The following is a 56,609-nucleotide window of genomic DNA, read 5'->3' as shown; positions in this document are numbered from 1 at the left end:
TCGCACGTCAACGAGAACGTGGCGTGGGCCGAGCAGTTGCGGGCACGCACGGAGCAGCAGGCGCGCCGCCTCCTCGACGAGTCGCGCGCCGAGGCCGACCAGGCCCTGGCCGCCGCCCGAGCCGAGGCCGAGCGCGTGGCCGAAGAGGCCCGCCAGCGCATGTCGAACGACGCCGAGTCGGCCCGCGCCGAGGCCGAAGCGATCTTGCGCCGGGCCCGTTCGGACGCCGAGCGTCTCCTGAACGCGGCGTCCACCCAGGCGCAGGAGGCCACGGACCACGCGGAGCAGCTGCGTTCGTCCACGGCCACCGAATCGGAGCAGGCTCGCCGCCAGGCCGCCGAGGCGAGCCGGGCCGCCGAGCAGCGCATGGCGGAGGCCGAGGCGGCTCTGCGCGAGGCGCGCGCCGAGGCCGACAAGGTCCTCGCCGAGGCCAAGGACTCCGCCGCCAAGCAGCTCTCGGCCGCCGAGGGCGCCAACGAACAGCGCACGCGTACCGCCAAGGAGCAGGTCGCCCGGCTGGTCGGCGAGGCCACGAAGGAAGCCGAGACCGCAAGGACCGAGGCCGAGCAGCTCGTCGCCGACGCCCGCGCCGAGGCCGAGCAGCTGATCAAGGACGCCGCCGAGAAGGCGCGCACGATCACCGCCGAGGAGACCGCGGGCCAGCTCGCCAAGGCAGCCCGCACCGCCGAGGACGTACTCGACAAGGCTTCCAAGGACGCCAAGGAGACCACGAAGGCCGCCACGGAGGAGGCCGAGCGGATCCGCGCCGAGGCCGAGGCGGAGGCGGATCGGCTGCGCGCCGAGGCGCACGACATCGCCGAAGGGCTCAAGGGCACGGCGAAGGACGACACCAAGGAGTACCGCGCCAAGACCGTCGAGCTGCAGGAGGAGGCGCGCAGGCTGCGTGGCGAGGCCGAGCAGCTGCGGGCCGACGCGGTCACCGAGGGCGAGCGGATCCGCGGCGAGGCCCGGCGCGAGGCCGTCCAGCAGATCGAGGAGGCGGCCAAGTCCGCCGAGGAACTGCTCACCAAGGCGAAGGCCGACGCGGACGAGCTGAAGTCGGCCGCGACCGCCGAGAGCGAGCGGCTGCGCACCGAGGCCATCGAGCGCGCCACCACCCTGCGCAAGCAGGCCGAGGAGACCCTGGAGCGCACCCGCGAGGAGGCCGAGCGGCACCGCGAGGAGGCCGCCGAGCAGGCCGAGGCCACGAAGTCCGAGGCCGAGGAAGCCGCGCGGGCGCTGCACGAGGAGACCGAGCGGGCGATAGCGGCACGTCAGGCCGAGGCCGCCGACGAGCTCACGCGCCTGCACACGGAGGCCGAGGAGCGTCTGGCCTCCGCCGAGCAGGCGCTCACCGACGCCCGCGCCGAGGCCGAGCGCATGCGCAAGGAGGCCTCGGACGAGACGGACCGCCTTCGCTCGGAGTCCGCCGAGCGGATCCGCACCCTTCAGGCGCAGGCCGAGGCCGAGGCGGAGCGGCTGCGCGACGAGGCCGCCGCCGACGCGTCGCAGGCGCGCGCCGAGGGCGAGAACGTCGCCGTGCGGCTGCGTTCGGACGCCGCCGCCGAGGCCGAGCGGCTCAAGACGGAGGCCCAGGAGTCGGCCGACCGGCTGCGCTCCGAGGCCGCTGCCGCTGCCGAACGGGTCGGCGCCGAGGCAGCGGAGGCACTGTCCGCCGCCCAGGAGGAGGCCGCGAGGCGCCGCCGGGAGGCCGAGGAGACCCTCAGCTCCGCGCGCGCGGAGGCCGACCAGGAGCGGGAGCGGGCCCGCGAGCAGAGCGAGGAGCTCCTCGCCTCCGCCCGCAAGCGCGTCGAGGAGGCACAGGCCGAGGCCGTGCGCCTCGTCACGGAAGCCGACCGCAGGGCGACCGAGATGGTCGCGAGCGCCGAGCAGACCGCCCAGTCCGTACGGGACTCGGTGGCGGGCCTGCAGGAGAGCGCGCAGGAGGAGATCGCGGGGCTGCGCAGCGCCGCCGAGCACGCGGCGCAGCGCACGAGGACCGAGGCGCAGGAGGAGGCGGACCGCGTCCGCGCCGACGCGTACGCCGAGCGGGAGCGCGCCGCCGAGGACGCCACCCGTATCCGGCGCGAGGCGAACGAGGAGACCGAGGCCGCCAAGTCCCTGGCCGAGCGCACCGTTTCGGAGGCGATCGCGGAGGCCGAGCGGTTGCGTTCGGACGCCTCCGAGTACGCCCAGCGTTCGCGTACGGAAGCCTCGGACGCGATCGCGTCGGCCGAGCAGGACGCGTCCCGCACCCGAGCCGACGCCCGCGAGGACGCCAACCGCATCCGCAGCGACGCCGCGAGCCAGGCCGACCAGTTGATCGGCGAGGCGCGCAGCGAGGCGGAGCGGCTGCAGAACGAGACGATCGCGGAGGCCGAGCGGCTCAAGGCCGAGACGAGCGCCGAGGCCGAGCGGGTGCGCTCGGAGTCGGTGGCCAAGGCGGAGAAGCTCATCTCGGACGCGACGGGCGACGCCGAGCGGCTGCGCGCGGACGCCGCCGAGACGGTCGGCTCCGCCCAGCAGCACGCCGAGCGCATCCGGTCCGAGGCCGAGCGCGTCAAGGCGGAGGCGGCGGCCGAGGCCGAGCGGCTCACCTCGCAGGCACGGGAAGAGGCCGAGCGCACTCAGGACGAGGCGCGCCAGGCGGCCAACAAGCGCCGTTCCGAGGCGGCCGAGCAGGTCGACACGCTCATCTCGAAGGCGGCGGCCGAGGCCGAGAAGCTGACGAGCGACGCCCAGGAGAAGGCGCTCAAGGCCACCACGGACGCGGAGGCGCAGGCCGACACGATGGTCGGCGCCGCCCGCACGGAGGCCGACCGGCTCGTCTCCGAGGCGAGGGTCGAGGGCAACTCTCTGGTGGAGAAGGCCCGTACGGACGCGGACGAACTGCTCATCGGTGCCCGCAGGGACGCGACGGCCATAAGGGAGCGCTCCGAGGAACAGCGTGACCGCATCACCGCGGAGATCGAGGAGCTGCACGAGCGTGCGCGCCGCGAGTCCGCGGAGGCGATGAAGACCGCCGGTGAGCGCTGCGACGCGCTGGTGAAGGCCGCGGAGGAGCAGCTCGCCGAGGCCGAGGCCAAGGCCAAGGAGCTGGTGTCGGACGCGAGTTCCGAGGCCGGCAAGGTCCGTATCTCCGCCGTGAAGCGGGCCGAGGCGCTCCTCAAGGAGGCCGAGACAAAGGTGGCCGAACTGGTGCGCGACGCCGAGCGCGTCAAGGCGGAGGCGCAGGCCGAGGCCGAGCGTACGGTTGACGAGGGTAAACGCGAGCTGGAGATCCTCGTCCGGCGCCGCGAGGACATCAACGCCGAGATTTCCCGTGTCCAGGACGTACTGGAGGCGTTGGAATCCTTTGAGGCCCCACCGATCCCCGGCGCGAAGGACGGTGGCCTCAAGGCCGGTGCGGCGGCGGGCTCAACTCGATCGGGTGGCAAGCCGTCTGAGGGCTAGCCAGACGAACATCTCGTGTGCTTTGTAAGGACCTTCGGCACTGTCGCTGGCAAGTGCTGCGGCGGTTAGCCACTCAAAAGGGGTGTCATTCTCCAGATCAAACGGGCATCTGCTCGATGACACGCCGCCTGGACCCCTAGGATTCCCCCTATCACCTCACCGGTCTCATTCGACAGGAACCCCATGAGCGACACTTCCCCCTACGGCTTCGAGCTTGTGCGGCGTGGGTACGACCGCGCTCAGGTGGACGAACGTATCTCCAAGCTCGTCTCCGACCGTGACAGCGCTCTTGCTCGTATCACTGCTCTGGAAAAGCGCATTGAGGAGCTGCACCTCGAGACGCAGAACGCGCAGGCGCAGGTAGCCGACGCCGAACCGTCGTACGCGGGCCTCGGCGCGCGTGTCGAGAAGATCCTCCGCCTCGCCGAGGAGGAGGCCAAGGACCTGCGCGAGGAGGCTCGTCGCGCAGCCGAGCAGCACCGCGAGCTCGCCGAGTCGGCGGCCCAGCAGGTGCGTAACGACGCCGAGTCGTTCGCGGCCGAGCGCAAGGCCAAGGCGGAGGACGAGGGCGTCCGGATCGTCGAGAAGGCCAAGGGCGAGGCGGGCACGCTGCGCGGCGAGGCACAGAAGGACGCCCAGCAGAAGCGCGAGGAGGCGGACGCCCTCTTCGAGGAGACCCGCGCCAAGGCCGCCCAGGCCGCGGCCGACTTCGAGACGAACCTCGCCAAGCGCCGTGAGCAGTCGGAGCGTGACCTGGCGTCGCGTCAGGCCAAGGCCGAGAAGCGCCTCGCGGAGATCGAGCACCGTGCGGAGCAGCTGCGTCTCGAGGCGGAGAAGCTGCGTACGGACGCCGAGCGTCGCGCCCGTCAGACGGTGGAGACGGCTCAGCGTCAGGCCGAGGACATCGTCGCCGACGCGAACGCCAAGGCGGACCGGATCCGGAGCGAGTCCGAGCGCGAGCTCGCGGCGCTCACCAACCGCCGGGACTCGATCAACGCTCAGCTCACCAATGTGCGGGAGATGCTGGCCACCCTCACGGGTGCGGCTGTGGCTGCCGCCGGCTCGCCTGCCGAGGAAGAGCCGGCCTCTCGCGGGGTTCCTGCTCAGCAGACCCGCTGATGTCGTAGGGAGCTGCGGACCGCCGTGGCCGGTCGCGCAGTTCTCGCGCCCCTTACGGGGTGCTTGTAGGGCCCCTTGCCGTTCCAGTGGCAGGGGGCTCTGTCCCGTTTTAGCGTGGCCGCATGATCGAGCTCGAGGGGCTGACCAAGCGGTACGGCGAGAAGCTGGCCGTCAACAACCTCACCTTCACCGTGTATCCGGGCATCGTCACCGGCTTCCTCGGGCCGAACGGAGCGGGCAAGTCCACGACGATGCGGATGATGCTCGGGCTCGACAACCCCACGGCGGGGGCCGCGCGGATCGACGGCAAGCGGTACGCCCAGCTGAAGGACCCGCTCAAGTGCATCGGCGCCCTGCTCGACGCCAAGGCCATGCACGGCGGGCGCAGCGCCTTCAACCATCTCCTCTGCCTCGCCCAGAGCAACGGCATCCCGCGCGCCCGCGTCCACGAGGTCCTGGACACCGTGGGCCTGACGCGGGTCGCCAGGAAGAAGGCCAAGGGCTTCTCGCTCGGCATGGGCCAGCGGCTCGGCATCGCGGGCGCGCTGCTCGGCGACCCCGAGATCCTGATGTTCGACGAGCCGGTCAACGGACTCGACCCCGAGGGCATCCACTGGATCCGCAACCTGATGAAGTCCCTCGCCTCGCAGGGCCGCACGGTTTTCGTCTCCTCCCACCTGATGAGCGAGATGGCGCTGACCGCCGACCATCTGGTCGTCATCGGGCAGGGGCGGCTCCTCGCGGACACCTCCATGGCGGACTTCATCCAGCAGAACTCACGCAGTTACGTCCGGCTGCGCTCCCCGCAGCGCGAGCGCCTTCTCGACGTGCTGTACCAGGAGGGCGTCACCGCCGTGGAGGCGGGCGACGGCACCCTTGAGATCGACGGCACCCCCGCGGAGGACCTCGGGGAACTCGCCGCCCGCCATCAGCTCGTACTCCATGAACTGAGTCCCCAGCGGGCCTCGCTCGAAGAGGCGTTCATGCAGCTCACCGCGGAGTCCGTGGAGTACCACGCGCACGCCGACCACGCGGGCCCCGGCGCCGCCCCGCCGCCTCCCGCGCAGGCCGCGGGCTGGGGCGAGAGCTGGCGGCAGCCGAAGAGGGGGGCCTGAACGATGGCCGCGACGCAGGTGCTGAAGTCGGAGTGGACCAAGATCCGCTCGGTTTCCTCGACCGTGTGGACGCTGGGTCTCGCGCTGGCCGTCACGGTCGGGCTCGGCCTGCTGATCAGCATTCTGGCGAAGACCGACTACGACAGCCTCAACGCCCAGGACCGCCGGGTCTTCGACCCGACCTACACCAGCTTCGCCGGCATGAGCCTCGGCCAGCTCGCGATGATCGTCTTCGGTGTCCTCGTCGTATCGAACGAGTACAGCACCGGCATGATCCGCACCTCGCTCTCCGCGGTCCCGCAGCGCGCCACCTTCATGGCGAGCAAGGTCGTGGTCGCCACGCTGCTCTGTCTGGTGGTGGGCCTGGTCACGAGCTTCATCTCGTTCTTCGTGGGCCAGGCGGTACTCGGCGAGCACAAGGCGCTGATCGGCGATCCGGGCGTGCTGCGCGCGGTGATCGGCGGCGGGCTCTACATGACGCTCATCGCGATGTTCTCGATGGGCGTCGCGACGATGCTGCGCAGCCCGATGCTCTCCCTCGGCATCCTGATGCCGTTCTTCTTCCTCATCTCCAGCATCCTGGGCAACGTCTCGGCGACGAAGAAGATCGGCCGCTTCCTCCCCGACCAGGCCGGAAGCAAGATCATGCAGGTGAAGGCGCCCCTGGACGACGACACCCCGTACGGGCCCTGGGGCGGGCTCGCGATCATGGTGGTGTGGGTGGCGGTGGCGCTGCTGCTGGGTTACGTGCTGCTCAGGAAGCGGGACGCGTAGGGTCCTCGTCCGGCGGCAACAGTTCGTCGAAACGGCGCCAGCCGTCCCACTGCCACACATCCCGGCTCAGTTCGGGTTCGAGCGGCACGAAGCGGCCCAACTCGAAGTCCCCGGGTCCAACCCGAAACCACCGCTCGTCCGCGACCTCCGTCCCCAGGCCCACGGTCCGCGCGGTCAGCCGCACCATCAGCTCCACACCGGCCGACTGCGACAGGTCCTTGCCCTGGATGCGAGTGAACGGCAGCCGCGGCACCGGCGCGTCGACCGGGATCCACACCGTGAAGGGGGCGCCCCGCTCGACCGCCAGCCAGCAGCGCTCCTCGGCCGGTTCGCCCTCCTCGTCGAGGACTTTGAGCCACTTCTTGTAGATGACGAGGCTGCCGTCGTGCGGTGAGCGTTCGAGGTAGCGGAGGTGGGCGCGGGCGTGCAGGTCGACGACGGAGAGATTGTCGAAGCGGTTGTAGAACCGGACCGCGATGATCGCATCGTCGCTGTCCTCGTGGGTGCGCCGGTAGCCGGGGAAGTCGGCGGTCCAGGCGTGCGAGATGGAGGCGCGCCGCCGCCAGACGAACGGCCGCAGCGCGAATATCTTGATCAGTACGAAACCCAGCAGCACGGCGGGCGCGAGCGCTCCGGTGACCGAGGCCACGGTGGCCAGGACTTGTTGCGAGGTGCTCCCCGGCTGAGGGCTGAGGCTGTCCGTGCCGACGCATGCCCGCAGTACGGAGAGAGCGAGGTCGAACAGTTGCTCCTGGTCGCCGAACCGCTCGCCCAGCGAGCGCGGCGAGTCCTCTGCCGCCGTCCACAGCACGGCGATCACCGCGGAGAGCCCGGCGAGCGCGGTCAGCGTCATGAGCAGCAGGGCGTGGACGGACCGGCCCGCGATCCATCCACGTACAGACGTCCGATACCGCGGATGCGCACCGCCCCTGCGTGGCCATCTCACCACGGCCCCAACCCCCCGTCCCCGCACGGGACTTGGTCCCGCCCCCTCGGTGGAGTGGCTACTCTCCCACAACCGGCCGGGGTTGGTCCGCCGGCCGAGGGGCGGTGAAGGGGCGGCGCGGGTACGTGTTCCCGTGGAAGGCTGTCCCCGCACCGCGTGACCATCCCTGAAGGGCGCCATCGTGAGGACTGAGGACCGAAGCCTGGAGTCGCTCGGGCTGGACGACGTGCCGGCCAGAGAGCCACTGACCTATCCCGGCCGCCCCACCCCCGCCCCGTCGCTGCTCGACGGCGGCGAGCTGCTCCCGCTCGACGTGCGGACCGGCCGGCTCGGCGAGTGGTACGTGCGGGAGCCGGTCCGGCGCCGCCTCGACGAGGCCCTTGTGGACCGTGGTCAGGCCGTCACCGGCCGCCGTCACCCGGTGATCGCCGTGGGGTCGAACGCGTCGCCCGGCCAGGTCGCGTACAAGCTGACCCGGCTCGGCATCCCCGTCGCCGTACCCATGGTGCCGGTCCGGGTGCGCGGCATCGCGGTCGGCTGCTCCGGGCACATCAGCCCGGCCGGCTATGTCGCGGGCACCCCGTATGTGGACCGGGACGCCGAAACGTCGCTGGTGGTGACCTGGCTCGATGCCACACAGCTCAAGGCGGTCGACGACACGGAGTTCCCGGACTACCGCAGGGCCATACTGCCCGGCGACGACTTCGAGATGACCATGCCGTCCGGTGAGCGCCTCGGCGGCGCGTACATCTACTTCAGCGCGCACGGCGTCCTCGCCGACCCGGTGACCGAGCGCCCCCGGCCGGGCGGCGGCGACCAGGCCGAACTGCTCACCGCCCTGCTGAAGGACTCGCCCAGCCTGATGGAACTGCTCGGCCCGGACCCGGCGAGCTGGGTCGCCGCCGCGGGCTCCGAGCCCCGGCTGCGCGCGCTGGGTACGCGCGTCTTCGGTGAGGAGGGGTGGGTGCTTCCGCAGACCGACTTCCTGCCGTACGCCGACGAGGGGAGCCAACCGCGCGTGTACGACGAGCTGCCCCCGCTGGACGGCTCCCTGCCCGCGGCTCCGTAACGCCTGAGCCCTTTACTCACTCTTGGCCGGAACCGTCAACGCTCGGATACCCTCCTAACCCTTACGGGGGCGTGTGCCCCGACGTCCTGAACCATTCGATGGGTGCGGAGAATGATCGAGGCAGTCGGCCTGACGAAGCGCTACGGCGCCAAGACAGCCGTGTACAACCTTTCCTTTCAGGTGCGACCCGGCACGGTCACCGGCTTCCTGGGCCCGAACGGCTCCGGCAAGTCGACCACCATGCGCATGATCCTCGGGCTCGACCAACCCACCACGGGCCAGGTGACGATCGGCGGCTACCCGTACCGCAAGCTGCCCAACGCCCCGCGCCAGGTCGGCGCGCTGCTCGACGCCAAGGCGGTGCACGGCGGTCGGCACGCCCGCAATCACCTTCTGTGCCTCGCGCAGCTCTCCGGCATCCCGGCCCGCCGGGTCGACGAGGTGCTCGGCGTCGTGGGCCTCCAGGAGGTGGCCAAGAAGCGCTCCAAGGGCTTCTCGCTCGGCATGGGCCAGCGCCTGGGCATCGCCGCCGCTCTGCTCGGCGACCCGCAGGTGCTGCTCTTCGACGAGCCGGTCAACGGCCTCGACCCCGAGGGCATCCTCTGGGTGCGGAACCTGATGAAGTCCCTCGCCGCCGAGGGCCGTACGGTCTTCGTCTCCTCGCACCTCATGAGCGAGATGGCGCTCACCGCCGAGCACCTGATCGTCATCGGCCGCGGGCAGCTGCTCGCGGACATGAGCGTCAAGGACTTCATCTCGCACAACTCCGCCGACTTCGCCCGGGTGCGTACGCCGGAGGGCGACGTGCAGCAGCGCGAGAAGCTTTCGGCTGCGCTGAGCGAGGCCGGCGGCCAGGTCATGCCGGAGCAGGACGGCGCGCTGCGCGTGACCGGCCTGCCGCTCCCCCGCATCAGCGAACTCGCGCACGGCGCGGACGTCCGCGTGTGGGAGCTCTCCCCGCACCAGGCCTCGCTGGAAGAGGCGTACATGCGGATGACGCAGGGCGCCGTCGACTACCGCTCGACCGTCGACCAGCGCGCGGGACTGCAGGAGCAGCTGCCGCCGGGCGCGATGCCGCAGCCGCCGATGCAGGTGCCCGGACAGGGCCAGCCCGGGTGGTACGCACCGCCGCCGCCCCAGCAGGGCGGCCAGCCCTTCGCGATGCCGCAGGGCGCACCTCAGGGGGCCCTTGGCGCACCACAGGGCACCCCGAACCCGTACGCGGCCGCCGCCCCGCAGGCGCCCGCCTCCGCCCCCGAGATGACGAAGCGCGCGACCGACAGCGAGGACCCCCGATGACCACGCCTCCGACTCCGCAGCCGCAGGCGCAGCCCCAGCAGGCCCCTCAGCAGGCTCCCCAGCAGGCCTACGCACAGGTCGGCGCCCCCGCGCCGCAAGGCGCGCCGACGGCTCCCCCGCCGGCCGCCCCCGCGCCGCCGTCCGCCTGGCAGCAGGCGATGAACAACGCCTACACCTCACCGATCCCGGTCAAGAAGACCCACCTCGGCAACGCCCTGGCCTCCGAGTGGACGAAGATCAAGTCGGTCCGCTCGACGATGTGGACGCTCGGCGTCTTCTTCCTCCTGGTCGTCGGCATCGGCCTGCTCGTGGCCGTGAACACGCAGGACCGTGACTACGCGGACGTGCCGTTCACGATCCCGGCGTTCTTCGGTCTCGTGCTCGGCCAGATCTGCCTGATCACGCTCGGCGTCCTGGTGACGTCCTCCGAGTACGGCACGGGCATGATCCGTACGACGTTCACGGCGTCGCCGCAGCGCTACCGCGTGCTCGCCGCCAAGATCATGGTCTTCTTCGTGATCGCCTTCGTCGTCTCGGCGGGCTCGATCCTCCTCGTGGGCCTGATGACGTCGGGCATGCACAGCGGCCCCGAGGCGGGCGACGCCGACTGGGCGGGCACGGTCCTCAAGGGCGGGCTCTACGTCTCGCTCCTCGGCGTCCTCGCGCTCGCCGCCGGATCGATGCTGCGCCACTCCGCGGGTGCGATCACCGCGATGCTCGGCGTGGTCCTGGTGCCCGCGATCCTGCCCGTGTTCCTGATGATCTCCGAGGGGACGCGTCCGCTCGGCGAGAAGATGATGGACTACAACGCCATCAACTCGCTCGCCAAGATCTTTGACATGGACGGCACGGGCGGCGGCACCTCGCAGCTGCTGCTGCTCGTCGGCGTGACGGCGGCCGCGATCGTCGGCGCCTTCGCGCTTCTGGAGAAGCGCGACGTATAGCCGCCCCTGGGAGTCTCAGTACCTCGGCGCGTTACGGGACCGCTGCACCCGCGTGGTGCGGCGGTCCTTCGCGTTCCAGCAGGCCTTGTGCCAGTGTCTGCGCATCTCCACGCCCGAGTGCTCGGGCCAGGCCACCACGTGCGCGACGCCGGAGGGGATCTCCTGGTCGCAGCCGGGGCAGCGGTAGGTCTTGCCGGCCGCGGCGGCCCCCGCGACGTGGCGCAGGCTCCACTGCTCGCCCTGCCAGGTCTCCAGGGACTGGAAGCCGCCGTAGCGGCCCGCCGGTTCCCCGTCCGTGCGCGGGCTGGCTTCTCCGGCGCCCTTCGGGCGGTTACGACGCGGGGACACGGGACACCTCACGGGATGTACGGGGGCCTGCGATGGGCCAGGGGTCAGTCCAGCCTACGCGGCGCGGACACGGGTAGTCGTCCTGCACCAACCCCCACAGATCCCCCCTGCATTTCGCAGAAAATCCGTCAATCCTCATGCCAAGCCGTGCCTTTGGCACGTGTCATGCGTTGTTGCCCGTAGGGGGAGTGCCTGCGTCGGCGCCAAGGAGGCAGGAGTGCGATGCGTGTAGGTAGTTTTGTTCTGGCCGCCCAGTTCCCCGGACAGGGGCAGGGGGAGGCGCTGCATCGTGCGGTGCGGTCCGCCGAGGTGGCCGAGGAGGCGGGCCTCGACTCGGTCTGGCTCGCCGAGCACCACTTCGTGCCGTACGGCACGTGTCCGTCCGCCGTGACCCTGGCCGCGCTCCTTCTCGGGCGCACGCGGCGCATCCGGGTCGGCACCGCCGTGAGCGTCCTGCCGACGGTTCATCCCGTCGCCCTGGGCGAGCAGGCGGCCCTGCTGCACCTGACGTCCGGCGGGCGCTTCTCGCTGGGCGTCGGACGCGGCGGGCCGTGGGTGGACCTGGAGGTCTTCGGGTCCGGCCTCGAAGCGTACGAGCAGGGCTTCCCGGAATCGCTCGACCTGCTGCTGCGGTGGCTGACCGAGCCCCGGGTCGCGAGCGACGCGGACCGCTTCCCGTTCCGCGAGGTCGCCGTGGTGCCACGGCCGCAGGAGGCGCTGAGCGGCACGGAAGAGGACTCCGGGGAGACGCCCGAAGGTCCCGAGGTGATCGTCGCCTGCACCTCGCCGTCCAGCGTCCGGCTGGCGGCGGAGCGCGGTCTGCCGATGCTGCTCGGCATGCACGTCGGCGACGACGAGAAGGCCGAAATGGTGGCGTTGTGGCAGAGGCACGCACGCGCCTCGGGGCGCACGCCGGAGGAGGTCCTGCGGGCCGCGCACGTCTCCGCCGGGGTCGCGCAGATCGCGGACCGGCGCCTGGACGCGGCGGAGACGCTGCAGAAGGCGATGCCGGGGTGGCTCAAGCAGGGGCTCGACGCGCACGTCACGGTCGACGGCCGGGCCCGGCCCATGCGGGACCCGCTCGCGTACACGGAGCTGCTCTGCGGACTGCACCCGGTGGGGACACCGCGGCTGTGCGCCGACCGGATCGCGGCGACCTCGGAGCGCACGGGGATCACCCGCTTCGCGCTGCTTGTCGAGGGCTCGGGCGATCTGGCGACGACGGAGGAGAACGTCCGAAGGCTGGGGGCCGAAGTACTGCCCCAGCTCGGCTGACCCGCCGGGCTGGGAGCTGCCGCTCCTGTACTAGCACACCTCCCGCGTACGGAGCGGCAGCAAAAGGCCTCAGCAGTCCCGCAGTTCGGGCGACTGGTTGAGCAGCTGGCCCCGGATCGAGGTGAACCGGGCGAGCCTGTCGTCCACGGACGCATCGAGCGGGAACACCGCCACACGGTGGCAGTTCTGAAATGCGAGACGCACTCCGAAGTGGCGCTGCAGAGCGCCGCGGATCGCGTCACTCGCCAGTGCCCGCAGGAGCTGCCCGCGTGCCTGCTCGTTGGGCGGCGGCGTCTGGTTGTCGGCGAACTCGCCGCCGTCAACCTTCAGCTGGGCCACCAGGGAGCTGATCATCTCCCATGCGTAAGGCAGGGAGGTCCGGACGCAGTCGACGAATTCCGCTTCATCGACCTCGCCTCGCTCGGCCTGTTCCAACAGTGCCGGTGAGACGTCGAGCGACATGGGTTCTCCTCTCGCACCCCCGGGGAGCGGGGGCTTCCGGACAGGGCGGGAGCCCGCACACGCAGCGTGCACGCACGGCGACCTCCTGCTTATACGGTAAGCACCGGACCCGCGCTGCACCAGGAGATTGGGCACATAACCGGCCAGGATCGAACAGGGCCATCGCCGGAGGAATCGCGCGGACCACCTGGGGTCGAGTAGCGTTGCGCCCCATGCGTCTCGTCATTGCCCGATGCTCCGTGGATTACGCGGGCAGGCTCACCGCCCATCTCCCGTCGGCCCCCCGCCTGATCCTGGTGAAGGCGGACGGCAGTGTCTCGATCCACGCCGACGACCGGGCCTACAAACCTCTCAACTGGATGTCCCCGCCCTGCACCTTGAAGGAAGGGACGGGGGACAACGCGGGCGTCTGGACCGTCGTGAACAAGGGCGGCGAGAAACTCATCATCACGATGGAAGAGATCCTGCACGATTCCTCGCACGAACTGGGCGTCGATCCCGGCCTCATCAAGGACGGCGTGGAAGCACATCTGCAGGAACTGCTCGCCGACCGGATCGAGACGCTCGGCGAGGGCTATTCGCTGATCCGGCGCGAGTACATGACGGCGATCGGCCCGGTGGACATCCTCTGCCGCGACGCCGACGGGCAGACCGTCGCCGTCGAGATCAAGCGGCGCGGCGAGATCGACGGCGTCGAGCAACTGACCCGTTATCTGGAGCTGTTGAACCGCGACCCGCACCTGGCGCCCGTCAGGGGCATCTTCGCCGCCCAGGAGATCAAGCCGCAGGCCCGCGTGCTCGCCACGGACCGCGGCATCGGTTGCGCCGTCCTGGACTACAACGCGATGCGCGGCATCGAGGACGACAAACTGCGGCTGTTCTAGGAGTTTCCCGTACGTGAGAGGGCCGGGTCCTGGTGGACCCGGCCCTCTTTTGCGTACGTGCGTCAGGCCGTCACATACGTCAGATCGTCGACGGCGAGCCGGACGCGCTGTCGCTCGTCGCCGGGCCGCTCGCCGAGTTCGAGGTGTCCGGGGACGACGGCGGGTCCGGCGTCGGGGTCGTCGGCGGTGGCGTCGTGGGCGGCTTCGTGGTCGGCGGCTTCGTCGTCGTGGGCGGCTTGGTCGTGGGCGGCTTCGTGGTCGGCGGCTTCGTCGTCGGCGGTTTGGTCGTCGGCGGCTTCGTGGTCGGCTTGTCCGAGGTGTCGTCGGACGGTTTGCCGCTGTCGCTCGGCTCGTCCGACGGTTCGCCGCTCTCGCTCGGTGTCCCGTCGTCCGCGGTGCCGGGGACGTTGTCCGGGCCGTCGCTGTCCGGGCGGCTCGTCGAGTCCTTGGCCGGCTTGTCGGCGGTCAGGCCGTCGTCGTCCTGGTCCTCGCTCGCCGACTGCTCCGTCTTGACCTTGTCGGGCGGGTTGTCGTTGTCCGACGTCGCGCCGAGGGTCACCACGGTGCCGAGCACAGCGGCAAGGAGGGCTCCGGCGCCCGCCGCCACGAGGTTGCGCCGAGTGCCGTTGACGATGGAGCGGCGGGTGGGCGCAGGGCCGCCGCCGACCGCGGACGGGGCCTTGCGGGTGATCAGGGTCTCGGGCTCCGGGGGCGGTGCGGGCAGCGCGAACGCCGCAGGAACGCCGCCGGGGGGCGATGCCGATTCCTCGTGGCGCGCGTCGGGGATCTCTTCCCCCGCGGCCGGGCTCGCGCCCGGCACCACACCGCCGGAGCGGTCGGCGACCAGGGCGAGGGCCCTGCGGCCCGCGATCATGCCCCGCTTGTCGGCGAGCGCGCCGCGCAGGCCGATGGAGGCCTCCAGTTCGATGCGGGCCCGGTCGAGGTTTCCGCCGCAGAGCGCCAGGATGCCGAGTTCATGGTGGAAGTACGCCTCTTCGGCGACCTCACCCGCGGTCCGTGCCGCCTCCTGGCCCGCCCGCAGGGCACGCTCCCAGGCGCCCCAGTCGAGCCCTCCCGCGAAGGCGGGCGCGACCGTACGCGCGAGCAGCACCGCCGCGCTCTCCTCGCCCGCTGCCGAAGCCCCTGAGGCGGGCTGCCCCGCCACCAGCACCCCGAGGGCCGCGAGCACGGCGTCCGCCTCGGCCACGACCCGCTCCGGGCCGACCGAGGGGTGCCCGGCCCACCAGGCGTAGTGCTGGGCGGCGCCCTGTGCGCGCTCGGTGGTGTCGTCCGCGTACCCGGCGGCCTCCAGCTGCGTACGCACCCCGGCGGCGAGCCGGTAGTGCGAGCCGACGGCCGTCACGAGCGCGGTGGAGACCAGCTCGGCGAGGGCCGCGTCGGCGTGGGTGTCGCCCACCAGGGCGGGCAGATGCGCCTGGTGCGGCAGTTCCCCGCCGAGCGCGACGGCGAACCGCAGCGTGGCGCGCGCCGACGGGCTCAGGCGGGAGGCGAGCAGCACCGCGGGCGCCGCGCCGTCCGCGAGCGAGGGCAGCGGCACGTCGTGGCCCTCGGCGTCGAAGGGCGCGTCGACCGGGCCCTCGGCGAAGTAGCCGTACTCGTCGAAGGCGTTCGGGTCGGCGCGCAGCTGGTCGCGCTGGCGCAGCAGGGCACCCGCCTGGACGAAGCGCAGGGGCAGTCCCTCCGACTCGAACCAGAGGTCGCCGGCCCAGCCCGCCTCGTCGTCGGTGAGGACGCGGCCGACGGCACGCTCCAGGAGTTCGAGGCCGCCGCTGCGGCCCAGGCCGCCGAGGAAGACCTCTTCGAGGTGCGAGTCGGGCGACGGCGCCGCGACGTCGGGGGTCGCGGAGACAAGGAAGGCGCACTCGGGAGTGGCGTCGAGCAGCTCCTCCAGGGCGGCCGCGCCGAACTCCAGGTCGTCCAGGACGACGACCGCGCCGATGTCGTGGACGAGTTCGAGCAGCAGGGCTCGGTCGGGACGGTGCAGCGGGGCGTTGTAGACGGCGGCGAAGAGATCCTGGAGCAGGTCCGCCGGCGTCTTGCGGTAACCGGAGAGCCGTACGACGCCGTCCGGCGCGAGGTCCGCGCAGTCCTCGGCGACGGCGTTCAGGAGCGACGTGCGCCCCGAGCCCGCGGGTCCGGTGAGGCGCACCGAGCGCCCGCGTGCGAGCAGGCGCACGAGCCGCTCGCGCTCCTCCTGCCGCTCCAGGAGCGGCAGCCGGGGCAGTGCGGGCCCCGGCGGCACGGGCGGCGCGGAGGCGCGGCGCACCTCGGCGCGCTCGGCGGCGGTGCGCTTGACGGGCCGTGCGGGCCGCTCGCCCGGCGGGCAGGGTTCGATCTCGCTGCCGTCGACGGGGTTCACGGTGAGCAGGAAGTCGCCCGAGACGAGCTGCACGGTGCGGGCGAGCGCGGGCGCGGGCTGCCCGAAGTCTGGTGTCAGAGGATCGCGCGGTGGCCGCACGGGACGCGCCGAATCGTCGTCGTTGATGCCGTCATGGCCGTACTCTTCCGGTCCCCGGTTCATCGGGTCCATGGTCAAAGCCCCCCAGATGCGTGGTGTACACAGCCCCCTCCGGCCTTGTGCACACTGCGCTGTCGCTTCTGGTCCGGTGCCCCCGCTCGGGCGTCTGTCTTCGTCATGACGGTGGGCGACCGAACCCTAGACCTTCGCTCAGTATCTACGAACGGGCGGGGTACCGCGCCGTCCGAGACGTCACAGTCTCGTGAGGATTGTGCGCGAGGTGCGTTTCACACCCGAATCTCCGGGGGATCATCGCGGATCACACACGGGGAAGCGATTCCACCCCGATGCCGCCCTCGATGGCAAGGATCCTGTGCAGCCGGGTGGCCACGAGCAGGCGCTGCATCTGGGGCGGCACACTGCGCAGCACGAGCCGGCGTCCGCACCGTCCCGCGCGCCGGTGCGCGCCCATGATGACGCCGAGTCCCGTGGCGTCCCACGAGTCGAGTTCGGACAGGTCGAGCACCAGGTCACCGGCTCCATCGTCGACGGCCGAGTGCAGGACCGTTCGGGCGTCCGCCGCGCTGCGTACGTCGAGGCGTCCCCCGACGACCAGCTGGGCCTGGTCGCCCCTGATGTGCATATGCGCTCCCCGAGAGTGCTGAGTTTCGTGTGACGTCTGTTCCGTACGGCGTCTGCGTATGTCACTGCAACTGACTGCCGCATGGGCAAGGAAGTTGCCGTCTGTAAGCGAACCGATACCGAATTCACTCCGAGGGGTGACCCTGCGAAGGAGGTGACAGACGTCAGTGCTTGTAGAAGCCCTGCCCGCTCTTGCGCCCGATGTCACCGGCGTCAACCATCCGGCGCATCAGCTCGGGCGGCGCGAACTTCTCGTCCTGGGACTCCGTGTAGATGTTGCTCGTGGCGTGCAGCAGGATGTCGACGCCCGTCAGGTCGGCGGTCGCGAGCGGTCCCATGGCGTGCCCGAAGCCGAGCTTGCACGCGGTATCGATGTCCTCGGCGGTGGCGACGCCCGACTCGTAGAGCTTGGCGGCCTCGACGACGAGCGCCGAGATCAGACGGGTCGTCACGAAGCCCGCGACGTCGCGGTTCACGACGATGCAGGTCTTGCCGACGGACTCGGCGAACTCGCGTGTGCGGGCGAGGGTTTCGTCGCTGGTCTTGTAGCCGCGCACCAGCTCGCACAGCTGCATCATCGGGACCGGCGAGAAGAAGTGGGCGCCCACGACCCGCTCCGGACGTTCCGTCACGGCCGCGATCTTCGTGATCGGGATGGCAGAGGTGTTCGACGCGAGTACGGCGTCCTCGCGCACGATCTTGTCGAGCGTACGGAAGATCTCGTGCTTGACCTCGAGCTTCTCGAAGACGGCCTCGACGACGATGTCCGCGTCGGCGACGGCGTCCATGTCGGTGCTCGTCGTGATGCGCCCGAGCGCCACCTCGGCGTCTTCGGCGGCGAGCTTGCCCTTGCTCACGAACTTGTCGTACGACGCCTTGATCCCGTCGGTGCCACGGGTCAGGGCCTCATCGGTGACGTCACGCAGAACGACGTCCCAGCCCGCCTGGGCGGAGACCTGTGCGATGCCGGACCCCATGAGTCCGGCTCCGATGACGGCGAGCTTCCGTGCCACTGTTCCGACTCCCCTACCGCTTATCACGCCTGGCTTACACGCTGTTTACGTTTGCCCTTGCGGCGGACATTAGCGTTCGTGAGGGCCGAGGTGGCGGCGAAGAGACACGCGTCACGTCTCAGATGACGGACATCACATGGGTACGCGTCATTCGGCGCCCCGCACCGCGTAGTTGAGGACCTTTTCGCCGAGCAGGTCCTCCATCTCGTCGAGCAGGACGAGGGCGTCACGGGACACTTCGGCAGGCTTGCGGCACTTGACCATCTCGTCGCCGATCCACGCCATGAGCGTGCTGTGGACCCAGGAGAGCTGACCCGCGATCAGTCCGGGCATGGGGTCGTCGTCGGCGGCCTCCACCTCGTCCGCGAGGGTCTTCGTGAGGTGACCGAGCGCCTGCTGCTGGATCTCCCAGAGCCGGGAGCGCAGCGGGTGGGCGTCGGTGATGACCTTCATGAAGTCGGCCCATCCCGAGAAGAGGCCGATGGTGGGTGAGACGCCCTCGACCTCCGAGCGCAGCGCGCGCAGGACGGCCGCGGCGGCGGACTCCCCCGGCCGACGGCCGCGTACGTAGCCGGAGAGCCGGTCGACGACGGCCTCACCCCGGTCGAGGAAGAGGTCTTCCTTGACCGGGAAGTAGTTGTAGACGGTGTTCACGGAGACGTCAGCGGCCTCCGCGACGTCCGCGACGGTCACCGTGACGAAGCCGTGCTCAAGGAAGAGCCCCGTCGCGATGTCCGAGATCCGCTGCTTCGTCTGCCGCTTCTTGCGCTCCCTGAGTCCTTCAGCCATGCCCTCACCCTACGACCACTGACTAGGGCAACTGAAAACTTGGAGTGATTGCAAAATTTGGGGGACTCTGTTTTTGTGGTCGCCATGGCAATCATCAGCACGGTCGGCCTCACCCAGACCTTCCGGACCAAGCGCGGCACCGTCGAAGCCGTGCGCGGCATCGACCTGACCGTCGCCCCCGGCGAGATCCTCGGCTTCCTCGGGCCGAACGGCGCGGGCAAGACGACGACGCTGCGCATGCTCACCACACTCCTGGCGCCCACCGGCGGCGCCGCCACCGTCGCGGGCTGCGACCTGGCCCGCGACCCGGCCGCCGTACGGCGCAAGATCGGGTACGTGGCGCAGTCCGGCGGCGTCGACCTGAACATCTCCGTTCGCGAGGAACTCATCACCCAGGGGCGCCTCTACCGCCTGACGAAACCTCGAGCCACGGCACGCACCGGCGAGTTGGCCGCCGACCTGGGCCTCACCGACTTCCTGGACCGCAAGTGCGCGACCCTCTCCGGCGGCCAGCGGCGGCGCCTCGACATCGCCATGGGGCTCATGCACCGGCCCGAGGTCCTCTTCCTCGACGAGCCGACCACGGGGCTCGACCCGGGCAGCAGGGCCGACCTGTGGGCGCTTGTGCGGCGGCTGCGCGACGACCACGGCACCACCGTCGTCCTGACCACGCACTACCTCGACGAGGCCGACGCGCTCTGCGACCGCCTCGTCGTCATCGACAAGGGCGTCGTGGTCGCCGAGGGCACACCGAGCGCGCTCAAGCTCCGGTACGGCGGCTCCATCGACGCCTCGCTCCAGGACACGTTCCTCGCCGTCACCGGGCGCGACCTCACCCCCAAGGACACGGCGCCGGTCGCTGTCTGACCCCTCCCGCACACACAACCCCAGGACCACACCCATGTCTGCCATGTCCGCGTTTCTCTCCGACACCGCGCTGATCTTCGGGCGGTACGCCCGCCAGACCCTGCGCTCCAAGTTCCAGATCCTCTTCGGCGTCCTGATGCCGCTGCTCTACCTGCTCTTCTTCGGCCCGCTCCTGACCGATCTGCCGCTCGGCTCGCGCGGTGACTCCTGGCAGGTGCTCGTGCCGGGCCTGCTGCTTCAGCTCGGCCTGTTCGGCGCCTCGTACAGCGGATTCGCGATCATCATCGAGAAGCAGTTCGGCGTGGTGGAGCGGATGCGGGTGACGCCGGTCAGCCGGCTCGCGCTCCTTCTCGGGCGGGTGCTCCGCGATGCCGCACTCTTCGTCTTCCAGGCGGTGCTGCTGGTTCTCGCGGCCGTGGTGATGGGGCTGCGGGCGCCGCTCGCCGGCATCCTGATCGGCTTCGCGTTCGTGGGGGTCCTGACGGTCGTCCTCGCGTCGCTGTCGTACGCGCTCGCGCTGCTCGTCTCCAAGCCGCACGAGTTCGGGCCTGTCATCAACGCGGTCAGCATGCCCTCGATGCTGCTCTCCGGCCTGATGCTGCCGATGGCGCTGGCGCCGGGCTGGCTGGACGTGCTCTCCCACTTCATGCCGTTCCGCTACCTCGTGGACGCGGTGCGGGCCGCCTACCTGGGCGAGTACGCGAGTACGGCGATGCTGTACGGCGTCCTGATGGCGGCGGCGCTCACACTCGGCTCCGTGACGGTCGGCACACGTGTCTTCCGCAGGGCGGGCGCGTAACTAGGCTGGCCTCATGGTCAATCTGACGCGCATCTACACCAGGACCGGCGACCAGGGCACGACCGCCCTCGGCGACATGAGCCGGACCGCCAAGACCGATCTGCGGATCTCGGCGTACGCCGACGCCAACGAGGCCAACGCCGCGATCGGCACGGCGATCGCCCTCGGTCAGCTCGACGAAGAGGTCGTGAAGGTCCTGGTCCGGGTCCAGAACGACCTCTTCGACGTGGGCGCCGACCTGTCGACGCCGGTCGCCGAGAACCCGGAGTATCCGCCGCTACGGGTCGAGCAGTTCTACATCGACAAGCTGGAGGCGGACTGCGACCGCTTCAACGAGCAGTTGGAGAAGCTGCGCAGCTTCATCTTGCCGGGGGGCACACCGGGCGCGGCGCTGCTGCACCAGGCGTGCACGGTGGTGCGGCGTGCGGAGCGGTCCACTTGGGCGGCGTTCGAGGTGCACGGGGACGTCATGAATCCGTTGACGGCCACCTATCTCAACCGGCTCTCGGATCTGCTGTTCATCCTGGCGCGGACCGCCAACAAGGCCCTCGGCGACGTGCTGTGGGTGCCGGGCGGCGAGCGTTAGAGGCCCACTGCGGACCAGGCTTCCCTGACCGCGCGCCGCTCCTCGCTCTCGTCGCCGTACCGGTCCTTGGCCGCCTTCAGCGTGAGCCGCGCGAAGTCGGCGAAGAGCGTCTCCTCTCCGATCTCGCCGCCGGTGAGGGCGTCCCACCAGATGAGGCCCGCGCGTTCCCACGCGTGACCGCCGAGCGCGGTTGCGAGACGGTAGAAGGCGTGGCCGGGGATGCCGCCGTTGATGTGGATGCCGCCGTTGTCCCGGCTGGTCCGTACGTAGTCGTCCATGTGGGCGGGCTGCGGGTCCTGGCCCAGGGTGTCGTCGTCGTACGCCGTGCCGGGTGCTTTCAGGGACCGCAGCCCGACGCCCCGGACGCCGGGGGCGAGCAGGCCGCTCCCGAGAATCCAGTCGGCCTCCTCGGCTCTCTGGCCGAGGGCGTACTGCTTGATCAGCATGCCGAACACATCGCACAGCGAGGTGCCGAGCGCGCCGTTCTCGCCCTGGTAGGAGAGGTCCGAGATCTCGGGCAGCCCGCGCCACACCTCGGCGCCGATGACTTCGAGGCACCGGCTGAAGCGGCCGAAGATGACACCGTTGCCGTCCCCCAAGATCAGCAGGGTGCCGTTCCACAGGCCGTTGCCGAAGGCCTTTCCGTAGTGCACGACCGCCGCGATCGGGCGTCCCGTGTACGTCACCCTCTCGCGCCCCAGGACCTCGCGCGCGAACCGCGACACCGCCTCGATGCCGTCGTACGTCTCGTCCACCGCGGCATCGCCCGTCGCGGGCCGTCCCGTCCAGCGGGCCACCGGCAGACCGTCGAGCTCCTCCTCGCCGCGCGCGTCGAAGACGATGTGCTCGACGAGGTCCGCGCCCTCCACCCCTGGCAGCAGTTCGAGGGCTTCGTCCTTGAGTACGAAGCCGGGGCCGTCGTAGGTCAACGGCGGGGCCGAGCCGTCCACAAGCCGTTCCAGGACCGGGAGCGCCGCGATACCGGAGAGCAGCGGGCTGTGGGCCCGGCGTACCGGCTCGCCATCCAGGTCGAGGAGCCTGGTCCGCGCCTCTATCCGCTCCTTGGGGACCTTCGCGATGGTCCCGATCTCTTTGATCGCCTTGATGAGCTGCCCCGATTCGCTGCGCAGCCACTGGTCGCGGTCGGCCGACGTGAGGCTGCCACCGGCGATGAACGGCACGATCTCCAGCGCCCGGTATCCGTTGTGGATCACTTCGAAGGACTTGCTGCTGCGGTGCCGTGCGATGGTCTCGCTGTGGCTGTCCCAGGCGGCCCGGGAAAGCTTCGGCACCGCCCAGTGCCCGGTCAACCGGAAGTGAGCGACGACGACGCTGTCCGCGGTGAGCTCCGCGTAGATCAGCCGCGCGGCGGTCCGCACATTGGTCCGCGCCCGCAGCCACGCCCCGCCCGCCGTGGCCAGGCCGGCGCCCGCCGTACCGATGAGCGCGGCGAGCAGGGTGCTGTCCATGGCCATACGCGCATGGTGGGCCAGACGGGGATACCTGCCAATGGCTACAGCTTGGTCAGATGCCCGGAGCGCTCCTCGATCTCTTTCGCGGGCGCCTTCTTCGGGAAGACCGTGTACGCCCCCGCGATGATCACGTTGATGCCGATCAGCCACAGCATCTTCTGCTGCCACATCCGCAGCGAACCGATGTCACCGTCGCCGTCGACGTACCAGACCGCACCCTGGAGCAGCGCCATCGCGATCAGGCCCGCCAGGATCCAGCGGGCGGCGAGTTTCCACTCGTGCAGGGCGCGGGCCATGCCGTACTTGGGGGTCGACGGCGGTGGGCCGCCCGCGAAGCGGTGGGCGACGCGGACGTCCACCCACTTGATCGTGTAGTGGCCGAGCGCGATGGAGTACCCGATGTACACGGCGGCCAGGCCGTGCTTCCAGTCCGGCTCCGCGCCGTTCTTCAGGTCGATCGCGGTGACCACGAAGAGGACGACCTCAAGGATCGGCTCGCACAGCAGTACGGCGACGCTCGCGCGCGGCATCTTCGCCGCGTAGCGCAGGGCCAGGCCGCCGGCCAGCAGCACCCAGAAGCCGACCTCGCAGATGATGATCAGTGTGACGATCACGGTTCGCTCCTCTCGGTCACCTTTCCAGGCTCCCCGCGAACCGGCCGCGGATCATCGTCGCCAGTGACGAAGTGGCACTGCATCCTTCGATGTAGCGCGCGGTTCCTCCCTCAGGATCAGGCATCGCCCCGGCGCGCCGTGTTGGATGGACGCATGGCCCTGTCCTTTCCGCGCCCGCACCGCGTCGACGTGCGGATCGCCGTGGGCAGCGTGCTCGCCGGGCTCGCATGGTGGGGGCTCGGGCTCGACATGCAGACGGACCGGCAGCTCGGCGGCGACTGGGCGCTGATCCCGCTCTTCGTCCTCGCGAGCCTCGAGCTGCTGCGCAGGAGCCGACCGCAGACCGCCCTGGTCGTCGGCACGCTCGCGCTGTTCGCCGATCAGTTCACGGCGGGCAATCTGGCGTCGGTCGTGATCTTCACGGACCTCATGTACGCCGCCGTGGTGTACGGGACTCCGGCCGCCGCCCGGCGCATTCCCGTCACCACGGGGCTGATCACGGTGGCGGTGACGATCGGCTTCCTGGCCTGGCTGAGGGAGCCGGAGGCCGTCCTCATCGGCGTGGTCACCGGCCTGGTCTCCTTCGCCCCCGCGACCACCGGCGTTCTCGTACGCACCCACCGCGAGGCCGCCGTCGCCGCGCGCCTGCGGGCCGAACAGACCGCGCTGCTCGCCGAGATGGACCGCGTGCAGGCCATCACCGCCGAGCGCGCCCGGATGGCCCGCGAACTGCACGACATGGTCGCCAACCACCTCTCGGCGATCGCCATCCACTCGACGGCCGCGCTCTCCCTGAACGACCCGAAGACCACCAAGGACGCCCTCGCCGTCATCCGCGAGAACAGCGTCGAGGGCCTGGCCGAGATGCGCCGCCTCATCGGGATCCTCCGGGACTCCAGCGAGGACCGGGAGCCGACGGCCGCGCCCACCCTGGACGGACTCGGCGCCCTGATCGGCAACGCCCGTACCAATGGTCTGGACGTCACCCTCGACGACACCCGCGCCCCGGACGCCTCCAAGCTCCCCGCCCCGGTCGAGCTCGCGGCGTACCGCATCATCCAGGAGTCCCTGACCAACGCCCTCAAACACGCGTCGCCCGGTCTGGTCACGGTGGCGCTCACCCAGCGGCGGCACGCTCTCGAAGTCCGCGTGACCAGCCCGTACGGCTCGCCGTCCGGCCCCCGCGCACCCGGCTCCGGAGCCGGTCTCGTCGGCATGCGCGAACGCACCGAACTCCTCGGCGGCACCTTCGAGTCAGGCCCCGAGAGCGCCGCCGACGGCAAGGTCTGGGCAGTGGATGCCACCCTGCCCGTCGACCCCTCAGACCTCGATCCCGCAGACGAAGGAGTGACCGAATGATCCGAGTGCTCGTCGCCGAGGACCAGTCCGCCGTACGGGCCGGGCTTGTCCTGATCCTGCGCAGCGCGCCCGACATAGAGGTGGTCGGCGAGGCGTCGGACGGCGAGGAGGCGGTGGCGCTCGCCCGTGAGCTGAGGCCCGATCTGGTGCTCATGGACATCCAGATGCCGCGCCTCGACGGCGTCTCCGCGACCCGTCAGGTAGTCGCCGACGGTCTTGCGGACGTCCTCGTCCTGACCACCTTCGACCTCGACGAGTACGTCTTCGGCGCGCTGCGCGCGGGAGCCTCCGGCTTCCTCCTGAAGAACACCGAGGCCAGGGACCTCCTGGAGGCGGTCCGTGCGGTCGGCCGCGGCGAGGGCCTGATCGCCCCCGCCGTCACCCGGCGGCTCATCGCCGAGTTCGCGGCCCCGAAGAACACGAGGCCCGCACGCCGCGAGAACGGACCCGATCCCGCCATCCTCGACACCCTCACCCGCCGCGAGCTCGAGGTGCTTGCGTGCCTCGGCGAGGGGCTCTCGAACGCGGAGATCGCGGGCCGTCTGGACATGGCGGAGGCGACGGTGAAGACGCACGTCAGCCGACTGCTCGGCAAGCTGGAGCTGCGCAGCAGGGTGCAAGCCGCCGTACTCGCGCAGGAGTTGGGTGTATGAGCCCGGCTTCGGTGCGCCCGACCGGCGCGATCCGGCCAATGGTTCAGACCTCTTGACCGCTGGTCCAGACCTTTCTATTCTCACCGCACTGCGGTGAGCACTCCCCCACGTGTTCCACGTGCTCACGGGCGGCGCAGGGATCCACCCCCTAAGACCCCCGGATCTCACCCGAGGAGCACACCTTGCGCACCTTGCGCTTCAGAGACAGAGCCGTGGCAGGCCTCACCACCCTGCTACTCCCGCTCGCCACCCTGGTCGCGCTCGGCGGCCCCGCCGAAGCCGCGCCGGAAGCCGCCCCCGCGGCCACTGCCACGTATGCCAAGACCCAGGACTGGGGAAGCGGCTTCGAAGGCAAGTGGACCGTCAAGAACACCGGTACCACCACGATCAGCTCCTGGAACGTCGAGTGGGACTTCCCCACCGGCACGAAGGTGACCTCTGCCTGGGACGCCACCGTCACCAACTCCGGCAACCGCTGGACCGCCAAGAACCTCGGCTGGAACGGGACGCTCACCCCCGGCGCCTCGGTCTCCTTCGGGTTCAACGGCTCGGGCCCCGGCTCCCCCGCCAACTGCACGCTCAACGGCGGCAGTTGTGACGGCGGCAGCGTTCCCGGCGACAACCCGCCGTCGGCCCCGGGCACCCCCACCGCCTCCGACATCACCAACACGTCGGTGAAGCTTTCCTGGAAGGCGGCCACCGACGACAAGGGCGTCAAGAACTACGACGTCCTGCGCGACGGCTCCAAGGTCGCCACGGTGACCGGAACGTCGTACGCCGACAGCGGCCTCACCGCGGGCACCGACTACTCGTACACGGTCCAGGCCCGCGACACCGCGGACCAGACGGGACCGGCCTCCGGCGCCGTCAAGGTGCACACGACGGGCGGCGGCGATCCGGGCCCCGGCCCGGGGGACAAGGTCAAGCTCGGCTACTTCACCCAGTGGGGTGTCTACGGCCGCAACTACCACGTGAAGAACATCGACTCCTCGGCCTCCGCCTCCAAGATCACCCACATCAACTACGCCTTCGGCAACGTCCAGAACGGCAAGTGCACCATCGGTGACGCCTACGCCGACTACGACAAGGCGTACACCGCCGACCAGTCCGTCGACGGCAAGGCCGACACCTGGGACCAGCCCCTGCGCGGCAACTTCAACCAGCTGCGCAAGCTCAAGGCCAAGCACCCGAACATCAAGGTCCTCTGGTCCTTCGGCGGCTGGACCTGGTCCGGCGGCTTCACCGAAGCCATGAAGAACCCGGCGGCCTTCGCCAAGTCCTGCCACGACCTGGTGGAGGACCCGCGCTGGGCCGACGTCTTCGACGGCATCGACCTGGACTGGGAGTACCCCAACGCCTGCGGCCTGACCTGTGACACCAGCGGCCCGGCCTCGGTCAAGAACATGATGCAGGCGTTCCGCACCGAGTTCGGCAAGGACAGCCTGGTCACGGCGGCCATCACCGCCGACGGCTCCAGCGGCGGCAAGATAGACGCGGCCGACTATGGCGGCGCCTCGCAGTACGCGGACTGGTTCAACGTGATGACGTACGACTTCTTCGGCGCGTGGGCGGCCAAGGGCCCGACGGCTCCGCACTCCCCGCTCACCTCGTACCCCGGCATCCCGCAGGCCGGCTTCAACTCCGCCGACGCGATCACCAAGCTGAAGGCCAAGGGCGTGCCCGCGGCGAAGCTCCTGCTCGGCATCGGCTTCTACGGCCGCGGCTGGACGGGCGTCACGCAGAAGGAGCCGGGCGGCACTGCTACCGGCGCGGCCCAGGGGACGTACGAAGCGGGCATCGAGGACTACAAGGTCCTCAAGAACTCCTGCCCCGCGAACGGCACGATCGCCGGCACGGCCTACGCCCACTGCGGCACCAACTGGTGGTCGTACGACACCCCGGCGACGATCGGCTCCAAGATGACCTGGGCCAAGAACCAGGGTCTCGGCGGCGCCTTCTTCTGGGAGTTCAGCGGTGACACCACCAACGGTGAGCTGGTGAACGCCATCAACAACGGCCTCAAGTAACCCCCGGAGGCACCCACGGACGAAGCCGGGGAGACAGGATCGCCCCCTGTCTCCCCGGCTTCTTCATGCCGTCATGCCTTCACGAGCGGTTACGCCACGTTGACCCGCTGGCCCGGAGGCGCCGCCTCCAGCCAAGCCAGGAAACCGGTGAGCGCGTCCTCGCCCATCGCGAGCTCAAGGCGGACACCGCGGTGCAGACAGCCGAGGATGATCGAGTCGGAGAGCAGCGCGAGCTCCTCCTCGCCGTCCGGCGCGCGACGGTCGACGACCTCGATGGCCGAACGCTCAAGGACCCGGCGCGGCCGGGGAGCGTACGAGAAGACGCGGTACCACTCGATCCGGTCGCCGTTGTAGCGGGCGACCCCGTACACCCAGCCCTTGCCGGAGGTGTCGCCCTTCTCCGGGGCGTTCCAGCGCAGGCTGCAGTCGAAGGTGCCGCCGGACCGCTGGATGAGCCGGCGCCGAAGCCCGAAGACGAAGAGCCCCACCAACAGCAGCACGACCAACACGAGTCCGCACACGAGCAGAGTGAGGATCATCGGCACCGACCTCCTCGCCTCTACGTAACGGACCAACAGAATTGCACCCGCATCGCCTCAGCCGCGACCCGGTCCGGATTGCTCCGGACCTGGCCGCGGCTGAGTCACGTCAAACGCCGTCGCGCCGGTTTCAGCGCGACGACACCGCCCGCAGTCGGACGTCCGCGCGACGCTCGGCGGAGGCGTCGGCCTCCGCCTTCGCGCGCTCGAGCGCCCGCTCCGCACGCTGGACATCGATCTCGTCCGACAGCTCGACGATCTCAGCAAGCAGTGACAGCTTGTTGTCCGCGAAGGAGATGAATCCTCCGTGGACGGCGGCGACGACAGTGTTGCCGTCACTCGTACGAATGGTCACCGGGCCCGACTCCAGCACACCGAGCAGCGGCTGGTGACCGGGCATGACGCCGATGTCGCCGGACGTGGTGCGCGCGACGACCAGGGTGGCCTCGCCGGACCAGACACTGCGGTCCGCGGCGACCAGCTCGACATGCAGCTCAGCAGCCAAGGGTGGCTCCTCGGGTCACCACCCGGCGGCTTCGCCGGGTGTTGGGTCAAATTCTAGTGGGCGTATCGGGAGGGGCGGGACGCACCCACCCCTCCCGGGAGAATCAGCGTCAGGAAACGCCGAGCTCCTTGGCCTTCGCCTTGAGGTCCTCGATGCCACCGCACATGAAGAACGCCTGCTCGGGGAAGTGGTCGTACTCGCCGTCGATGATCGAGTTGAACGCGGCGATCGACTCGTCGAGCGGCACGTCCGAACCGTCCAGGCCGGTGAACTGCTTGGCGGCGTGCGTGTTCTGCGACAGGAAGCGCTCGACGCGACGGGCGCGCTGAACGACCAGCTTGTCCTCTTCGCTGAGCTCGTCGATGCCGAGGATCGCGATGATGTCCTGGAGGTCCTTGTACTTCTGCAGGATTCCCTTGACGCGCATGGCGGCGTCGTAGTGGTCCTGCGCGATGTAGCGCGGGTCCAGGATGCGGGACGTCGAGTCCAGCGGGTCCACCGCCGGGTAGATGCCCTTCTCCGAGATCGGACGCGACAGCACGGTCGTCGCGTCGAGGTGCGCGAAGGTCGTGGCCGGGGCCGGGTCGGTGAGGTCGTCCGCGGGGACGTAGATCGCCTGCATCGAGGTGATCGAGTGACCACGCGTCGAGGTGATGCGCTCCTGGAGGAGGCCCATCTCGTCGGCCAGGTTCGGCTGGTAACCCACCGCGGAGGGCATGCGGCCGAGCAGGGTCGAGACCTCGGAACCGGCCTGCGTGAAGCGGAAGATGTTGTCGATGAAGAACAGCACGTCCTGCTTCTGCACATCGCGGAAGTACTCCGCCATGGTCAGACCGGCCAGGGCGACGCGCAGACGCGTGCCCGGCGGCTCGTCCATCTGGCCGAAGACCAGGGCGGTCTTGTCCAGAACGCCCGACTCTTCCATCTCGTCGATGAGGTCGTTGCCCTCACGCGTGCGCTCGCCGACACCGGCGAACACGGAAACGCCCTCGTGCAGCTTGGCCACACGCATGATCATTTCCTGGATGAGGACGGTCTTGCCGACGCCCGCTCCACCGAACAGACCGATCTTTCCACCCTTGACGTACGGGGTGAGAAGGTCGACGACCTTCAGGCCGGTCTCGAACATCTCGGTCTTCGACTCGAGCTGGTCGAACGCCGGGGCCTTGCGGTGGATGGGCCACCGCTCGGTGACGTCGGCCTCGGCCTCGGGGTGGTTCAGGATCGCACCGAGGGTGTTGAACACCTTGCCCTTGGTGACGTCACCGACGGGGACGGTGATGCCCGAGCCCGTGTCGGTCACCGGGGCCTGGCGGACCAGACCGTCGGTGGGCTGCATCGAGATGGCGCGGACGATGCCGTCACCGAGGTGCTGGGCGACCTCGAGCGTCAGCGTCTTCTTCTCGCCGCCCTTGGCCGGGTCGGCCACCTCGACGTGGAGGGCGTTGTAGATCTCCGGCATCGCGTCGACGGGGAACTCCACGTCGACGACCGGGCCGATCACCCGGGCGACGCGGCCCGTGGCAACGGCCGTATCAACAGTGGTCGTCATTACTTGTCACTCCCCGCAGAAGCGTCGGCCAGGGCACTGGAGCCACCGACGATCTCGCTGATTTCCTGGGTGATTTCGGCCTGGCGGGCCGCGTTGGCAGAACGGGTGAGAGCGTTGATCAGGTCACCCGCGTTGTCGGTCGCCGACTTCATCGCGCGGCGCGTGGCGGCGTGCTTGGAAGCAGCCGACTGGAGCAGCGCGTTGTAGATACGGCTCTCGACGTAGCGCGGCAGCAGAGCGTCCAGGACGTCCTCCGCCGACGGCTCGAAGTCGTACAGCGGGCGGGCCTCATCCGTCTGGCCCGCCTCCTCCGCGACCTTCTCGAGGCTCAGCGGGAGCAGCCGGTCACCGGTTGCCTCCTGCGTCATCATCGAGATGAACTCGGTGTAGACGATGTGGAGTTCATCCACGCCGCCCTCCGCCGTCTCCGTCTCGATGGCCTCGATCAGGGGCGCGGCGATCTCCTTGGCGTCCGAGTAGGAAGGGGCATCCGTGAAGCCCGTCCACTGCCCGGCGATCTTCCGCTCACGGAAGTTGTAGTGCGCGATGCCACGGCGGCCGACGATGTACGTGTCGACCTCCTTGCCCTCGCCCTGCAACTTCTCCGTGAGCTTCTCCGCACCCTTGATGGCGTTGGAGTTGAAGGCGCCGGCCAGACCGCGGTCGCTCGAGAGGAGCAGGACAGCGGCCCGGGTCGGAGCCTCGGCCTCGGTGGTCAGCGGGTGCTTGTCGTTGGCACCCGTGGCCACCGCGGTGACCGCGCGCGTGAGCTCGGTCGCGTACGGAGTGGAGGCGGTCACCTTGCGCTGTGCCTTGACGACACGCGAGGCGGCGATCATCTCCATCGCCTTGGTGATCTTCTTGGTCGCGGTGACGGATTTGATGCGACGCTTGTAGACCCGGAGCTGGGCTCCCATGAGTCAGGTCCCTTCCGTCGTCACTTGGACGCGTCGACGGCGGCCGGAGCGTCCTCGCCGAGCAGCTTGCCGTCCGAGGTCTCGAACTGCTTCTTGAACTCGGCGACGGCGTCGGCGATGGCCGTGATCGTGTCGTCGGACATCTTGGCGCCCTCCTTGATGGAGGTCATCAGGCCCTGCTCCTTGCGGTGCAGGTAGTCGAGCAGCTCGCGCTCGAAGCGCCGGATGTCGTTGACCGGTACCTCGTCCATGCGGCCCGTGGTGCCGGCCCAGATGGAGATGACCTGGTCCTCGGTGGCCATCGGCTGGTACTGAGGCTGCTTGAGCAGCTCGACCATGCGCTGACCGCGCTCGAGGGAGGCCTTCGACGCGGCGTCCAGGTCGGAACCGAAGGCGGCGAACGCCTCGAGCTCACGGAACTGGGCGAGGTCCACGCGGAGGCGTCCGGACACCTGGCGGATCGCCTTGTGCTGGGCGGAGCCACCGACACGGGAGACCGAGATACCGACGTTCAGGGCCGGACGCTGACCGGCGTTGAACAGGTCGGACTCCAGGAAGCACTGGCCGTCGGTGATGGAGATGACGTTGGTCGGAATGAACGCCGACACGTCGTTCGCCTTGGTCTCGACGATCGGCAGACCCGTCATCGAGCCCTTGCCCATCTCGTCCGACAGCTTCGCGCAGCGCTCGAGCAGACGCGAGTGCAGGTAGAAGACGTCACCCGGGTAGGCCTCGCGCCCCGGCGGGCGGCGGAGCAGCAGGGACACGGCGCGGTAGGCGTCGGCCTGCTTCGAGAGGTCGTCGAAGACGATGAGGACGTGCTTGCCCTCGTACATCCACTGCTGGCCGATGGCCGAGCCGGTGTAGGGCGCCAGGTACTTGAAGCCCGCCGGGTCGGACGCCGGGGCGGCGACGATGGTCGTGTACTCAAGCGCGCCGGCCTCTTCGAGGGCACCGCGCACGGAGGCGATGGTGGAACCCTTCTGACCGACGGCGACGTAGATGCAGCGCACCTGCTTGTTCACGTCGCCCGAGCGCCAGTTGTCGCGCTGGTTGATGATCGTGTCGACGGCCAGGGCGGTCTTGCCCGTCTGGCGGTCACCGATGATCAGCTGACGCTGGCCACGGCCGATCGGCGTCATGGCGTCGACAGCCTTGTAGCCGGTCTCCATCGGCTCGTGCACCGACTTGCGGTCCATGACCGTGGGGGCCTGCAGCTCGAGGGCGCGGCGTCCGGACGTCTCGATCTCGCCGAGGCCGTCGATCGGGGTGCCGAGCGGGTCGACGACGCGGCCGAGGTAACCCTCGCCCACCGCGACGGACAGGACCTCGCCGGTACGGGTGACCGGCTGGCCCTCTTCGATGCCGCTGAACTCGCCGAGGACGACGGCACCGATCTCGCGCTCCTCAAGGTTGAGGGCGAGACCGAGGGTGCCGTCCTCGAACTTCAGCAGCTCGTTGGCCATGGCCGAGGGGAGGCCCTCGACCTTTGCGATGCCGTCGCCGGCAACGGTGACCGAACCGACCTCCTCGCGCGAGGCCGCGTCCGGCTTGTACGCCTGGACAAAGTTCTCCAGCGCGTCCCGGATCTCCTCCGGCCGGATCGTGAGCTCCGCCATCTGGGTTCCCTGCTCTCCTTGTTGGGCCCGAAGTTTCACTTTGGGGGTCTGGGGACTCCCCCCAAGTAAGGGTGAATCCTCTGCACGGCCCAACTAGGGCCGTCATTCCTACGTTTTGAGTTACTGCTAGCGCGCCATGCGGCGGTGTGCGTCCTCGAGGCGGTCCGCGATGCTGCCGTTGATGATCTCGTCGCCGACCTGCACCGTGATCCCGCCGAGGACCTCGGGGTCCACGTCGAGGTTCAGGTGCATCTGGCGGCCGTAGACCTTCGCGAGGGCGGCACCGAGACGCTGCTTCTGCTGGTCCGAAAGCGGAACAGCCGAAGTGACCACGGCGACCATCCGGCTGCGGCGGTCCGCGGCCAGCTTGGAGAGGGACTCGAGTCCCGACTCCAGGCTACGTCCACGGGGCGCGGTCACGAGGCGCTCGACGAGCCGCTCCGTCACCTCGTTGGCCCGGCCACCGAGCAGGCTGCGCAGCAGCTCGCTCTTGGCCGCACCGGAAGCGGCGCGGTCGGTCAGCGCGGACCGGAGCTCGGTGCTCGACGAGACGATCCGGCCGAACCGGAACACCTCGTCCTCGACGTCGTCCAGCGCGCCCGACTTCTGCGCACCGGTCAGCTCGGCGAGGTTGGTGAGCTCCTCGAGGGCGTCCACCAGGTCACGCGACCGCGACCAGCGCGAGCGGACCAGACCGGCCACCAGGTCGGCGGTCTCGCCGCCCACCTGCCCGCCGAGCAGCCGCCCGGCGAGCTCGGCCTTGGCCTCACCGGACTGCGACGGGTCGGTCAGGACCCGGCGCAGGGACACCTCGCGGTTGAGCAGCGCGGTGACCGAGGCCAGCTCGTCCGCGAGCTGCCGCGCGTTCACCGAGGTGTTGTCGGTCAGCGCGTCGAGACGCTCACGCGCGGCCGCGAGGGCGTCGCGGCTGGCTCCGTGCGCTGTCATCGAGCCGCCTCGGCCTTCTCCTCGAGCTCGTCGAGGAAACGGTCGATGGTGCGGCTCTGCCGTGCGGAGTCCTCGAGGGACTCACCGACGAGCTTGCCGGCCAGGTCGGTGGCCAGCTGGCCCACGTCCTGACGCAGCGACTGCGCGGCGGCCTTGCGGTCGGCAGCGAGCTGCGCGTGACCGGCGGCGACGATCTCCTCGCGCTGCCGCTGGCCTTCGGCGCGCATCTCAGCGATGAGCGTGGCGCCCTGCTCCTGCGCCTCCTGGCGCAGACGCGCGGCCTCGTGCCGAGCCTCGGCGAGCTGAGCCTTGTACTGCTCAAGCACGCTCTGGGCCTCGGTCTGAGCGGCCTCGGCCTTCTCGATACCGCCTTCGATCGCCTCCCGGCGCTCTTCCAGAACCTTGTTGATGTTCGGGAGGAGCTTCTTCCAGAAGAAGAAGAAGACGATGGCGAAGGCGATGGCGCCGACGAGCAGCTCAGGACCCGGCGGGACGAGCGGGCTCTGCTCTTCCTCGGCCGCCAGCTGAACCAGGTTGGCGATCACATCAATGCCTTTCGTCGAAAAGTGTCAGTAAGCAGTGACTACTTACCGAACACGAACGGCATAACGATGCCGATGAGGGCGAGCGCCTCACAGAAGGCGAAGCCGAGAATCTGGTTGGCGCGGATCAGACCGGCAGCCTCGGGCTGACGGGCCAGGGCCTGGGTGCCGTTACCGAACACGATGCCGACGCCGATGCCGGGGCCGATCGCGGCGAGGCCGTAGCCGATGGAGCCGAGGGAGCCGGAGACGCCTGCGGCGAGTTCGAGGGTCGCGGACATGCCGTTACTTCCTTCTCTTTCATGGACCGGTGGGGGTTGGCCACCGGGCGATCTGGGGGCGTGAAAGCCGGGTCTTACTCAGTGGTGCTCGGCGAGAGCGCCCTGAATGTAAGTAGCGGAGAGGAGCACGAAGACGTACGCCTGGACCGCCTGCACGAAAAGTTCGAAGAGGATCATGACGATGGTCATCACGAACGAGATGCCAGCGGCCGGGATCATGAAGCTGTTCAGCAGGTACCAGGAGGCGACGGTGAACATCACCAGCATCAGGTGACCGGCGAACATGTTGGCGAAGAGTCGCACGGCGTGCGTGAAGGGACGCACGAGCAGGTTCGAGAAGAACTCGATGAACGACACGAGCCACTTGATCGGGCCCAGCGAGTTGTCGTAGCCGGTGATGTTCTTCCAGCCGCCGACGAACCCGTGGCGCTTGAAGGTGAGAGGCACCCAGATGAAGTAGACGACGGCCGCGAGAACGATCGGGTACGCGATGACCGACGAGACCGGGAACTGAGTCAGCGGGATCACGGACCAGATGTTCATGATCCAGATGAAGAAGAACATCGAGACCATCAGGGGGACGTACTTCTCGCCCTCCTTCTTGCCCATGGTCTCGTAGACGATGCCGCGGCGTACGAAGTCGTAGCCGGCCTCACCGATCATCTGCAGCTTGCCCGGGACGACCTTGGCCTTGCCGAACGCCATGTAGAAGAAGCTGACCACGACGAGAGTCGTCAGCAGGGCGAGCAGCATGACCTTGTTGAACTCGAACCCGCCGACCTCGAAGATCGGCTTGAAGAGGAACGAGTGCAAGCCCGGAGCCGGGAAGCCACAGCCGTTGTCGGACATGATCCGACAGCTCCAGTCAAAGGCGAGCTCAGTTTGGTCAGCACTCACCGCGGGCTCCTTCGGCGTGACGCATAGGTACGGCAACCTCGTTGTCGTGTCGGCGCGGCGCGCAGCCGCGGTTCGGCACCAGACTGGTGTTTCGGATGTGGGCGCGGCGTTCAGGCATCGAGCCTCGCGATCGTGCAGGCGTCAGCTCAGATGCCCGCGCCGGCAGTGCCGCAGTTGGCACCGGACGATAGCAGCATCTCGAACGCGCATTTATCCCGGCCCTACCCTTCACGTCGAGGACCCCGACTTCTCCGGCTTGTCCTTCTGCTCGGAGTCGGGATCGACGTAAAGGATCTTGGCCTTCATGAACGCGCGGGCCTGCGACGCCATCCACACGACGGTCGCGACCACGAGACCCACGGCGAAAGCCTTGGGGTTGAACAACGTGGTGTCCTTGAAGAGAGCCACGAAGACAAGAAGCAGCAGGAGTTGGGCGACGTAGAGCATCAGCCCCATCGCCTGGAACAACTGCGGAAGCGATTTCGCCGTGCGTTGAAGCACGAACATCCCGAGCCCCATGAAGACGATGACCACCAGGGTGCCGACGACCGCACCGAGAGCCCCCTTGCCGCCCGCGACCACGGCGCTGACCGCTGCGGTGATCGCACCGGCGGCAGCAGTGGGTACGGCGGACAGAAGAAGAGTTCGGGTGTCTTGAGACGGCATGGCGGCGCTCCGCTTACTGATGGGGGCAGGGTGTCGTCATGGACGAGCGTAGTCCGGGGTCGAGAGTGTCCCTCGGGCCGGTGGACCGTCGCACTACGGTCCTTCGGCTCTATCCCCTGGTTTCGTGAACGGTATCACAAACTATTTGATGAGGTCTTTACCTGCTAGGTGTGCCCGGCGTCACACATGAGAGTTAATCCGCGCGTATGTGCACGCAGGGCGGCAGCTTGTCTGGTATTGGGCGAGTTTGCCTGCGGCGGTCAGCTGGACGACTCGGCCTTGTGCCGGTCCTCGATGCGAGAGCGGGTGCCGACGGCCGTCGCCCCGTTGACGCCTGACTCGACCGGAGGGCGGTCCCCCGCCTCCTCTTCCGCCTCGTGCGTCTCACCGGTCGCCTCCGCGGCCGCTGTCTTGCGCCGCCGGTATCGCGGCGGCACGAAGGACTCCGCCCAGCGCGGGATGTGCGGCCTGAACCGCGGCAGCATGAGCAGCACCAGGCCCACCGCGCTCAGGGCGACGATCAGCAACAGGATCCACATGCTGGCCGAGTGGACCGAGTAGGCCACCGTGCCGAAGCCGATCAGCGCCGACCAGAAGTACATGATCAGCACCGCGCGGCTGTGGGAGTGGCCGATCTCCAGGAGGCGGTGGTGGAGGTGACCGCGGTCGGCAGCAAACGGCGACTTGCCGTTCCACGTACGCCGGACGATCGCGAGGACCAGGTCGGCGAACGGGATCGCGATGATCGTCAGCGGCATCAGGAGCGGGATGAAGACCGGGAGCATCGCGTGCGTGGCATCGCGGGTGCCGCCGAAGTTCAGGCTCAGGGCGTCGCCGTCGATCTGACCCGTGGCGGAGATCGCACCCGCCGCGAGGACCAGGCCGATCAGCATCGAGCCCGAGTCCCCCATGAAGATCCGGGCGGGATGGAGGTTGTGCGGCAGGAAGCCCAGGCACATGCCCATCAGGATCGCGGCGAAGAGCGTCGCGGGGGCCGCGGCCTCGATGCCGTAGCCGTACCAGATGCGGTAGGCGTACAGGAAGAACGCCGTGGCCGCGATGCACACCATGCCCGCGGCGAGGCCGTCGAGGCCGTCCACGAAGTTCACCGCGTTGATGGTGATGACGACGAGCGCGACCGTCAGGAGCGTGCCCTGGCCCTGGTCAAGGAGGACCATGCCGAAGCCCGGGACCGGGATCCACAGGATCGTCAGGCCCTGCAGCACCATGACGCCGGCGGCGATCATCTGGCCGCCCAGCTTGATCAGGGCGTCGATCTCGAACTTGTCGTCCAGGACGCCGATCAGCCAGATCAGCGCGGCACCGGAGAGCAGCGCGCGCGGTTCGTTGGAGCGCTCGAAGACGTCGTTGAGATTCGGCAGGTGGTCGGCGACGAGGAGTCCGGCGCACAACCCGAAGAACATCGCGATACCGCCGAGCCGGGGCGTGGGCTCCCGGTGCACGTCGCGGGCGCGGATCTCCGGCATGGCGCCGGCCACGATCGCGAACTTCCGCACCGGGCCGGTCAGCAGGTAAGTCACCGCGGCCGTGATGCAGAGCGTAAGGAGGTATTCACGCACGGGCTTCCCCACAGGTATCGCTGGCCATCTCAGCCCCACACCCTAGCTCTGCGTGCATATGGTTGGGGACTTCCGGGTAGCGACGATGGTTGCACGAGTACGCGCCTTCCCCTGACGCCCCTACCCCGACCTAGCCCGTATACGGCGGAAATCTGCCCACCAGTTTTCGCACTTCCTCCCGTGCTTTCGAGTCGTTCGTTTCCTTGGATTCGTCACGCACCGCATCGGCGAAGAGGTCGGCGATCCGCACCATCTCCGTATCCGCCATCCCCTGCGTGCTGACGGCCGCGGTGCCGAGCCGCAGTCCGCGCCCGTCGGCGTAGGGCAGGGCGCAGGTGTCGAGGACGAGACCGCGGGCCGCGAGTCTGCCGCGGGCGGTGTGCGCGTCGACGCCCAGGGGCGCGGGGTCGGCCAGGATCAGGTGCGTGTCGGTTCCGCCGGTGGTGATCGCGAAGCCCGCGGCGGCCAGCGCCCGGGCCAGGACGCGTGCGTTGGCTACCGCTCGGTGGGCGTACTCGGTGAAGGCCGGGGTTTCCGCCTCGCCGAACGCGACCGCCTTGGCGGCGATCGTGTGCATCTGCGCGCCGCCCTGCGTGAAGGGGAAGACGGCCCGGTCGATGCGCGACGCGAGCTCGGTCCCGCACAGGATCAGGCCGCCGCGCGGGCCGCGGAGCACCTTGTGGGTCGTGGCGCAGACGACGTCGGCGTACGGCACGGGGCTCGGGGCCGCTCCCCCGGCGATCAGGCCCATCGGGTGGGCGGCGTCGGCGATGAGGTACGCGCCGACGTCGTCGGCGATGTCGCGGAAGGCCGCGTAGTCGATGTGCCGCGGGTAGGCGATGGAGCCGCAGACGATCGCCTTCGGCCTGTGCGAGCGGGCCAGCACCCTGACCTGGTCGTAGTCGATGAGTCCGCTGTCCGGGTCGGCGCCGTACCCCACGAAGTCGAACCAGCGCCCCGAGAAGTTCGACGGTGACCCGTGCGTGAGGTGGCCGCCGTACGGCAGGCCCATGGCCAGGACGGTGTCGCCGGGGCGCAGCAGGGCGGCGTACGCGGCGAGGACCGCGGAGGAGCCGGAGTGCGGCTGCACATTGGCGTGCTCGGCGCCGAAGAGGGCCTTGGCGCGGTCGACGGCGATGCGCTCGGCGACGTCCACCAGCTCGCAGCCGCCGTGGTGACGCGCGCCGGGGTAGCCCTCGGCGTACTTGTTGGCCAGGGGCGAGCCCAGTGCGGCGAGCACCGCCGGCGAGGTGAAGTTCTCCGCGGCGATGAGCTGGAGGCTGGACGCCTGCCGGTCCTGCTCCGCGAGGAGTACCTCCGCCATCTGGGGGTCCGCGCGTCGAAGCGCGTCGAAGTCAGCGGGCGCCGTCGGGGCTGCGGTGGGTGCGGTGCTGACCGGCATCTTTGGCTCCGGGCCTCGCGAGGGGTGAGGGCCCCTCCAATGTAGGCCCGCCACACCGTGCTCGCGCGGCGTCCCGCGTCCGGAAAGCGCAGAGAAAGGTTTAGGCCTTGGCCCGCACGCCCGTCAGCGCCGTCACCACCGGATCGAGCGCTTCGCTGATCTCGTCGCCCACCGATCGGAAGAAGGGCAACGGCGCCCCGTAGGGGTCGTACACCTCGTCCGCCTCGGCTGTGGGCGCCAGGAGCCAGCCCCGCAGCGCCGCGGCGGCCCGCACGAGGGCCCTGGCCCGCTCGACCACTCCCCCGTCGGGGTCGGGCAGCGTCGCGGGGTCTATGGCCCGCACGAGCCGCGTGAACTCCTTGAGCGTGAAGGTGCGAAGGCCCGCCGAGTGGCCCATCGAGATGACCTGCGCCCGGTGGTCCCGGGTGGCCGTCAGGACGAGGTCCGCCCGGATGACGTGCTCGTCGAGGAGCTCGCGTCCCTTGAAGCCGGACGCGTCCGCGCCGAAGTCCGCGAGCACCGCCTCGGCGTTGGTCTCCATGGGGGCGCCCTCGTGCCCCCACGTGCCCGCGCTCTCCACGATCAGGCCGCCGGTGAACGGATCACCCAGACGGTCGGCCAGGACATGCCTGGTCAGCCGCTCAGTGATCGGCGAGCGGCACACATTGCCGGTGCTGACGTGGAGGATGCGGAACGAATCGGGATAAGCCGCTATGCCACGCCCCGTCTCAGGGGCTGTCAATTCGCCACCTCGAGGTCGGGTACCACCTTGCGGAGCTCCTCCGCGGACAGGGCGCCCGCGCGCAGCAGCATCGGCACCTTCCCGGTGACGTCCACGATGGAGGAGGGAACGATGCCCGGCGTCGGGCCGCCGTCCAGGTACACGGAGACGGAGTCGCCGAGCATCTCCTGCGCGGCGTCACAGTCCTCCGGAGCGGGGTGTCCCGTGAGGTTCGCCGAGGAGACCGCCATGGGGCCGACCTCGGTGAGCAGTTCGATGGCGACGGGGTGCAGCGGCATCCGGATCGCGACGGTCCCACGGGTGTCCCCGAGGTCCCACTGGAGCGACGGCTGCTGCTTGGCGACCAGGGTCAGGGCGCCGGGCCAGAAGGCGTCGACGAGCTCCCAGGCCGACTCGGAGAAGTCGGTGACCAGGCCGTGCAGCGTGTTCGGGGAGCCGATGAGGACAGGGGTGGGCATGTTGCGGCCACGGCCCTTGGCGTCGAGCAGGTCGGCGCACGCCTCCGGCGTGAAGGCGTCGGCACCGATCCCGTAGACGGTGTCGGTGGGCAGCACGACCAGCTCGCCACGGCGGACGGCCGACGCGGCCTCGCGCAGACCGGTCGTACGGTCGGTCGCGTCGTTGGTGTCGTATCGCCGTGCCATCTAACGGGCCTCCTCGTACACGTACTGCTGGCTTGAAGTGGTGGGGCTCACGGCATCGCCTTGCGTGCGGTCGCGAACCTCGGCCGGTTGTTGAGGTCGGGGTGGTCGGCCGCGTCCGCCCAGCCCCGCTCCTCGGTGAAGATCCACGGCACCTGGCCGCCCTGCGTGTCCGCGTGCTCGATGACGACGACGCCGCCGGGCCGCAGCAGACGGTGGGCGGTGCGCTCGATGCCGCGGATCAGGTCGAGACCGTCCTCGCCGGAGAAGAGCGACAGCTCGGGGTCGTAGTCGCGGGCTTCCGGAGCGACGTACTCCCACTCCGTGAGCGGGATGTACGGCGGGTTCGATACGACGAGGTCGACCTGGCCGTCGAGCTCCACGAGCGCGTCACGGGCGTCGCCCTGGGAGAGCTTGACCCTGGACCCCTCGACGTTCTTCCGCGTCCACTTCAGGGCGTCCTCGGAGAGCTCCACGGCGTGTACGCGCGAGCGCGGGACCTCCTGCGCCATGGCGAGGGCGATGGCCCCGGAGCCCGTGCAGAGGTCGACGATGAGCGGCTCGACGACGTCCATCGCACGCACCGCGTCTATCGCCCATCCGACGACCGACTCGGTCTCGGGCCGCGGCACGAAGACCCCGGGCCCGACCTGAAGTTCGAGATAGCGGAAGAAGGCGCGCCCGGTGATGTGCTGGAGCGGCTCACGGGCCTCACGGCGCGCGATCGTCTCCCAGTAGCGGGCGTCGAAGTCCGAGTCCTTGACGGAGTGCAGCTCGCCCCGCTTCACGCCGTGCACGAAGGCCGCGAGCTCCTCCGCGTCGTTGCGCGGCGAGGGCACGCCGGCGTCGGCCAGCCGCTGGGTGGCCTGAGCCACTTCCGCGAGCAGCAGGTTCACGCTGGTCCTCCGGGGGCAGTGCGGTTGTCGGGTACTTACGCGGCCGCGAGCTTGGCTGCGGAGTCCGCGTCGACGCAGGCCTGGATGACCGCGTCGAGGTCTCCGTCGAGCACCTGGTCCAAGTTGTACGCCTTGAAGCCGACACGGTGGTCCGAGATCCGGTTTTCCGAGTAGTTGTACGTCCGGATCTTCTCGGAGCGGTCGACCGTGCGGACCTGGCTGCGACGGGCGTCCGCCGCCTTGCTCTCCGCTTCCTCCTGCGCCGCGGCAAGGAGCCTGGAGCGCAGAATACGCATCGCCTGCTCCTTGTTCTGCAGCTGGCTCTTCTCGTTCTGGCAGGAGGCCACGACGCCGGTGGGCAGGTGCGTGATGCGCACCGCGGAGTCGGTCGTGTTGACGGACTGGCCGCCGGGGCCCGACGAGCGGTAGACGTCGATGCGCAGGTCGTTCGCGAGGATCTCGACGTCGACCTCCTCGGCCTCCGGCGTCACCAGGACTCCGGCCGCCGAGGTGTGGATCCGGCCCTGCGACTCGGTGGAGGGCACACGCTGCACGCGGTGTACGCCGCCCTCGTACTTCAGTCGCGCCCAGACGCCCTGGCCGGGCTCGGTCGCGCCGTTGCCGCCCTTGGTCTTCACGGCGACCTGGACGTCCTTGTAGCCGCCGAGCTCGGACTCGGTGGCGTCGATGATCTCGGTCTTCCAGCCCACGCGCTCCGCGTACCGCAGGTACATGCGCAGGAGGTCGCCGGCGAAGAGCGCCGACTCGTCGCCGCCCGCGCCCGCCTTGACCTCGAGGATGACGTCCTTGTCGTCGTTGGGGTCACGGGGCACCAGGAGAAGCCGCAGCTTCTCGGTGATCTCCTCGCGCTGCCGCTCCATGTCCTTGACCTCGGCGGCGAACTCCGGGTCCTCGGCGGCCAGTTCACGGGCCGTCGCGATGTCGTCGCCGGTCTGCTTCCAGGCGCGGTACGTCGAGACGATCGGGGTCAGCTCGGCGTAGCGCTTGTTGAGCTTGCGCGCGTTGGCCTGGTCGGCGTGGACCGACGGGTCCGCGAGCTTCGTCTCCAGATCGGCGTGCTCGCCGATCAGTTCCTCGACCGCCTCGAACATCGGGGTCTCCTGAGTTTTCTACGCGAAGGTACTGCGCAAGGGTTCTACGCGAAGGTGGCTGCTGCGATCAGACGGCAAAGCGCCGGTCCCAACCGTCCCCTCCCGGGGGCGGCCGAAGACCGGCGCAGTGGCTCGCTACTTGTTGGCTGCAGCCTTGCCGAAGCGGGCCTCGAAGCGGGCCACACGGCCACCGGTGTCGAGGATCTTCTGCTTGCCCGTGTAGAACGGGTGGCACTCGGAGCAGACCTCGGCGCGGACGCGGCCGCTGGAGATCGTGCTGTGAGTGGTGAACTCGGCGCCACAGGTGCAGCTGACCTGGGTCTCGAAGTACTCGGGGTGGATGTCGCGCTTCAAGGTGTCTCCTAGTTTCGGGAGGGCGCCGGGTCGTACGCGCGGATTGCTCGTACGTGAACCGGGGCCGACGGTCCAGTCTGCCAGGACTGGTCGCATCTGCCCAAACCGGGGTGGGTGCCGTTCTATTCCCGGCGGGCTCCGGACGCGGCTGGTTACCGGCCGCGACGTCTAGTCACTGGTCACGACATCGCTCGCGTCGCCCTTGTCGCCCGCGGACTTCTCGGTGGCGGACTTGGGGATGGGCTTGTCGGCCTTGAGCGCGGCCCAGACCTGCCGGTCGGCCTTCTCCAGGGGCAGGACACGGTTGGGGTCCGCCGGGTCGTACTGGACGGGCATCGTGACCATCTTCATGTCGCCCGCGCCGATGCCCTTGAGGCCGCCCGCGAAGCCCGCGAGGCTCTTGACGTCGTTCAGGTCGGAGTCGGTGGTGATGGCGCTGGTCGCGTCGTTCGCCAGGTCGTAGAGCTTCTTCGGGTTGCTGAAGACGCCGACGTCCTTGACCTGGTTGATCAGGGCCTTGATGAAGGCCTGCTGGAGCTGGATGCGGCCGAGGTCGCTGCCGTCGCCGACGGCGTGCCGGGTGCGGACGAGGCCGAGGGCCTGCTCACCGGTGAGCTGGTGCGTGCCGGCCTCGAGGTTGAGGTGGCTGTCCTTGTCGTTGATCGCCTTCTTGGTGGTGATCTCGACGCCGCCGAGGGTGTTGATGAGCTTCTTGAAGCCGGAGAAGTCCACTTCCACGTAGTGGTCCATCCGGATGCCGGACATCTTCTCCACGGTCTTGACGGCGCAGGCGGGGCCGCCGACCTCGTACGCCGTGTTGAACATCTGCCGCTGGCCGCCCGGGTCCGTCTTGCCGTCGTCCGTCTGGCACTCGGGGCGGGATATGAGGGTGTCGCGGGGTATGGAGACGACGCTGGCCGTCTTGTGGCCCTTGTTCACGTGCACGACCATCGCCGTGTCCGAGCGGGCGGCGCCCTCGTCCTTGCCGTACTTGGCGTTGTCGCCCGAGCGGGAGTCGGAGCCGAGGACGAGGATGTCCTGCGAGCCGTTGTCGACGTTCTGCGGGCGGTCCGTGCCGAGCGCCGCGTTGATGTCGACGCCCTTGATGTTGCCGTTGAGCTTGAAGTACACGAAACCGAGGCCCGTACCGCCGAGGACGATCACCGATGCCGCGGTCCACGCGGTGACGACGAGGACCTTGCTGCGCTTTTCGCGGGGCTTGCGACGCCGACCGCCACCACCTCGGGGCCGCTTCGGCTTCGCATCCGCTGGTGCGCTCTCGTCGGTCATGTGCTCCTCAGTCCTCGTCGGTCGGTTACCCCCTGCTTTCAGGGTCAGGCGTGGTTTGTCGTCACTTGTCAGACGGGGAAACCGAAAGAAGGGTTGCACAGCGCTTTGTGAGCGCCCCGGCGCTCACTCGTGACGCAACGTGCACTCCCTTCCCGGCCTTTTAGCCTCTCACCTGCGGTTTCTCCCGCCCTGAAGCTACGGCCCGTGACCGTAAGAATCTCTTAGGCGTGTGGCCAAGGTCATTCAGGGGGCCACGACACAGAAGGGCCGCCCCCGTCTGTTCGACGGGGGCGGCCCTTTGCTGTGCTGGGACTAGTCGTTGCCGTTGCCCGGCGTCGGGGTCGTCTTCGCGATCTGCATGAGGAACTCGGCGTTCGACTTCGTCTGCTTCATCTTGTCGAGAAGCAGCTCGATGGCCTGCTGCGAGTCGAGCGCGTGCAGCACCCGGCGCAGCTTCCAGACGATCGCGAGCTCCTCCGCGTTGAGGAGGATCTCTTCCTTACGGGTGGAGGACGCGTCGACGTCCACCGCCGGGAAGATGCGCTTGTCGGAGAGCTTCCGGTCGAGCTTGAGCTCCATGTTGCCGGTGCCCTTGAACTCCTCGAAGATCACCTCGTCCATGCGCGAACCGGTGTCGACGAGCGCGGTGGCGAGGATGGTCAGCGAGCCGCCGTCCTCGATGTTGCGCGCCGCACCGAAGAAGCGCTTCGGCGGGTAGAGCGCGGTCGAGTCGACACCACCGGAGAGGATGCGCCCGGAGGCCGGGGCCGCCAGGTTGTACGCACGGCCCAGACGGGTGATGGAGTCGAGCAGCACGACCACGTCGTGACCCAGCTCCACGAGGCGCTTGGCGCGCTCGATGGCCAGCTCGGCGACCGTGGTGTGGTCCTCGGCCGGACGGTCGAAGGTCGAGGAGATGACCTCGCCCTTCACCGACCGCTGCATGTCGGTGACCTCTTCCGGACGCTCGTCGACCAGGACGACCATCAGGTGGCACTCGGGGCTGTTGACCGTGATCGCGTTGGCGACCGCCTGGAGGATCATGGTCTTGCCGGTCTTCGGCGGGGCCACGATCAGCCCTCGCTGGCCCTTACCGATCGGCGCGACGAGGTCGATGATCCGGGTGGTGAGCACGCCCGGGTCGGTCTCGAGACGCAGCCGGTCCTGCGGGTACAGGGGCGTCAGCTTGTTGAACTCCGGTCGCCCGCGCCCGGATTCGGCCGCCATGCCGTTGGCCGAGTCGAGGCGGACGAGCGCGTTGAACTTCTCGCGGCGCTCGCCGTCCTTGGGCTGGCGGACGGCGCCGGTGACGTGGTCACCCTTGCGCAGACCGTTCTTGCGGACCTGGGCGAGCGACACGTACACGTCGTTCGGACCCGGGAGGTATCCCGAGGTACGGATGAACGCGTAGTTGTCGAGGATGTCCAGGATGCCCGCGACGGGGATCAGTACGTCGTCGTCGGCGACCTGCGGCTCGCTGGCGCCACCGAACTCGTCGCGGCCACGGCGGCCACGGCGGTCGCGGTAACGGCCACGGCGGCCGCGGCGGCCACCCGCCTCGTCGTCGAAGTCGTCCTGCGGGCCGTTGTCGCGCTGGTCCCGCTGGTCGCGCTGGTCCCGCTGCTGACGGTCCTGGCGGTCGCCTCGGTCCTGACGGCCACCGCCCTGCTGGCGGTTGCCGCCCTGCTGCTCGTCGCCCTTGTTGCCGCGGCGGTCGCGGTCGCGGCCACGGCCCTGGCGGTCACGGCGCTCACGGCGGCCGTCGGCGTTGTTGTCACCGGAGCCGTCGCCCTTGGCCTCGGACGGCGCGTCCGTCCTGGCCTCGTTCCTGACGTCGTTCTGCGGCTCGTTCTTCGCCTCGTTCTTCGGCTCGCTCTTCGCCTCGGCGGTGACCGTCTCGGGGCTGCCCGCGTCGGCGGTGGCACGGCGACGGCGTCGCTCGCCCTTGTCGGCACCCGCGGGCTGGCCCGGGATGTCGATCTGCTGCTGGGCGGCGTCTTCGGCCTTGGCCGGCTGCTCGGCCTTGTCGGCCTTGCTCACCTTGGTGGCCTTGTCGGCGTTCGCGGCGGTGTCCTCGCCCGTCCGGGCCTTCGAGGTGGCGCGGCGCTTGGGCTTCGTCTCGGTGTCGCCGGACGAGGCGGGCGCGGCGCTCTTCGCGGGGGCACCGCCCCCGGCCTGCGCCTCCTTGATGACCTCGATCAGCTGGCTCTTGCGCATCCGCGCGGTGCCCTTGATACCGAGGCCGGATGCGACCTGCTGCAGTTCCGCCAGCACCATGCCATCGAGGCCGGTGCCGCGGCGCCGCCGGGACCCGGCCGAAGCACCGGTGGCAGGCGCCGCAGAGGCGTCCGTGGCGGGCGTGTCGGCAGTCACGCCCATCAGATCGGTGGTGTCGCTCACGAAGGGTCCTTCCCTGGAGCGGACGTCGGCCTGTCTGGCTCGGCGACCGGTTGTGCTGTCCGGAGGTCCTCTGGTGTGTGGACCGTGCCGGGGCGGTGGTCCGCCAACGCGCGGCGGAAGAATTCACTGGTGATGGCGAGTCCCGGTGCGGTGCCACTGAGGTGCGGTGTCACTCGGCTCGGTCACGCCGGTTCCGGAGCGTGCTCGGCACCGCTCAGTGCGAGGCACAGAGCAGTTTGGGAGGCTCCCGGAAGGATGGATGTCCCGGACGGGGACACGAAGCACCTCGCCATGGTGGGGTCGGGTGCAGACTTGAGGTTAACACTACCGGATCCAACAAACATTCCCCCTCTTCTAACCGGCTAACGGGTGTCAGGGCGCGAGCGGCAACACGCTCGCGCCGGACGCGTCGAGCGCCAGGCGGTTGGCCGCCCAGCCCTCGCCCGCGAGGCGTGCGACCTTGTCCGCCGCACTCTCATCGACCAGCGCGAGGACCGTGGGTCCCGCGCCGGAGATCATCGCCGGGACACCGTCCGCGCGCAGGCGCTCGACCAGGGCGGCGCTCTCGGGCATGGCTGGTGCGCGGTACTCCTGGTGGAGCCGGTCCTCGGTGGCGGGGAGCAGCAGCTCGGGGCGCCTGGTGAGGGCCTCTACGAGCAGTGCGGCCCGGCCCGCGTTGGCGGCGGCGTCGACGTGCGGGACGGTGCGCGGGAGCAATCCGCGCGCGGTCTCCGTGAGCACGGGCTTTCCCGGTACGAACACCACCGGAACGACGGAGTCAGCGGGGTCCATCCTGATCGCCCGTGCCGCTCCCCCGTCCATCCAGGAGAGCGTGAAGCCGCCGAGCAGACAGGCGGCGACGTTGTCCGGGTGGCCCTCGATCTCGGTGGCGAGTTCCAGCAGGGCGTTGTCGTCGAGCCGGGCGTCGCCGCCTATCGTCACGGCGCGGGCGGCGACGATGCCCGCGCAGATGGCGGCGGACGAGGAGCCGAGGCCCCGGCCGTGCGGAATGCGGTTGGCGCAGACGATTTCGAGCCCGCGCGGCTGTCCGCCGAGCAGGTCGAAGGCGGTGCGGAGGGAACGTACCAGCAGATGCGACTCGTCGCGTGGGAGCGTCTCGCTGCCCTCACCTGCGATGTCGATGTTCAGTCCGGTGTCGGCCACCCGCACGACGACGTCGTCGTACAGACCCAGCGACAGGCCGAGGGCGTCGAAGCCCGGGCCGAGGTTGGCGCTGGTGGCGGGGGTGCGCACCCGGACGGCGGCGGCGCGGAACGCGGGACCGGCCATCGCTCGATGACTCTCCTTGAGCTGCGATCTTTTGAGGACTTGCCACGTGATGAGGCACTACCCGAAGGCCGCTCTGCGGCAGCACCGCGGCATATGCGGCGGGGCGGGTTCGGTACAGCCTATCGAAGGAAGGTTCCGTGGCGACATAGGGCGCACAGGAGGCGCACGATGCGTGTCGTAAGCCCCCTGTGCACCCCCTATGCGGAGTTGCGGGTTTTCCAGGCGGTTATGCCCGCCGTCCGGCTGCGGTTATCCCCGACCGGGACGGTTATGCCAGATCCGGGAAGGTCGCACCAGACCAGTTTCGGCTACGCCAGGCCCAGGCGCTCGGCGGCGGCGGCCGAGTCGACCGGAACCGTGACCGGCTGCGGCGCGCCCGCGACGGCCCAGTCCGGGTCCTTGAGGCCGTTCCCGGTGACGGTGCAGACGATCCGCTGCCCCTTGTCGACCTTGCCCTGCTCGGCCGCCTTCAGCAGACCGGCGACGGAAGCGGCCGACGCCGGCTCCACGAAGACACCCTCCTGCGACGCCAACAGCTTGTAGGCGCGCAGGATCTCACGGTCCGTCACCTCGTCGATGAAGCCGTCCGACTCGTCACGCGCGTCGAGGGCGTACTGCCACGACGCGGGGTTGCCGATGCGAATCGCGGTGGCGATGGTCGACGGGTCCTTGACGATCTCGCCGCGCACGATGGGCGCGGAACCGGAGGCCTGGAAGCCCCACATGCGAGGGGTACGCGTCGAGACCGAGTCGGCGGCGTACTCCTTGTAGCCCTTCCAGTAGGCGGTGATGTTGCCCGCGTTGCCCACCGGGAGGACGTGGATGTCGGGGGCGTCGCCGAGCGCGTCGACGATCTCGAACGACGCGGTCTTCTGGCCCTCGATGCGGAACGGGTTCACCGAATTGACCAGCGCCACCGGGTAGTTCTCCGAGAGGGCGCGGGCGAGGTTCAGGCAGTCGTCGAAGTTGCCGTCGACCTGGAGGATCTTCGAGCCGTAGACGAGCGCCTGGCCCATCTTGCCGAGCGCGATCTTGCCCTGCGGCACGAGGACCGCGCAGACCATCCCGGCGCGTACGGCATAGGCGGCGGCCGAGGCCGACGTGTTGCCGGTGGAGGCGCAGATGACGGCCTTGGCGCCCTCCTCCTTGGCCTTCGTGATCGCCATCGTCATACCGCGATCCTTGAAGGACCCGGTCGGGTTGGCACCCTCGACCTTGAGATGTACCTCGCAGCCCGTGCGCTCGGAGAGCACCTGCGCGGGCACGAGCGGCGTGCCGCCCTCGCGGAGCGTCACGACCGGAGTCGTGTCGGAGACGGGAAGACGGTCCCGGTACTCCTCGATGATTCCGCGCCATTGGTGGGTCATTACTGACTACTCCCCTTCAACCCGCATGATGCTGGCGACACCACGCACGGTGTCGAGATTCCGCAGCGCCTCGACGGTGCCGCTGAGGGCGGCGTCGGGCGCGCGGTGGGTGACGACGACGAGAGAGGCCTCGCCGTCCTTGCCCGTCTGACGGACCGTATCGATCGATACGCCGTGCTCGGCGAAGACCGTCGCGACCTGGGCGAGAACACCCGGCTTGTCGGCTACGTCGAGGCTGATGTGGTAGCGCGTGACGACCTCGCCCATGGAGCCCACGGGCAGCTGGGTGTACGCGGATTCGCCGGGCCCGGTGGTTTCGCCGAGCTTGTGGCGGCAGACGGCGACGAGGTCGCCGAGCACGGCCGACGCGGTGGGCGAACCGCCCGCGCCGGGCCCGTAGAACATGAGCTGGCCCGCGGCCTCCGCTTCCACGAAGACGGCGTTGTACGCCTCGCGGACCGACGCCAGCGGATGGCTGAGCGGAATCATCGCGGGGTGCACGCGCGCGGTGACGGAGCCGCCGTCGGCGGCGCGCTCACAGATGGCGAGCAGCTTGATGGTGCAGCCCATGCGCTTCGCGGACGCGAAGTCGGCGCCGGTCACCTCGGTCATGCCCTCGCGGTAGACGTCGTCGAGACGCACGCGCGTGTGGAAGGCGATACCGGCGAGGATCGCGGCCTTGGCGGCGGCGTCGAAGCCTTCGACGTCGGCGGTCGGGTCGGCCTCGGCGTACCCGAGCGCGGTGGCTTCGTCGAGGGCTTCCTGATACCCGGCACCGGTGGTGTCCATGGCATCGAGAATGAAGTTGGTGGTCCCGTTGACGATCCCGAGCACCCGGTTGACCTTGTCGCCGACGAGGGACTCGCGCAGCGGCCGGATCAGCGGAATGGCACCGGCGACGGCGGCCTCGTAGTAAAGGTCCCGCCCGTGCTCCTCGGCGGCGGCGTGCAGCGCGGCGCCGTCCTGCGCGATGAGCGCCTTGTTGGCGGAAACGACGGAGGCACCGTGCTCGAAGGCCGTGGTGATGAGGGTCTTCGCGGGCTCGATGCCGCCGATCACCTCGACGACGACGTCGATGTCACCGCGTTTGACCAGGGCGGTCGCGTCCGTGGTGACAAGTGAAGGATCGATTCCGTCCCGCACCTTCGACGGCCGGCGCACGGCCACCCCGGCGAGTTCCACCGGGGCGCCGATCCTGGCCGTGAGGTCGTCGGCGTGCGTCGTCATGATGCGCGCCACCTCTGAGCCGACAACCCCACAGCCCAGCAGCGCCACCTTCAGCGGACGCGTACGCATCATCCGACCTCACTTCTCATACATCTACAGTGGGACCAGTCTCACCCACCGGATCGCAGTTTCTATCCACGGTCCGGATGATGAGACATCTATTTCACTGGCCGATACCGGGCCAGTCGCTTCTCTCGGCCCTCTTCCGGCCGATTATTTCCTCAGCCGACATCGAGACGCAGAAGATCTTCCTCCGTCTCGCGCCGGACGATGACCCGCGCCTCCCCGTCCCGCACGGCGACGACCGGCGGACGCAGGGCGTGGTTGTAGTTGCTCGCCATGGAACGGCAGTACGCGCCGGTCGCGGGCACGGCGATCAGATCGCCCGGAGCGAGGTCCGCCGGAAGGAACGCGTCCTTCACCACGATGTCCCCGCTCTCGCAGTGCTTGCCGACGACACGCACGAGCATCGGCTCGGCGTCGGACTCGCGCGAGACCAGCGCGACGCTGTACTCGGCGTCGTAGAGAGCCGTACGGATGTTGTCGGACATGCCGCCGTCGACAGAGACGTACGTACGCAGTCCTTCGAGAAGCTTGACGGTGCCGACCTCGTAGAGGGTGAAGGCGGTGGGCCCGACGATGGCACGCCCCGGCTCGACGGAGATACGAGGAGTCCTGAGATTGGCGGCCTCGCACTCACGCGTGACGATCTCGCTCAGCGCCTTGGCGATCTCGTGCGGCTCGCGGGGGTCGTCCTCGGAGGTGTAGGCGATGCCGAGGCCACCGCCGAGGTCGATCTCGGGAAGCTCGACGCCGTGCTCGTCACGGATCTCGGCGAGCAGCTGGACGACGCGGCGGGCGGAGACTTCAAAGCCCGCCATGTCGAAGATCTGCGACCCGATGTGCGAGTGCACGCCGATGAGCTCAAGCCCATCGAGCCGCAGGGCCCGCCGCACGGCCTCGGCGGCCTGCCCTCCGGCGAGGGCGATGCCGAACTTCTGGTCCTCGTGGGCGGTGGCGATGAACTCGTGGGTGTGGGCCTCGACGCCGACGGTCACGCGGATCTGCACGGGCTGGCGCTTGCCGAGCCGCTCGGCGATGTGCGAGACGCGGGCGATCTCCTGAAAGGAGTCGAGGACGATGCGCCCGACACCGGCTTCGATGGCCCGCTCGATCTCTTGCGGGGTCTTGTTGTTTCCGTGAAAGGCGATGCGGTCGGCGGGCATGCCGGCGTCGAGGGCGGTGGTGAGCTCGCCGCCGCTGCACACGTCCAGATTGAGCCCCTCCTCGTGCAGCCACCTCACGATCGCCCGCGAGAGGAAGGCCTTCCCGGCGTAGAAGACGTCGGCGTCGGCACCGAAGGCGCCGCGCCAGGCGTGGCAGCGGGCGCGGAAATCGGCCTCGTCGAGGAAGTAGGCGGGGGTACCGAACTCCTCGGCGAGCCGGGTCACCTCCATGCCGCCGACGGTGACGACACCGTCGGCGGTGCGCCCGACGGTCTGGGACCAGACCTTCGGATCAAGGGAATTCAGGTCGTCGGCCGGGGCGGTGTAGTGCCCTTCGGGTACTACGTCGGCGTGGCGGGGCCCGGCGGGGTGGGCGGAACGGCTCATGTCGCGGTCGTCTCTCTCAGGTCAGTCACGTAAGGCGCGTCGGTCGCGTGCGTCGCGTTGGTCGCGTAGGGCGCGTCGGTCGCGTGCGTCGCGTCAGCCACGTCGGTTGCATTCGTCACGTCAGTCGCGTCTTCACGTGTCACAAGTACTCGGGGGCGCTGATGCCGAGCAGGGACAGGCCGCCTGCGAGCACCGTCCCGGCGGCTTCGGCAAGGGCGAGCCGGGCGCGGTGGGCGGCCGAGGGTTTCTCGTCACCGAGCGGCAGAACGTCAGGCTGAAAGGCGAGGAAGGCATCGGCGACGACGACGAGCTGCCGGGCGAGCCGGTCGGGCGCACGGTGCCGGGCGGCCGCGGCGAGGATGCGGGGATGGTCGACAAGAGCGTCGAGAAGACCCCACGCCTCCGGCCCGGTTATGTCCCCGGGCTCGGCGGCGAAACCGAGCGCGGCGGCGTTGCGAGTGAGGGCACGGATGCGGGAGTGGGCGTACCGCACACGGAAGAGGGGATTGCTCGCACGCTGGACCAGATGCTCGTCGCTGACGCGGGGCAGATCGTGGCCGGCGGGCCAGAGCAGCGCCCAGCGCCCGGCGTCGCGACCGAGGGGGGTGGGGTCGGCCGGGGCGGGGCGGGGGCGGAGGATTTCCACTTGAACACCCGCGGCAGCGTCCGCCGGGAGCTTTTCGTATGCGTCGATGCATACGCCGAGGCCGGCTGCCGCCGCCCAGCTGGGGTCGGGGGCTTCATCGCAGGTGAGGCGGACGGGGACGCCTTGCGTGCGGAGGATGCGGCGCAGGGAGTCGGCGAGGACGGCGGCGCGGGGTTCGCGGGGGAAGCGGAGGGTGAGGAGGGGGGTGGGGCTTTCCTGCGGGCCGGTGGGGCGCGGGGCGGTGGGGCTGGGGCTGGGGCTGGTCGCCGGGGCCGGGGCGGGCAGAACGTGCCCGTAGTGGGCGCCGCGCTCGAGTACGTCACGTACGAGGGCTGCGCTGCCGCTGCTGCCCCCGGGGGGGATGGTGGTGCCGCTGCCGCTGGTCCCACGGTGGGGGGCGGTGGTGTCGCTGCCGGGGGCTACGGGGCTGCTGCCGGGGGCGAGTGGGCTGCTGCCCGCGTGGCCGCTGGTGTCGCTGCCGCGATCGAGGGTGATGTTGAGGAAGCCGGGCCCGGTGATGTCGATGGCCGCGATGCCGGGCTCCGAGGCGAGCCGCGGGGAGAGCACCTCGGCTACTTGCCGGGGAGAACGCCCGGCGGCGCGGGCGACCTGCAGGGCGACATTGGTGGCGTAATCCCCGCACCCCCCGGGCCGAGGCCGCTCGACGACAACCCGCCAGGGGGCGCCTGCGCCCCCGACATCACTCAGCTTGCCCAGGTCACTGAGGTCGTCAAGGCCACTGAGCTCGCCGTCATCAACGGCACGACGCATGGCGCGCAGCACGGTGCGGGAGAGCTCGACGGGGGTCACGGGTCAAGCGTATGGGAGGAGGGGGGTGGTGACGCGACCTGGTTTCCCTGATGGTCCGGGATGTGGACGGGTGGGGATTGCGGCTGGAGGTTCGGCGGGGCGGAGGCCTTCCCCGGAGGGCCCGGCGGTCGGGGGCTGGGCAGACCAGGCGGGACGGGCGGAGTCGTCCGCTGAGGGCCGAAGGCGGGGCGTCCCCTTGCGAGGGGAGGGTGAGGACCACTTCTTTGCGAGGGAAAGACGGGGCGTCCCACTACGGGGCGAGGGTGGTGAGGGCGGCGAGGGCGGAAAGGGCAGGCAGGGCGGTGAGGCGGTGAGGGTCAACCGCCGGGGCGGCCGGCGCGCTCGGCTTCACCGGCGGCAGCCCCAAACTCACCACTAAGCGCCCCACCGTCGCTCGCGGCCCCACCACGTCGACCGTTCTCCACCAACTGCCGTACGATCCCGAGGAGTTCGGCAGGCTCGAAGGGCTTGGCGAGGAAGGCATCCACCCCGACCTCGAGCCCGCTCTCCACCTCGTACTGGGTGCAGGCGCTGACAATGACGACGGGCAGATCCCGGGTCCGCGGATCAGACCGCAGCCGAGCGGCGGTACGCAGCCCGTCGAGGCGGGGCATCACCACGTCGAGCGTGACGACATCGGGTCTGACCTGCTCCACCACATCCAGGCATTCGGCACCATCAGCCGCGGTCACGACCTCGAAGCCCTCCAGCTCGAGGTTGACCCTGATCAGCTGCCGGATGACCTTGTTGTCGTCGACAACAAGCACGCGGCCTGACACGCCTGACACAACTCGAGAGTAGGTCCGCGCCCACCACCGCGTCCGGCTTTTCCCCACTTCCGCCCCGCGCGAAGGACCGTGCGGCGAAACCAAGGTTGACTCCTGGGACGCAGGGTGCTGATGCGTCCTCCCTCCGCGGCCACGGAGTGCGGAAATACCTGTTCATGGGGAGCCGTTCGGAGCTGGTAGGGTTCTACACGTCGCCGCGCAAACCGCGCCGACACGCCCCCGTAGCTCAGGGGATAGAGCAACGGCCTCCGGAGCCGTGTGCGCAGGTTCGAATCCTGCCGGGGGCACCGTGGATTAGGTGCCCAAAGACCCCGCCGTCAGCGCTTTCGCTGGTGACGGGGTCTTCGCGTATGTCCAGGCGTACTCAACTCGGCGGCACCGTCGGGTAGTTGCAGAGCGGCTCCGGCTTCGACGGAGCGTGCCAGCGGGCTCAAGCATGGTTCCGCGGGCCGCTGGGAGGATGAGAGGTAGGATTGGTGGTATGAGTGAGCCTACCGGCAAGTACTCGATCACCATGCCGCGCGACATCGCCGAGGCCGCCAAGGCTCGGGGAGGGCCGTCCGGCCTTTCTGCCTACGTGACTGCAGCCGTCGCCCGTCAGATCGAGCGCGACAATCTGAACGAACTCATCCAGGTGGCTGAGGCCGAGCACGGCCCCGTGACTGAAGAGGAGGTCCAAACCCTCCGCGACCAGCTCCACCAGGCGCGCCGCGAGCAAACGCACGACGGGGCGAGCGCCTCGTGACCCGGTCTCCCGCCGTTCCCGGCGGCACGCTCGTCCTCGACAGCGAAGGGCTTGCCAAAGCTGTCCTGCGCGACCGGACCGTGACTGGCTGGCTCGCTCTTGCCCGCGCCGATGACCTGCGCGTAGTCACCTCGGCGGCCACCCTGGTGGAAGTGGTTCACCCCCGGATCAACCGCCCAGCCCTGGAGTGGACGCTCTCCCGCCTGGTCGTGGAACCGGTCACCGAGTCGATCGCCCGGCACGCCGCCATGCTCCTTGCCGACGCGAGTCTCCACGGCCACGAGTACGCCATGGACGCCATACTCAGCGCCACAGCGCTGGCCGCCTCCGGCCCCGTCACAGTTCTCACTTCCGACCCGGACGAGCTCACCGCGCTGTGCGGCGGACGTGTCGCCATCATCAAGGTCTGACGTCCTTCCCCACCTCCACGACGAACGATGAGTTTCGTCGTGGTGGACGGTCTGTATTGGCGACACGCCATCGACCGCAACGAGGAGACCATCATGACCGCCACCTACACGTTCGACGTCTTTTCCAGCCTTGACGGTTTCGGCGCCGCAAGTGGCAATTGGACCGGCTACTGGGGCAAGCAGGGCCCCGAGCTCCTCGATCATCGCTTCGCTCTGTACGACGAGGAGCAGCGGATGGTCTTCGGGGCCCATACGTATCGGGCGTTCGCGCAGATGCTGGCCTCCAGCACCGAGGAGTCCGAGGTGCGTGATCCGTGGGTCACGCGGATGCGGAACCTGCCGGCGACCGTCGTTTCGACCACGCTGAAGGAGCCCCTTGACTGGCCGGACGCGGAGGTCGCGAGCGGTGATGCCGTTGATGTCGTCGCTCGACTCAAAGAAGAGTCTGCCGTGCCGTTGCGCTCGCACGGCAGCCTGTCCATGAACCGGGCGTTGATGGCCGCCGGTCTGGTCGACCGGGTCCAGGTGACGCTCTTTCCGGTGATCACCGGCCGGAGCGGCCTGGATCCGATCTTCCAGGGTGCAGACGACTTCGACCTCGATCTGATCGAGTGCCGGACGCTCGACGGTCGTACTCAAGAGCTCATCTATCGGCCCTCCGTGCACGCCTGAGGCTTGACAGTTCGAGCGCCAGGGGTGCGGCGGTGAACATGGAGGAGTAGGTGCCGACCGCCAGGCCGACCAGGAGAGCCAGGGCGAAGTCGGTCAGGGGCGCCTCTCCCAGAGTTGCCAAGGCCGTGAGGATGAACGCTGCGCCCACGCCTGTGTTGATGGTTCGGGGCAGAGTTTGGATAAGGGCCCTGTTTGTGGCTCTGGTTGTGGATGTGATTGTGCGTTTGGTGGTCACTTGAGGTGTTGTTCGGGAGTGAGCATGGTTACGGGTGGGGGTTTTTGTTGTTAGTTCTCTTATTCTGTCGAATACCACCACCGAATCATTTACCGAATAGCCGATCACCGTGAGGAGTGCGGCCAGGAAGACGCCGTCTATCGGTTTGTCCAGCCACGCGAAAATGCCGACGAGGATGACCACGTCGTGGGCCAGGGCGGCGACTGCGGCCGTTCCCAGTACCCAGCGGAATCTGGCCGCCAGATACGCGAGTTGAGCGGCTAGCGCCACTCCGAGGGCGATCAGGGCGCCTTGGCGTAGTTCCTTGCCGAGGTTGGGGCCGATCGATTCGTCGCGGAGCTTTTCGGGTGGCTGGTCATGCGTCAGGTTGCCGATCGTCGCGGTGATCGTCTCTGCCTGGGCGTTCGTCAGGGTGTGGGTGCGGATCGTGAGGCGGTGGGCGTTGGGGGCGTCGTTGGTGGCGGGAGCGTCGTTGGGGATGTCGGGGGTGACGGGAGTGGTGGGGGTGACGGGGGTGTTTGTTGTTTGGACTACTGCTTTGGGGAAGCCTGCCTCCGCCAGGGCCGTTCGCGCTCTTTCCGGGGCGACGGGAGTCTCGGTGGCGTATTCGATCACGCGGCCGCCCGTGAATTCGATTCCGAAGTCGAGGCCCCGTACCGCGATTCCGGCAGTGGCCAGGGTCAGCGCGGCTGCTGAGGCCGCCAGCCATCTGCGGGGGTGGCGCATCAGGTTGGGATTTACGCGAGTCAGGTAGGCGCGGATGGTGCCGATGTCCGCAATGCCGGTCAGGGCGGGACGGCGGCGTACTGCGGGGTGTGCCGCGGCGTAGTCCGCTAGGGCGCGGGTGATGACCAGAGCGCTGAACATCGACGCCAGGACTCCGATGCCCAGCGTGACGCCGAAGCCTCGCACCGGGCCTGATGCGAGGAAGAAGA

At 69.5% G+C, this 56,609-nt stretch carries 53 protein-coding genes and 1 tRNA gene (2 of these 54 cut by a window edge); 19 read left to right on the top strand and 35 right to left on the bottom strand.

The genetic code is table 11. From position 1 onward, the window contains the following. The 4 genes from scy to AB0I94_RS06240 form a co-directional block, all read left to right on the top strand. Positions 1-3,453, top strand: the 3' portion of a protein-coding gene (gene scy, locus AB0I94_RS06255; RefSeq protein WP_363308226.1) for a polarized growth protein Scy. The gene continues 432 nt to the left of window position 1, outside the view; the window shows 3,453 of its 3,885 coding nt (coding positions 433-3,885); the start codon falls outside the window, past its left edge; the stop codon is at positions 3,451-3,453. A 183-nt stretch (positions 3,454-3,636) separates the two neighbouring features. Next, positions 3,637-4,572: a cellulose-binding protein gene (locus tag AB0I94_RS06250; protein WP_363308225.1), complete on the top strand. Its 936-nt coding sequence runs from the start codon at positions 3,637-3,639 to the stop codon at positions 4,570-4,572. A gap of 122 nt (positions 4,573-4,694) precedes the next feature. Next, positions 4,695-5,687, top strand: coding sequence for an ABC transporter ATP-binding protein (locus tag AB0I94_RS06245; RefSeq protein WP_363308224.1), 993 nt, complete (start codon positions 4,695-4,697; stop codon positions 5,685-5,687). Between the two features lie 3 nt (positions 5,688-5,690). Then, positions 5,691-6,461, top strand: a complete 771-nt coding sequence (locus AB0I94_RS06240; protein WP_363308223.1) for an ABC transporter permease subunit — start codon at positions 5,691-5,693, stop codon at positions 6,459-6,461. On the opposite strand, the gene AB0I94_RS06235 is transcribed toward AB0I94_RS06240, so the two are convergent. After that, entirely contained in the window at positions 6,442-7,314 is an 873-nt protein-coding gene (locus AB0I94_RS06235; protein ID WP_363308222.1) for a hypothetical protein, read from the bottom strand. The two genes, AB0I94_RS06240 and AB0I94_RS06235, sit on opposite strands and share 20 nt — an antisense overlap. A gap of 274 nt (positions 7,315-7,588) precedes the next feature. On the opposite strand from AB0I94_RS06235, the gene AB0I94_RS06230 reads away from it, so the two are divergent. The 3 genes from AB0I94_RS06230 to AB0I94_RS06220 all read left to right on the top strand — a co-directional run bounded on the left by AB0I94_RS06230 (position 7,589) and on the right by AB0I94_RS06220 (position 10,719). Continuing rightward, complete coding sequence (locus AB0I94_RS06230) at positions 7,589-8,476, top strand: hypothetical protein (RefSeq protein WP_363308221.1); 888 nt, start codon at positions 7,589-7,591, stop codon at positions 8,474-8,476. 111 nt (positions 8,477-8,587) lie between these two features. Continuing rightward, on the top strand, positions 8,588-9,775 hold the full coding sequence (locus AB0I94_RS06225) for an ABC transporter ATP-binding protein (protein ID WP_363308220.1): 1,188 nt from the start codon (positions 8,588-8,590) through the stop codon (positions 9,773-9,775). A gap of 158 nt (positions 9,776-9,933) precedes the next feature. Beyond that, the gene (locus tag AB0I94_RS06220) at positions 9,934-10,719 is read left to right on the top strand and encodes an ABC transporter permease (protein ID WP_363308319.1); all 786 of its coding nucleotides are present in this window, start codon (positions 9,934-9,936) and stop codon (positions 10,717-10,719) included. A 15-nt stretch (positions 10,720-10,734) separates the two neighbouring features. Here the strand turns inward: AB0I94_RS06220 and AB0I94_RS06215 are convergent, their stop codons facing one another. Continuing rightward, positions 10,735-11,067, bottom strand: coding sequence for an ATP/GTP-binding protein (locus tag AB0I94_RS06215; RefSeq protein ID WP_363308219.1), 333 nt, complete (start codon positions 11,065-11,067; stop codon positions 10,735-10,737). Between the two features lie 222 nt (positions 11,068-11,289). On the opposite strand from AB0I94_RS06215, the gene AB0I94_RS06210 reads away from it, so the two are divergent. Then, positions 11,290-12,342: an LLM class flavin-dependent oxidoreductase gene (locus AB0I94_RS06210; protein ID WP_363308218.1), complete on the top strand. Its 1,053-nt coding sequence runs from the start codon at positions 11,290-11,292 to the stop codon at positions 12,340-12,342. A 69-nt stretch (positions 12,343-12,411) separates the two neighbouring features. Here the strand turns inward: AB0I94_RS06210 and AB0I94_RS06205 are convergent, their stop codons facing one another. Next, entirely contained in the window at positions 12,412-12,804 is a 393-nt protein-coding gene (locus AB0I94_RS06205; protein WP_160507250.1) for an SCO5389 family protein, read from the bottom strand. Positions 12,805-13,016: 212 nt separating this feature from the next. Between AB0I94_RS06205 and nucS the strand changes: the two genes are divergently transcribed. Then, positions 13,017-13,688 carry an endonuclease NucS gene (gene nucS / locus AB0I94_RS06200; protein WP_363308217.1) on the top strand — a complete coding sequence of 224 codons (672 nt, stop codon included), beginning with the start codon at positions 13,017-13,019 and terminating at the stop codon, positions 13,686-13,688. A 79-nt stretch (positions 13,689-13,767) separates the two neighbouring features. Here nucS and AB0I94_RS06195 read toward each other — a convergent pair whose 3' ends face one another. The 4 genes from AB0I94_RS06195 to AB0I94_RS06180 all read right to left on the bottom strand — a co-directional run bounded on the left by AB0I94_RS06195 (position 13,768) and on the right by AB0I94_RS06180 (position 18,611). Further along, complete coding sequence (locus AB0I94_RS06195) at positions 13,768-16,239, bottom strand: ATP-binding protein (RefSeq protein ID WP_363308216.1); 2,472 nt, start codon at positions 16,237-16,239, stop codon at positions 13,768-13,770. A gap of 247 nt (positions 16,240-16,486) precedes the next feature. Beyond that, entirely contained in the window at positions 16,487-16,810 is a 324-nt protein-coding gene (locus AB0I94_RS06190) for an STAS domain-containing protein (RefSeq protein ID WP_160507247.1), read from the bottom strand. Between the two features lie 163 nt (positions 16,811-16,973). Next, the gene (locus AB0I94_RS06185; protein WP_363308215.1) at positions 16,974-17,822 is read right to left on the bottom strand and encodes a 3-hydroxyacyl-CoA dehydrogenase family protein; all 849 of its coding nucleotides are present in this window, start codon (positions 17,820-17,822) and stop codon (positions 16,974-16,976) included. 147 nt (positions 17,823-17,969) lie between these two features. Further along, on the bottom strand, positions 17,970-18,611 hold the full coding sequence (locus AB0I94_RS06180) for a TetR/AcrR family transcriptional regulator (protein WP_363308214.1): 642 nt from the start codon (positions 18,609-18,611) through the stop codon (positions 17,970-17,972). An 84-nt stretch (positions 18,612-18,695) separates the two neighbouring features. Here AB0I94_RS06180 and AB0I94_RS06175 point away from each other — a divergent pair, with 84 nt between their 5' ends. The 3 genes from AB0I94_RS06175 to AB0I94_RS06165 are packed head-to-tail and all read left to right on the top strand — an operon-like array spanning position 18,696 to position 20,863. Next, positions 18,696-19,478 carry an ATP-binding cassette domain-containing protein gene (locus AB0I94_RS06175; RefSeq protein ID WP_363308213.1) on the top strand — a complete coding sequence of 261 codons (783 nt, stop codon included), beginning with the start codon at positions 18,696-18,698 and terminating at the stop codon, positions 19,476-19,478. Between the two features lie 43 nt (positions 19,479-19,521). Next, positions 19,522-20,277, top strand: coding sequence for an ABC transporter permease (locus AB0I94_RS06170; RefSeq protein WP_363308318.1), 756 nt, complete (start codon positions 19,522-19,524; stop codon positions 20,275-20,277). A gap of 13 nt (positions 20,278-20,290) precedes the next feature. Further along, entirely contained in the window at positions 20,291-20,863 is a 573-nt protein-coding gene (locus AB0I94_RS06165) for a cob(I)yrinic acid a,c-diamide adenosyltransferase (protein ID WP_363308212.1), read from the top strand. Here AB0I94_RS06165 and AB0I94_RS06160 read toward each other — a convergent pair. Both AB0I94_RS06160 and AB0I94_RS06155 read right to left on the bottom strand, forming a co-directional pair. Continuing rightward, on the bottom strand, positions 20,860-22,332 hold the full coding sequence (locus AB0I94_RS06160; protein ID WP_363308317.1) for a M4 family metallopeptidase: 1,473 nt from the start codon (positions 22,330-22,332) through the stop codon (positions 20,860-20,862). The two genes, AB0I94_RS06165 and AB0I94_RS06160, sit on opposite strands and share 4 nt — an antisense overlap. Positions 22,333-22,376: 44 nt before the next feature. Next, positions 22,377-22,949, bottom strand: a complete 573-nt coding sequence (locus AB0I94_RS06155; protein WP_363308211.1) for a hypothetical protein — start codon at positions 22,947-22,949, stop codon at positions 22,377-22,379. A gap of 153 nt (positions 22,950-23,102) precedes the next feature. Here AB0I94_RS06155 and AB0I94_RS06150 point away from each other — a divergent pair, with 153 nt between their 5' ends. From AB0I94_RS06150 to AB0I94_RS06140, 3 genes are all read left to right on the top strand, one after another. Continuing rightward, positions 23,103-24,308 carry a histidine kinase gene (locus AB0I94_RS06150; protein WP_363308210.1) on the top strand — a complete coding sequence of 402 codons (1,206 nt, stop codon included), beginning with the start codon at positions 23,103-23,105 and terminating at the stop codon, positions 24,306-24,308. After that, entirely contained in the window at positions 24,305-24,961 is a 657-nt protein-coding gene (locus AB0I94_RS06145) for a response regulator transcription factor (RefSeq protein WP_363308209.1), read from the top strand. The genes AB0I94_RS06150 and AB0I94_RS06145 overlap by 4 nt, the downstream gene beginning before the upstream one ends. A 191-nt stretch (positions 24,962-25,152) precedes the next feature. Beyond that, the gene (locus tag AB0I94_RS06140) at positions 25,153-26,988 is read left to right on the top strand and encodes a glycoside hydrolase family 18 chitinase (protein WP_363308316.1); all 1,836 of its coding nucleotides are present in this window, start codon (positions 25,153-25,155) and stop codon (positions 26,986-26,988) included. An 89-nt stretch (positions 26,989-27,077) separates the two neighbouring features. On the opposite strand, the gene AB0I94_RS06135 is transcribed toward AB0I94_RS06140, so the two are convergent. The 25 genes from AB0I94_RS06135 to AB0I94_RS06015 all read right to left on the bottom strand — a co-directional run bounded on the left by AB0I94_RS06135 (position 27,078) and on the right by AB0I94_RS06015 (position 53,660). Continuing rightward, positions 27,078-27,527 (bottom strand): DUF2550 domain-containing protein, encoded by a 450-nt coding sequence (locus tag AB0I94_RS06135; RefSeq protein ID WP_363308208.1) that lies wholly within the window; start codon positions 27,525-27,527, stop codon positions 27,078-27,080. Positions 27,528-27,657: 130 nt separating this feature from the next. Then, the gene (locus AB0I94_RS06130; RefSeq protein ID WP_363308207.1) at positions 27,658-28,032 is read right to left on the bottom strand and encodes a F0F1 ATP synthase subunit epsilon; all 375 of its coding nucleotides are present in this window, start codon (positions 28,030-28,032) and stop codon (positions 27,658-27,660) included. Between the two features lie 109 nt (positions 28,033-28,141). Beyond that, positions 28,142-29,584, bottom strand: coding sequence for a F0F1 ATP synthase subunit beta (atpD, locus tag AB0I94_RS06125; protein WP_363308206.1), 1,443 nt, complete (start codon positions 29,582-29,584; stop codon positions 28,142-28,144). Next, on the bottom strand, positions 29,584-30,501 hold the full coding sequence (locus AB0I94_RS06120) for a F0F1 ATP synthase subunit gamma (RefSeq protein ID WP_363308205.1): 918 nt from the start codon (positions 30,499-30,501) through the stop codon (positions 29,584-29,586). The genes atpD and AB0I94_RS06120 overlap by 1 nt, the downstream gene beginning before the upstream one ends. Positions 30,502-30,521: 20 nt before the next feature. After that, positions 30,522-32,120 carry a F0F1 ATP synthase subunit alpha gene (gene atpA / locus AB0I94_RS06115; RefSeq protein WP_363308204.1) on the bottom strand — a complete coding sequence of 533 codons (1,599 nt, stop codon included), beginning with the start codon at positions 32,118-32,120 and terminating at the stop codon, positions 30,522-30,524. A gap of 126 nt (positions 32,121-32,246) precedes the next feature. Further along, positions 32,247-33,068 (bottom strand): F0F1 ATP synthase subunit delta, encoded by an 822-nt coding sequence (locus AB0I94_RS06110; RefSeq protein WP_363308203.1) that lies wholly within the window; start codon positions 33,066-33,068, stop codon positions 32,247-32,249. Beyond that, positions 33,065-33,613, bottom strand: coding sequence for a F0F1 ATP synthase subunit B (locus AB0I94_RS06105; RefSeq protein ID WP_363308202.1), 549 nt, complete (start codon positions 33,611-33,613; stop codon positions 33,065-33,067). Before AB0I94_RS06105 ends, AB0I94_RS06110 begins: the two co-directional genes overlap by 4 nt. A 38-nt stretch (positions 33,614-33,651) precedes the next feature. Beyond that, positions 33,652-33,891 carry an ATP synthase F0 subunit C gene (atpE, locus tag AB0I94_RS06100; RefSeq protein ID WP_055564408.1) on the bottom strand — a complete coding sequence of 80 codons (240 nt, stop codon included), beginning with the start codon at positions 33,889-33,891 and terminating at the stop codon, positions 33,652-33,654. 78 nt (positions 33,892-33,969) lie between these two features. After that, positions 33,970-34,740, bottom strand: a complete 771-nt coding sequence (atpB, locus tag AB0I94_RS06095) for a F0F1 ATP synthase subunit A (RefSeq protein WP_363308315.1) — start codon at positions 34,738-34,740, stop codon at positions 33,970-33,972. Between the two features lie 276 nt (positions 34,741-35,016). Then, positions 35,017-35,454: a hypothetical protein gene (locus AB0I94_RS06090; RefSeq protein ID WP_363308201.1), complete on the bottom strand. Its 438-nt coding sequence runs from the start codon at positions 35,452-35,454 to the stop codon at positions 35,017-35,019. A 260-nt stretch (positions 35,455-35,714) separates the two neighbouring features. Further along, positions 35,715-37,034 (bottom strand): MraY family glycosyltransferase, encoded by a 1,320-nt coding sequence (locus AB0I94_RS06085; protein ID WP_363308200.1) that lies wholly within the window; start codon positions 37,032-37,034, stop codon positions 35,715-35,717. 130 nt (positions 37,035-37,164) lie between these two features. Next, the gene (gene glyA, locus AB0I94_RS06080; protein WP_363308199.1) at positions 37,165-38,436 is read right to left on the bottom strand and encodes a serine hydroxymethyltransferase; all 1,272 of its coding nucleotides are present in this window, start codon (positions 38,434-38,436) and stop codon (positions 37,165-37,167) included. A gap of 100 nt (positions 38,437-38,536) precedes the next feature. Next, the gene (locus AB0I94_RS06075) at positions 38,537-39,178 is read right to left on the bottom strand and encodes a protein-tyrosine-phosphatase (RefSeq protein WP_363308198.1); all 642 of its coding nucleotides are present in this window, start codon (positions 39,176-39,178) and stop codon (positions 38,537-38,539) included. Continuing rightward, a complete protein-coding gene (locus AB0I94_RS06070) occupies positions 39,175-39,822 on the bottom strand; it encodes an L-threonylcarbamoyladenylate synthase (RefSeq protein WP_363308197.1) in 648 nt (215 codons plus the stop codon). The genes AB0I94_RS06075 and AB0I94_RS06070 overlap by 4 nt, the downstream gene beginning before the upstream one ends. 47 nt (positions 39,823-39,869) lie before the next feature. Further along, positions 39,870-40,715: a peptide chain release factor N(5)-glutamine methyltransferase gene (gene prmC / locus AB0I94_RS06065; RefSeq protein ID WP_363308196.1), complete on the bottom strand. Its 846-nt coding sequence runs from the start codon at positions 40,713-40,715 to the stop codon at positions 39,870-39,872. A 35-nt stretch (positions 40,716-40,750) separates the two neighbouring features. After that, positions 40,751-41,827, bottom strand: a complete 1,077-nt coding sequence (prfA, locus tag AB0I94_RS06060) for a peptide chain release factor 1 (protein WP_363308195.1) — start codon at positions 41,825-41,827, stop codon at positions 40,751-40,753. 135 nt (positions 41,828-41,962) lie between these two features. After that, positions 41,963-42,181, bottom strand: a complete 219-nt coding sequence (rpmE, locus tag AB0I94_RS06055) for a 50S ribosomal protein L31 (protein WP_160507226.1) — start codon at positions 42,179-42,181, stop codon at positions 41,963-41,965. A gap of 168 nt (positions 42,182-42,349) precedes the next feature. Further along, entirely contained in the window at positions 42,350-43,471 is a 1,122-nt protein-coding gene (locus AB0I94_RS06050; protein WP_363308194.1) for an LCP family protein, read from the bottom strand. A gap of 312 nt (positions 43,472-43,783) precedes the next feature. Further along, on the bottom strand, positions 43,784-45,871 hold the full coding sequence (gene rho / locus AB0I94_RS06045) for a transcription termination factor Rho (protein ID WP_363308193.1): 2,088 nt from the start codon (positions 45,869-45,871) through the stop codon (positions 43,784-43,786). A gap of 372 nt (positions 45,872-46,243) precedes the next feature. Beyond that, positions 46,244-47,161 carry a homoserine kinase gene (thrB, locus tag AB0I94_RS06040; RefSeq protein ID WP_363308192.1) on the bottom strand — a complete coding sequence of 306 codons (918 nt, stop codon included), beginning with the start codon at positions 47,159-47,161 and terminating at the stop codon, positions 46,244-46,246. A gap of 308 nt (positions 47,162-47,469) precedes the next feature. Then, positions 47,470-48,528 (bottom strand): threonine synthase, encoded by a 1,059-nt coding sequence (gene thrC, locus AB0I94_RS06035; protein ID WP_363308191.1) that lies wholly within the window; start codon positions 48,526-48,528, stop codon positions 47,470-47,472. A 6-nt stretch (positions 48,529-48,534) separates the two neighbouring features. Next, positions 48,535-49,824 (bottom strand): homoserine dehydrogenase, encoded by a 1,290-nt coding sequence (locus AB0I94_RS06030; RefSeq protein ID WP_363308314.1) that lies wholly within the window; start codon positions 49,822-49,824, stop codon positions 48,535-48,537. 152 nt (positions 49,825-49,976) lie between these two features. Next, complete coding sequence (lysA, locus tag AB0I94_RS06025; RefSeq protein ID WP_363308190.1) at positions 49,977-51,368, bottom strand: diaminopimelate decarboxylase; 1,392 nt, start codon at positions 51,366-51,368, stop codon at positions 49,977-49,979. Between the two features lie 139 nt (positions 51,369-51,507). Continuing rightward, the gene (gene nrtL / locus AB0I94_RS06020; RefSeq protein ID WP_363308189.1) at positions 51,508-52,824 is read right to left on the bottom strand and encodes an ArgS-related anticodon-binding protein NrtL; all 1,317 of its coding nucleotides are present in this window, start codon (positions 52,822-52,824) and stop codon (positions 51,508-51,510) included. A 317-nt stretch (positions 52,825-53,141) separates the two neighbouring features. Next, a complete protein-coding gene (locus AB0I94_RS06015) occupies positions 53,142-53,660 on the bottom strand; it encodes a response regulator (RefSeq protein WP_363308313.1) in 519 nt (172 codons plus the stop codon). Positions 53,661-53,827: 167 nt separating this feature from the next. On the opposite strand from AB0I94_RS06015, the gene AB0I94_RS06010 reads away from it, so the two are divergent. The 4 genes from AB0I94_RS06010 (at position 53,828) to AB0I94_RS05995 (ending at position 55,439) form a co-directional block, all read left to right on the top strand. After that, positions 53,828-53,899: transfer RNA gene (locus AB0I94_RS06010), tRNA-Arg, on the top strand. 194 nt (positions 53,900-54,093) lie between these two features. Continuing rightward, entirely contained in the window at positions 54,094-54,357 is a 264-nt protein-coding gene (locus AB0I94_RS06005; RefSeq protein ID WP_363308188.1) for a CopG family transcriptional regulator, read from the top strand. After that, on the top strand, positions 54,354-54,767 hold the full coding sequence (locus AB0I94_RS06000; protein WP_363308186.1) for a DNA-binding protein: 414 nt from the start codon (positions 54,354-54,356) through the stop codon (positions 54,765-54,767). Before AB0I94_RS06005 ends, AB0I94_RS06000 begins: the two co-directional genes overlap by 4 nt. Before the next feature lie 93 nt (positions 54,768-54,860). Then, complete coding sequence (locus tag AB0I94_RS05995) at positions 54,861-55,439, top strand: dihydrofolate reductase family protein (RefSeq protein ID WP_363308312.1); 579 nt, start codon at positions 54,861-54,863, stop codon at positions 55,437-55,439. Here AB0I94_RS05995 and secD read toward each other — a convergent pair. Continuing rightward, positions 55,411-56,609: the 3' portion of a protein translocase subunit SecD gene (secD, locus tag AB0I94_RS05990; RefSeq protein ID WP_363308310.1), read on the bottom strand. The gene runs 1,174 nt beyond the window's last position; only the last 1,199 of its 2,373 coding nucleotides appear in the window; its start codon lies off the right edge, out of view — the gene reads right to left on this strand; the stop codon is at positions 55,411-55,413. The genes AB0I94_RS05995 and secD overlap by 29 nt on opposite strands.

Source organism: Streptomyces sp. NPDC050147, from assembly GCF_040660195.1.
Classification (GTDB): domain Bacteria; phylum Actinomycetota; class Actinomycetes; order Streptomycetales; family Streptomycetaceae; genus Streptomyces.
This window is presented reverse-complemented; position numbering and strand designations above follow the sequence as displayed.

Excerpts from the sequence above, each read along its gene's own strand:
- AB0I94_RS06050 (WP_363308194.1), bottom strand. The coding sequence starts at position 43,471 with ATGACCGACGAGAGCGCACCAGCGGATGCGAAGCCGAAGCGGCCCCGA.
- atpD (WP_363308206.1), bottom strand. The coding sequence starts at position 29,584 with ATGACGACCACTGTTGATACGGCCGTTGCCACGGGCCGCGTCGCCCGG.
- AB0I94_RS06120 (WP_363308205.1), bottom strand. The coding sequence starts at position 30,501 with ATGGGAGCCCAGCTCCGGGTCTACAAGCGTCGCATCAAATCCGTCACC.
- AB0I94_RS06090 (WP_363308201.1), bottom strand. The coding sequence starts at position 35,454 with ATGCCGTCTCAAGACACCCGAACTCTTCTTCTGTCCGCCGTACCCACT.
- AB0I94_RS06170 (WP_363308318.1), top strand. The coding sequence starts at position 19,522 with ATGTCCGCGTTTCTCTCCGACACCGCGCTGATCTTCGGGCGGTACGCC.
- nucS (WP_363308217.1), top strand. The coding sequence starts at position 13,017 with ATGCGTCTCGTCATTGCCCGATGCTCCGTGGATTACGCGGGCAGGCTC.
- AB0I94_RS06110 (WP_363308203.1), bottom strand. The coding sequence starts at position 33,068 with ATGACAGCGCACGGAGCCAGCCGCGACGCCCTCGCGGCCGCGCGTGAG.
- lysA (WP_363308190.1), bottom strand. The coding sequence starts at position 51,368 with ATGAGCCGTTCCGCCCACCCCGCCGGGCCCCGCCACGCCGACGTAGTA.
- AB0I94_RS06190 (WP_160507247.1), bottom strand. The coding sequence starts at position 16,810 with ATGCACATCAGGGGCGACCAGGCCCAGCTGGTCGTCGGGGGACGCCTC.
- AB0I94_RS05995 (WP_363308312.1), top strand. The coding sequence starts at position 54,861 with ATGACCGCCACCTACACGTTCGACGTCTTTTCCAGCCTTGACGGTTTC.
- AB0I94_RS06210 (WP_363308218.1), top strand. The coding sequence starts at position 11,290 with ATGCGTGTAGGTAGTTTTGTTCTGGCCGCCCAGTTCCCCGGACAGGGG.
- atpB (WP_363308315.1), bottom strand. The coding sequence starts at position 34,740 with ATGTCCGACAACGGCTGTGGCTTCCCGGCTCCGGGCTTGCACTCGTTC.
- AB0I94_RS06195 (WP_363308216.1), bottom strand. The coding sequence starts at position 16,239 with ATGGACCCGATGAACCGGGGACCGGAAGAGTACGGCCATGACGGCATC.
- AB0I94_RS06070 (WP_363308197.1), bottom strand. The coding sequence starts at position 39,822 with ATGGCACGGCGATACGACACCAACGACGCGACCGACCGTACGACCGGT.
- thrC (WP_363308191.1), bottom strand. The coding sequence starts at position 48,528 with ATGACCCACCAATGGCGCGGAATCATCGAGGAGTACCGGGACCGTCTT.
- glyA (WP_363308199.1), bottom strand. The coding sequence starts at position 38,436 with ATGCCGGTCAGCACCGCACCCACCGCAGCCCCGACGGCGCCCGCTGAC.
- AB0I94_RS06135 (WP_363308208.1), bottom strand. The coding sequence starts at position 27,527 with ATGATCCTCACTCTGCTCGTGTGCGGACTCGTGTTGGTCGTGCTGCTG.
- AB0I94_RS06030 (WP_363308314.1), bottom strand. The coding sequence starts at position 49,824 with ATGCGTACGCGTCCGCTGAAGGTGGCGCTGCTGGGCTGTGGGGTTGTC.
- AB0I94_RS06235 (WP_363308222.1), bottom strand. The coding sequence starts at position 7,314 with ATGACGCTGACCGCGCTCGCCGGGCTCTCCGCGGTGATCGCCGTGCTG.
- AB0I94_RS06220 (WP_363308319.1), top strand. The coding sequence starts at position 9,934 with ATGAACAACGCCTACACCTCACCGATCCCGGTCAAGAAGACCCACCTC.
- AB0I94_RS06160 (WP_363308317.1), bottom strand. The coding sequence starts at position 22,332 with ATGGACAGCACCCTGCTCGCCGCGCTCATCGGTACGGCGGGCGCCGGC.
- AB0I94_RS06005 (WP_363308188.1), top strand. The coding sequence starts at position 54,094 with ATGAGTGAGCCTACCGGCAAGTACTCGATCACCATGCCGCGCGACATC.
- AB0I94_RS06175 (WP_363308213.1), top strand. The coding sequence starts at position 18,696 with ATGGCAATCATCAGCACGGTCGGCCTCACCCAGACCTTCCGGACCAAG.
- atpE (WP_055564408.1), bottom strand. The coding sequence starts at position 33,891 with ATGTCCGCGACCCTCGAACTCGCCGCAGGCGTCTCCGGCTCCCTCGGC.
- AB0I94_RS06225 (WP_363308220.1), top strand. The coding sequence starts at position 8,588 with ATGATCGAGGCAGTCGGCCTGACGAAGCGCTACGGCGCCAAGACAGCC.
- AB0I94_RS06145 (WP_363308209.1), top strand. The coding sequence starts at position 24,305 with ATGATCCGAGTGCTCGTCGCCGAGGACCAGTCCGCCGTACGGGCCGGG.
- AB0I94_RS06250 (WP_363308225.1), top strand. The coding sequence starts at position 3,637 with ATGAGCGACACTTCCCCCTACGGCTTCGAGCTTGTGCGGCGTGGGTAC.
- AB0I94_RS06150 (WP_363308210.1), top strand. The coding sequence starts at position 23,103 with ATGGCCCTGTCCTTTCCGCGCCCGCACCGCGTCGACGTGCGGATCGCC.
- AB0I94_RS06165 (WP_363308212.1), top strand. The coding sequence starts at position 20,291 with ATGGTCAATCTGACGCGCATCTACACCAGGACCGGCGACCAGGGCACG.
- thrB (WP_363308192.1), bottom strand. The coding sequence starts at position 47,161 with ATGGCCGGTCCCGCGTTCCGCGCCGCCGCCGTCCGGGTGCGCACCCCC.
- AB0I94_RS06180 (WP_363308214.1), bottom strand. The coding sequence starts at position 18,611 with ATGGCTGAAGGACTCAGGGAGCGCAAGAAGCGGCAGACGAAGCAGCGG.
- prfA (WP_363308195.1), bottom strand. The coding sequence starts at position 41,827 with ATGTTCGAGGCGGTCGAGGAACTGATCGGCGAGCACGCCGATCTGGAG.
- AB0I94_RS06245 (WP_363308224.1), top strand. The coding sequence starts at position 4,695 with ATGATCGAGCTCGAGGGGCTGACCAAGCGGTACGGCGAGAAGCTGGCC.
- AB0I94_RS06240 (WP_363308223.1), top strand. The coding sequence starts at position 5,691 with ATGGCCGCGACGCAGGTGCTGAAGTCGGAGTGGACCAAGATCCGCTCG.
- AB0I94_RS06205 (WP_160507250.1), bottom strand. The coding sequence starts at position 12,804 with ATGTCGCTCGACGTCTCACCGGCACTGTTGGAACAGGCCGAGCGAGGC.
- atpA (WP_363308204.1), bottom strand. The coding sequence starts at position 32,120 with ATGGCGGAGCTCACGATCCGGCCGGAGGAGATCCGGGACGCGCTGGAG.